Annotated in this window: 51 protein-coding genes and 2 pseudogenes (2 of these 53 only partly in view); 45 read left to right on the top strand and 8 right to left on the bottom strand. The window is 42.5% G+C overall.

Going from position 1 to position 57,671, the window contains the following annotated elements; translation table 11 throughout:
• A protein-coding gene (locus tag NKI27_RS10690; RefSeq protein WP_265046042.1) for a tyrosine-type recombinase/integrase crosses the window boundary here: on the bottom strand, window positions 1-470 show its start. The gene continues 781 nt to the left of window position 1, outside the view; 470 of the gene's 1,251 nt are visible here — the first part of the coding sequence; its start codon is at window positions 468-470; the stop codon falls past the left edge of the window.
• Between the two features lie 92 nt (window positions 471-562).
• Window positions 563-1,438 (bottom strand): LysR substrate-binding domain-containing protein, encoded by an 876-nt coding sequence (locus NKI27_RS10685; protein WP_265046041.1) that lies wholly within the window; start codon window positions 1,436-1,438, stop codon window positions 563-565.
• Between the two features lie 238 nt (window positions 1,439-1,676).
• Here NKI27_RS10685 and NKI27_RS10680 point away from each other — a divergent pair, with 238 nt between their 5' ends.
• The 7 genes from NKI27_RS10680 to NKI27_RS10650 all read left to right on the top strand — a co-directional run bounded on the left by NKI27_RS10680 (window position 1,677) and on the right by NKI27_RS10650 (window position 11,179).
• Window positions 1,677-2,807: an S-(hydroxymethyl)glutathione dehydrogenase/class III alcohol dehydrogenase gene (locus NKI27_RS10680; RefSeq protein ID WP_265046040.1), complete on the top strand. Its 1,131-nt coding sequence runs from the start codon at window positions 1,677-1,679 to the stop codon at window positions 2,805-2,807.
• Window positions 2,808-2,882: 75 nt separating this feature from the next.
• Window positions 2,883-3,722, top strand: coding sequence for an S-formylglutathione hydrolase (fghA, locus tag NKI27_RS10675; protein ID WP_265046039.1), 840 nt, complete (start codon window positions 2,883-2,885; stop codon window positions 3,720-3,722).
• A gap of 133 nt (window positions 3,723-3,855) precedes the next feature.
• Entirely contained in the window at window positions 3,856-5,694 is a 1,839-nt protein-coding gene (locus NKI27_RS10670) for a lysophospholipid acyltransferase family protein (protein ID WP_265046038.1), read from the top strand.
• Window positions 5,695-5,697: 3 nt separating this feature from the next.
• On the top strand, window positions 5,698-6,762 hold the full coding sequence (locus NKI27_RS10665) for an alpha/beta hydrolase family protein (protein WP_265046037.1): 1,065 nt from the start codon (window positions 5,698-5,700) through the stop codon (window positions 6,760-6,762).
• A gap of 24 nt (window positions 6,763-6,786) precedes the next feature.
• Window positions 6,787-7,815 carry a M14 family zinc carboxypeptidase gene (locus NKI27_RS10660; RefSeq protein ID WP_265046036.1) on the top strand — a complete coding sequence of 343 codons (1,029 nt, stop codon included), beginning with the start codon at window positions 6,787-6,789 and terminating at the stop codon, window positions 7,813-7,815.
• Window positions 7,816-7,899: 84 nt separating this feature from the next.
• On the top strand, window positions 7,900-9,387 hold the full coding sequence (locus NKI27_RS10655; protein WP_265046035.1) for a protein adenylyltransferase SelO: 1,488 nt from the start codon (window positions 7,900-7,902) through the stop codon (window positions 9,385-9,387).
• Between the two features lie 85 nt (window positions 9,388-9,472).
• Window positions 9,473-11,179 (top strand): cation:proton antiporter, encoded by a 1,707-nt coding sequence (locus tag NKI27_RS10650; protein WP_265046034.1) that lies wholly within the window; start codon window positions 9,473-9,475, stop codon window positions 11,177-11,179.
• A gap of 68 nt (window positions 11,180-11,247) precedes the next feature.
• On the opposite strand, the gene NKI27_RS10645 is transcribed toward NKI27_RS10650, so the two are convergent.
• Window positions 11,248-13,065 carry a PilZ domain-containing protein gene (locus NKI27_RS10645; protein ID WP_265046033.1) on the bottom strand — a complete coding sequence of 606 codons (1,818 nt, stop codon included), beginning with the start codon at window positions 13,063-13,065 and terminating at the stop codon, window positions 11,248-11,250.
• 194 nt (window positions 13,066-13,259) lie between these two features.
• Between NKI27_RS10645 and NKI27_RS10640 the strand changes: the two genes are divergently transcribed.
• The 6 genes from NKI27_RS10640 to NKI27_RS10615 all read left to right on the top strand — a co-directional run bounded on the left by NKI27_RS10640 (window position 13,260) and on the right by NKI27_RS10615 (window position 18,060).
• Window positions 13,260-13,421 carry a hypothetical protein gene (locus tag NKI27_RS10640; RefSeq protein WP_265046032.1) on the top strand — a complete coding sequence of 54 codons (162 nt, stop codon included), beginning with the start codon at window positions 13,260-13,262 and terminating at the stop codon, window positions 13,419-13,421.
• Window positions 13,422-13,616: 195 nt separating this feature from the next.
• Entirely contained in the window at window positions 13,617-14,966 is a 1,350-nt protein-coding gene (gene hflX, locus NKI27_RS10635; RefSeq protein WP_265046031.1) for a GTPase HflX, read from the top strand.
• Window positions 14,967-15,061: 95 nt separating this feature from the next.
• Entirely contained in the window at window positions 15,062-15,463 is a 402-nt protein-coding gene (locus NKI27_RS10630) for a nuclear transport factor 2 family protein (RefSeq protein WP_265046030.1), read from the top strand.
• 9 nt (window positions 15,464-15,472) lie between these two features.
• Entirely contained in the window at window positions 15,473-16,372 is a 900-nt protein-coding gene (locus NKI27_RS10625; protein WP_265049504.1) for a chemotaxis protein, read from the top strand.
• 53 nt (window positions 16,373-16,425) lie between these two features.
• A complete protein-coding gene (locus tag NKI27_RS10620; RefSeq protein WP_265046029.1) occupies window positions 16,426-17,220 on the top strand; it encodes a hypothetical protein in 795 nt (264 codons plus the stop codon).
• Between the two features lie 21 nt (window positions 17,221-17,241).
• On the top strand, window positions 17,242-18,060 hold the full coding sequence (locus NKI27_RS10615; protein ID WP_265046028.1) for a mechanosensitive ion channel family protein: 819 nt from the start codon (window positions 17,242-17,244) through the stop codon (window positions 18,058-18,060).
• A 150-nt stretch (window positions 18,061-18,210) separates the two neighbouring features.
• Here the strand turns inward: NKI27_RS10615 and NKI27_RS10610 are convergent, their stop codons facing one another.
• On the bottom strand, window positions 18,211-21,270 hold the full coding sequence (locus NKI27_RS10610) for a Tn3 family transposase (protein WP_265046027.1): 3,060 nt from the start codon (window positions 21,268-21,270) through the stop codon (window positions 18,211-18,213).
• A 278-nt stretch (window positions 21,271-21,548) separates the two neighbouring features.
• Here NKI27_RS10610 and NKI27_RS10605 point away from each other — a divergent pair, with 278 nt between their 5' ends.
• Entirely contained in the window at window positions 21,549-22,358 is an 810-nt protein-coding gene (locus tag NKI27_RS10605) for a SprT-like domain-containing protein (protein ID WP_265046026.1), read from the top strand.
• A gap of 122 nt (window positions 22,359-22,480) precedes the next feature.
• Here NKI27_RS10605 and NKI27_RS10600 read toward each other — a convergent pair.
• The 3 genes and pseudogenes from NKI27_RS10600 to cadR all read right to left on the bottom strand — a co-directional run.
• Window positions 22,481-22,740: pseudogene (locus tag NKI27_RS10600) on the bottom strand (integrase core domain-containing protein); the annotation flags it as partial.
• A gap of 46 nt (window positions 22,741-22,786) precedes the next feature.
• Window positions 22,787-23,629 (bottom strand): annotated as a pseudogene (istA, locus tag NKI27_RS10595) (IS21 family transposase); the annotation flags it as partial.
• A 148-nt stretch (window positions 23,630-23,777) separates the two neighbouring features.
• A complete protein-coding gene (gene cadR / locus NKI27_RS10590) occupies window positions 23,778-24,191 on the bottom strand; it encodes a Cd(II)/Pb(II)-responsive transcriptional regulator (RefSeq protein ID WP_265046025.1) in 414 nt (137 codons plus the stop codon).
• 63 nt (window positions 24,192-24,254) lie between these two features.
• On the opposite strand from cadR, the gene NKI27_RS10585 reads away from it, so the two are divergent.
• The 4 genes from NKI27_RS10585 (at window position 24,255) to NKI27_RS10570 (ending at window position 26,879) form a co-directional block, all read left to right on the top strand.
• On the top strand, window positions 24,255-25,163 hold the full coding sequence (locus NKI27_RS10585) for a cation transporter (RefSeq protein WP_265046024.1): 909 nt from the start codon (window positions 24,255-24,257) through the stop codon (window positions 25,161-25,163).
• A gap of 40 nt (window positions 25,164-25,203) precedes the next feature.
• Window positions 25,204-25,713 carry a signal peptidase II gene (gene lspA / locus NKI27_RS10580; RefSeq protein ID WP_265046023.1) on the top strand — a complete coding sequence of 170 codons (510 nt, stop codon included), beginning with the start codon at window positions 25,204-25,206 and terminating at the stop codon, window positions 25,711-25,713.
• A gap of 32 nt (window positions 25,714-25,745) precedes the next feature.
• Window positions 25,746-26,186, top strand: a complete 441-nt coding sequence (locus tag NKI27_RS10575) for a DUF411 domain-containing protein (RefSeq protein WP_265046022.1) — start codon at window positions 25,746-25,748, stop codon at window positions 26,184-26,186.
• A gap of 87 nt (window positions 26,187-26,273) precedes the next feature.
• Window positions 26,274-26,879, top strand: a complete 606-nt coding sequence (locus tag NKI27_RS10570; protein ID WP_265046021.1) for a protein-disulfide reductase DsbD domain-containing protein — start codon at window positions 26,274-26,276, stop codon at window positions 26,877-26,879.
• On the opposite strand, the gene NKI27_RS10565 is transcribed toward NKI27_RS10570, so the two are convergent.
• Window positions 26,854-27,903 carry a DNA-binding protein gene (locus NKI27_RS10565; protein WP_265046020.1) on the bottom strand — a complete coding sequence of 350 codons (1,050 nt, stop codon included), beginning with the start codon at window positions 27,901-27,903 and terminating at the stop codon, window positions 26,854-26,856. The two genes, NKI27_RS10570 and NKI27_RS10565, sit on opposite strands and share 26 nt — an antisense overlap.
• 191 nt (window positions 27,904-28,094) lie before the next feature.
• Between NKI27_RS10565 and NKI27_RS10560 the strand changes: the two genes are divergently transcribed.
• The 27 genes from NKI27_RS10560 to NKI27_RS10430 form a co-directional block, all read left to right on the top strand.
• A complete protein-coding gene (locus tag NKI27_RS10560; RefSeq protein ID WP_265046019.1) occupies window positions 28,095-29,111 on the top strand; it encodes a tyrosine-type recombinase/integrase in 1,017 nt (338 codons plus the stop codon).
• A gap of 1,543 nt (window positions 29,112-30,654) precedes the next feature.
• Window positions 30,655-32,085 carry a TolC family protein gene (locus NKI27_RS10555; RefSeq protein WP_265046018.1) on the top strand — a complete coding sequence of 477 codons (1,431 nt, stop codon included), beginning with the start codon at window positions 30,655-30,657 and terminating at the stop codon, window positions 32,083-32,085.
• Window positions 32,085-33,875 (top strand): efflux RND transporter periplasmic adaptor subunit, encoded by a 1,791-nt coding sequence (locus NKI27_RS10550; RefSeq protein WP_265046017.1) that lies wholly within the window; start codon window positions 32,085-32,087, stop codon window positions 33,873-33,875. Before NKI27_RS10555 ends, NKI27_RS10550 begins: the two co-directional genes overlap by 1 nt.
• A 50-nt stretch (window positions 33,876-33,925) precedes the next feature.
• Window positions 33,926-34,327, top strand: a complete 402-nt coding sequence (locus tag NKI27_RS10545; RefSeq protein WP_265046016.1) for a copper-binding protein — start codon at window positions 33,926-33,928, stop codon at window positions 34,325-34,327.
• 78 nt (window positions 34,328-34,405) lie between these two features.
• On the top strand, window positions 34,406-37,549 hold the full coding sequence (locus NKI27_RS10540) for an efflux RND transporter permease subunit (RefSeq protein ID WP_265049503.1): 3,144 nt from the start codon (window positions 34,406-34,408) through the stop codon (window positions 37,547-37,549).
• Complete coding sequence (locus NKI27_RS10535; RefSeq protein ID WP_265046015.1) at window positions 37,549-37,851, top strand: P-II family nitrogen regulator; 303 nt, start codon at window positions 37,549-37,551, stop codon at window positions 37,849-37,851. Before NKI27_RS10540 ends, NKI27_RS10535 begins: the two co-directional genes overlap by 1 nt.
• 33 nt (window positions 37,852-37,884) lie before the next feature.
• The gene (locus tag NKI27_RS10530; RefSeq protein ID WP_265046014.1) at window positions 37,885-38,487 is read left to right on the top strand and encodes a cupredoxin domain-containing protein; all 603 of its coding nucleotides are present in this window, start codon (window positions 37,885-37,887) and stop codon (window positions 38,485-38,487) included.
• Between the two features lie 64 nt (window positions 38,488-38,551).
• Complete coding sequence (locus tag NKI27_RS10525) at window positions 38,552-39,004, top strand: MerR family transcriptional regulator (RefSeq protein ID WP_265046013.1); 453 nt, start codon at window positions 38,552-38,554, stop codon at window positions 39,002-39,004.
• A gap of 90 nt (window positions 39,005-39,094) precedes the next feature.
• Window positions 39,095-41,335, top strand: coding sequence for a heavy metal translocating P-type ATPase (locus NKI27_RS10520; RefSeq protein ID WP_265046012.1), 2,241 nt, complete (start codon window positions 39,095-39,097; stop codon window positions 41,333-41,335).
• 2 nt (window positions 41,336-41,337) lie between these two features.
• The gene (locus NKI27_RS10515; RefSeq protein WP_265046011.1) at window positions 41,338-41,700 is read left to right on the top strand and encodes a cupredoxin domain-containing protein; all 363 of its coding nucleotides are present in this window, start codon (window positions 41,338-41,340) and stop codon (window positions 41,698-41,700) included.
• A gap of 16 nt (window positions 41,701-41,716) precedes the next feature.
• Complete coding sequence (locus NKI27_RS10510) at window positions 41,717-42,043, top strand: DUF2933 domain-containing protein (protein WP_265046010.1); 327 nt, start codon at window positions 41,717-41,719, stop codon at window positions 42,041-42,043.
• The gene (locus tag NKI27_RS10505; RefSeq protein ID WP_265046009.1) at window positions 42,033-42,695 is read left to right on the top strand and encodes a methyltransferase family protein; all 663 of its coding nucleotides are present in this window, start codon (window positions 42,033-42,035) and stop codon (window positions 42,693-42,695) included. The genes NKI27_RS10510 and NKI27_RS10505 overlap by 11 nt, the downstream gene beginning before the upstream one ends.
• Window positions 42,685-43,155, top strand: coding sequence for a c-type cytochrome (locus tag NKI27_RS10500; protein ID WP_265046008.1), 471 nt, complete (start codon window positions 42,685-42,687; stop codon window positions 43,153-43,155). Before NKI27_RS10505 ends, NKI27_RS10500 begins: the two co-directional genes overlap by 11 nt.
• A 45-nt stretch (window positions 43,156-43,200) precedes the next feature.
• Window positions 43,201-43,569, top strand: coding sequence for a cation transporter (locus tag NKI27_RS10495; protein WP_265046007.1), 369 nt, complete (start codon window positions 43,201-43,203; stop codon window positions 43,567-43,569).
• A 42-nt stretch (window positions 43,570-43,611) separates the two neighbouring features.
• On the top strand, window positions 43,612-46,071 hold the full coding sequence (locus NKI27_RS10490; RefSeq protein ID WP_265046006.1) for a phosphoketolase family protein: 2,460 nt from the start codon (window positions 43,612-43,614) through the stop codon (window positions 46,069-46,071).
• Window positions 46,068-47,423 (top strand): MBL fold metallo-hydrolase, encoded by a 1,356-nt coding sequence (locus NKI27_RS10485; RefSeq protein WP_265046005.1) that lies wholly within the window; start codon window positions 46,068-46,070, stop codon window positions 47,421-47,423. The genes NKI27_RS10490 and NKI27_RS10485 overlap by 4 nt, the downstream gene beginning before the upstream one ends.
• 9 nt (window positions 47,424-47,432) lie before the next feature.
• Window positions 47,433-48,944, top strand: a complete 1,512-nt coding sequence (locus NKI27_RS10480) for a thymidine phosphorylase family protein (protein ID WP_265046004.1) — start codon at window positions 47,433-47,435, stop codon at window positions 48,942-48,944.
• Between the two features lie 2 nt (window positions 48,945-48,946).
• Window positions 48,947-49,900 carry a ribose-phosphate pyrophosphokinase gene (locus tag NKI27_RS10475; RefSeq protein ID WP_265046003.1) on the top strand — a complete coding sequence of 318 codons (954 nt, stop codon included), beginning with the start codon at window positions 48,947-48,949 and terminating at the stop codon, window positions 49,898-49,900.
• A 42-nt stretch (window positions 49,901-49,942) separates the two neighbouring features.
• A complete protein-coding gene (locus NKI27_RS10470; RefSeq protein WP_265046002.1) occupies window positions 49,943-50,983 on the top strand; it encodes a 2-hydroxyacid dehydrogenase in 1,041 nt (346 codons plus the stop codon).
• A complete protein-coding gene (locus NKI27_RS10465; RefSeq protein WP_265046001.1) occupies window positions 50,956-52,131 on the top strand; it encodes a cation:proton antiporter in 1,176 nt (391 codons plus the stop codon). The genes NKI27_RS10470 and NKI27_RS10465 overlap by 28 nt, the downstream gene beginning before the upstream one ends.
• Before the next feature lie 27 nt (window positions 52,132-52,158).
• Window positions 52,159-52,647: a c-type cytochrome gene (locus NKI27_RS10460; RefSeq protein ID WP_265046000.1), complete on the top strand. Its 489-nt coding sequence runs from the start codon at window positions 52,159-52,161 to the stop codon at window positions 52,645-52,647.
• 12 nt (window positions 52,648-52,659) lie between these two features.
• Window positions 52,660-53,202 carry a carboxymuconolactone decarboxylase family protein gene (locus NKI27_RS10455; RefSeq protein WP_265045999.1) on the top strand — a complete coding sequence of 181 codons (543 nt, stop codon included), beginning with the start codon at window positions 52,660-52,662 and terminating at the stop codon, window positions 53,200-53,202.
• Window positions 53,203-53,294: 92 nt separating this feature from the next.
• Window positions 53,295-54,560 carry an MgtC/SapB family protein gene (locus NKI27_RS10450; protein ID WP_265045998.1) on the top strand — a complete coding sequence of 422 codons (1,266 nt, stop codon included), beginning with the start codon at window positions 53,295-53,297 and terminating at the stop codon, window positions 54,558-54,560.
• Between the two features lie 412 nt (window positions 54,561-54,972).
• Window positions 54,973-55,263: a YHS domain-containing protein gene (locus tag NKI27_RS10445; RefSeq protein WP_265045997.1), complete on the top strand. Its 291-nt coding sequence runs from the start codon at window positions 54,973-54,975 to the stop codon at window positions 55,261-55,263.
• Window positions 55,260-55,577 carry a DUF5676 family membrane protein gene (locus tag NKI27_RS10440; protein ID WP_265045996.1) on the top strand — a complete coding sequence of 106 codons (318 nt, stop codon included), beginning with the start codon at window positions 55,260-55,262 and terminating at the stop codon, window positions 55,575-55,577. The genes NKI27_RS10445 and NKI27_RS10440 overlap by 4 nt, the downstream gene beginning before the upstream one ends.
• A 219-nt stretch (window positions 55,578-55,796) precedes the next feature.
• Complete coding sequence (locus tag NKI27_RS10435; protein ID WP_265045995.1) at window positions 55,797-56,636, top strand: alpha/beta fold hydrolase; 840 nt, start codon at window positions 55,797-55,799, stop codon at window positions 56,634-56,636.
• Window positions 56,637-56,667: 31 nt separating this feature from the next.
• A protein-coding gene (locus tag NKI27_RS10430) for a phospholipase D-like domain-containing protein (protein WP_265045994.1) crosses the window boundary here: on the top strand, window positions 56,668-57,671 show its 5' portion. Its footprint extends 154 nt past the window's final position; only the first 1,004 of its 1,158 coding nucleotides appear in the window; the start codon lies at window positions 56,668-56,670; its stop codon lies off the right edge, out of view.

Below are 57,671 nucleotides of genomic sequence, written 5' to 3'. Positions count from 1 at the left end.
GACTTTTGAGATAATGCCCAGTTACTAATATCTGGGGCTTGCTCCGCTGAGTATTCAACTTTACCTACTTTTGAAACAAAAGGGCGCCACTCAGGATTTACGACTCGTTTGCCGTGATGTTCGGTAAAACGTGAGACTGTTTTTAATCCTATCCATTCTTTAGGTGGGTGTTGGCAAAATGCTAAAAAGTCATCTATTTCTGCGCGTCGTATATCTCTAAGGCTAACACCTGCAACAAACCACGCCCACTGCAATAGGCGTTCAACTTCTCGGCGGTAAGAGGCAAAAGTATCAGCGCTTCCTCTGTAGCTGCAGAGAAACTCACACGCAATAGTATAATCCGATAACGCATTTGTCGGCGCATCTGATTCAATTCGCGCCACCACAGAAGGGTTCTTTTCGTACTTTTCTTCTAGCATCACTTTGAGTGTATCAAACAAAGGTAATGGTTTTTTATGTTTTGATTTCAATCTATTAGCCGTTAAACTTAATGTTAATTATTATGATTGATAGTGTGTGAATTATGATGCTTTAAAGTGTCTTAGCGAAAAATATCATCACGTTAAGTTTTATCGAGTTCTTCAGCGAGGTAATCTAATAATAATCGAACCTTGGGTGATAAGTTCCTATTCTGAGGATACAAGGCCCAAACCCCTTCGTCTGACTCCCGGTTATTTTCTAATAAAGATACTAGTTCACCTGTTTTAATAAAGGGTAGTACATAGTAGTCGGGTAATTGAACAATACCTATCCCTTTTAATGCGGCATCCACTAAGGCGCGACCACAATTGCATTTAATATTGCCTTTAACCCGTATATTACGAACTTTACCTTGCTCCTGAAAGTGCCAGTAATCCAGTGTACCCTGAAGGCAGTTGTGACGGTCAAGCTCAGATAGTGAGTGCGGTACACCAAACTTAGCAAGATATACTGGTGATGCACATACATATTGAGTGCGTGACGCTAAACGCCTTGCCATCATACTAGAGTCATCGAGCTTACCTAATCGAATAGCAAGATCGAACCCTTCGTCAATTAGATTAAGCTTTTGATTAGTTAAATGTAGTCGTACATCGAGTTCTGGATACTTTAAAACAAAGTTATTGATTAATGGTGCTATAGGGTTTTCGCCATACGTGACTGGCGCGGTGATTTGTAATTTACCTTTAGGGATTCTTTGCAGGTCAGTTATAGCACGCTGGGCTTCTTGAAGGCCATCTAGTGCTAGTCTGCAATGTTGATAGTATATGTTACCAACTTCGGTAACCGATACATTGCGAGTGGTTCTATAAAAAAGCTTGGTGGCTAATCGTGCTTCAAGCGCGCTGACTTGCCTACTGACTTGAGCCGTCGATATTGCTAGCCGTTTAGCGGCTGCAGTAAAGCTTTCCGTCTCTGCGACGGCTACAAACTCACTAACACCTTCCCAGTCGAACATTGCTACTTCACCTCTAGGACTGTGCCAAAAGACTGATAAAAACGAATCAGCATTGGCGCTATATTCAACTAAGCTTAACACGATCTAATTTACTCGCAGAAGCTTTATTATTACTCAGCAGTAAAAGTGAATTGATAAATAGGGGGATTATCTTCTTTATCGGTTATCGCTAAACTATCATTCATTGGAATTAAGCGATGATCTTAAATTTCTTAGTTAATTATTAATAGGAACTCAAATGACAGCACAAACAATCAAATCAAAAGCTGCAGTAGCTTGGGCCGTTGGCCAACCATTAACCATGGAAGTGGTTGATGTCATGCCGCCACAAAAAGGCGAAGTTCGCGTAAAAATTATTGCCAGCGGTGTTTGCCATACTGATGCATTTACGTTATCTGGCGATGATCCAGAAGGTATTTTCCCTTGCATCCTGGGTCATGAAGGCGGCGGTATTGTTGAGTCTGTAGGCGAGGGCGTTACCAGTGTTAAAGTGGGTGATCATGTTATTCCGCTTTACACGCCTGAATGTGGCGAATGCAAATTCTGTAAATCAGGTAAAACCAACCTTTGCCAAAAGATACGCGAAACACAAGGCAAAGGCTTAATGCCAGATGGAACCACTCGATTCTCTAAAGATGGCCAACCTATTTATCATTACATGGGGTGCTCGACATTTTCTGAGTACACTGTACTGCCCGAGATTTCATTAGCTAAAGTAAACCCTGATGCGCCACTTGAAGAAGTATGCTTGCTGGGTTGTGGTGTTACCACGGGTATGGGGGCCGTTATGAACACCGCTAAAGTTGAGGAAGGCGCGACAGTCGCCATTTTCGGTTTAGGGGGGATCGGTCTATCTGCGATCATCGGCGCAACAATGGCGAAAGCAAGCCGGATTATTGCGATAGATATTAATGAAAGTAAATTTGAATTGGCGCGCAAGTTGGGCGCTACTGATTGTATAAACCCTAAAAATTATGACAAACCGATTCAAGACGTCATTGTTGAATTAACCGATGGTGGAGTTGACTACTCGTTTGAGTGTATTGGTAACGTTAATATCATGCGTTCAGCCCTAGAGTGCTGCCATAAGGGATGGGGCGAGTCGGTAGTCATTGGTGTTGCAGGTGCAGGCCAAGAGATATCGACTCGACCATTCCAGTTAGTGACTGGGCGAGTTTGGAGAGGTTCTGCCTTTGGTGGTGTTAAAGGTCGTTCTGAGCTACCTGAATATGTAGAGCGTTACTTGGCGGGTGAGTTCAAGTTAGATGACTTCATCACCCATACCATGGGGCTAGATAAGGTTAACGAAGCGTTTGATTTAATGCACGAAGGCAAGAGTATTCGGTCTGTTATTCACTTCGATAAATAAACAAACCTTTATTTCAGCTGCTCATTTATGAGTGGGCAGCTGGTTTACGGTTTACTTATTCAGGGAGAGTAGGTTATGACAATTGAAAATTTAAGTAGTAATAAAACGTTTGGTGGCTGGCATAAGCAGTATAGCCATGTATCGTCATCACTAAATTGCACAATGCGTTTTGCTATTTATCTTCCACCTCAAGCATCAAGTGGTGAGAAAGTGCCCGTGCTGTATTGGTTGTCGGGCCTAACCTGTACCGATGAAAACTTTATGCAGAAAGCCGGCGCGCACCGTATAGCGGCTGAATTAGGCATTGCTATTGTAGCACCCGATACCAGTCCGCGAGGTGAAGATGTTGCAGACGATGAAGGCTATGATTTAGGTAAAGGTGCAGGGTTTTATGTAAATGCTACTGAGGCGCCTTGGCGTCATCATTATCAAATGTATGACTACATTGTGAATGAGTTACCGGCGTTGATTGAATCTACTTTCCCGGTGTCTAATAAACGGGCTATATCTGGTCATTCGATGGGGGGGCACGGTGCACTCGTTATTTCGTTACGAAACCCTGAACGTTTTACATCTGTATCGGCGTTTAGCCCGATTAGCAACCCGTCAAATTGTCCTTGGGGTAAAAAAGCCTTTACCGCGTATTTGGGTGAAGACAGTAAAACGTGGCGCAACTACGATGCAAGTATTTTAATGCGCGAAGCGACTCAAAAGGTACCCGGTTTAGTTGACCAAGGGTTAGCAGATGACTTTTTAACAGAGCAATTAAAACCTGAGTTACTTGAAGCCGCGGCAAAAGCAAGTGATTACCCATTAGAGGTTCGCCTCCATGAAGGTTATGACCATAGCTATTATTTCATCGCGAGCTTCATTGAAGATCATCTTCGTTTTCACGCTGATCATTTACAACGGTAATAACTAACACATTGTTCAACCAATGATCGCTTAAGCGTGACGTTGCTTAGTTGACATTAAAATGAAATAAAACTGTCACTAAAGATACACACCCCCTAGATATTGTTAATAAAAACAAAAGGGGGGTGATGTTATGAGCTTTAAACGACTAATAGCGACTAATGATAGTTTGGCTACTGAGCCAGTTGATGCCAATAGTCCGGTAGATCAGCGTAAGCCTGTTTTAACTGATAGCTTAGATAACTTATATGGCATTAATCACTTTTTTGCCGGATTTATTAAAGCTTATCCTCATCTACAAGGGGTTGAGTTTGTAGAGCAAATTCTTGAACATTTTAACTTTTCCTTCCAAACGCCTTGGAAAGAAAGAGAAAACATACCCGCAGAAGGCCGGGTCATTATCATATCGAATCACCCTTTAGGGACGCTTGATGCGCTTGCACTCTATAAGTTAGTAAGTGATGTGCGACCTGACGTGAAAGTGGTTATAGAAGGCGATCAGAGTCTACCCAAAGCGATCAAATCCTCGCCGCTTGCTCATCTTATTTTGCCTTACAAACCGCACACTGACTTATCTTCTGATTCCTGTCTAAACGAAAATAACCCTGTTGTTGACTACCTTGCCGAAGAAGGTGCGTTGATTATTTTCCCTTGTCAGGATATGTCGCGTATTCGACCAACAGGTGTGAGTGATCCAAAATGGCGATTTGATTTTTTGCAGCTTGCATTATCAACACAGTCGCCTATTTTACCGCTGTTTATTGATGCCAAAAACTCAGCCTTGTTTTATGGGTTATCAGCCATTTATAAACCACTATCGTCCTTAATAGTTGTACCAGAAATGTATAAGCAAACTCGCAAATCTGTGAGTATTCGTGTCGGTGGTTTAATTGCTAATGATACGTTTAAACAAAGCGGTTTACCGTTAAAAACTCAAGTTAAGCTTTTCAAAAAGCATGTCTATAAAATAGGAAAAGGTAAACAAGGAATTTGGCCTTCACAGACAGCAGTTGCTCATCCTGAGCCACGTAAGGCATTGAAACAACTGATATCGTCTCAACTACATTTAGGTAAAACCAGTGATGGTAAGCAAATTTATTTATACCAACACTCAGGTAGTAGCGCTGCATTAAGAGAAATAGGGCGCTTACGCGAGATCTCATTTAGAGCTGTGGGAGAGGGAACAGGTAAAAGGCGTGATATTGATCAGTATGATGCGGTTTATAGCCAGTTAGTGTTATGGGATGAGCAAGACCTCGAAATTGTTGGGGCGTATCGCTTAGCCGCTGCTAGAGACATTATTAACAATAATGGCGTACACGGTTTATATAGTGCGTCGTTGTTTGACTATGAAGAATCAATATTACCCATATTAGAGAAAGGTGCAGAGTTAGGCCGAAGCTTTGTTCAACCTAAATACTGGGGCAAACGAAGCTTAGATTATCTTTGGTATGGGATTGGTTCTTTTCTGGGTCAAAACCCAGATATTCGATACTTATTTGGCCCTGTTAGCCTATCTAATGACATGCCAAAAGCAGCAAAAGACCTGATGGTTTACTTTTTTACATTGTATTTTGGTCAGCTAAAACATCAGGACGACTTCTTAAAAGCGTCAGGATGTATAGCCGAATCTAGCGTAAACAAAGCAAATATCACTCCATTGGCACGCTCAAAAACACCTTATCGGTTATCGTCAGATTTAATAAATCACCTTAAAATCCAGTTTTTAGGTGATGATTACAAACAAGATTTTAAAACCTTAAAGCACATTATGTCTAATATGGGGTGCAGTATTCCTACATTGTTTAAACAATACAGTGAGCTGTGTGATCCAGGGGGGCTGATCTTTTTAGACTTTGGAATCGATACGGGGTTTGGCGACTGTATAGATGGCCTTGTTATGGTTGACGTGACAAAGATAAAGCAAAAAAAACGCGCACGATATATGCCTGATGGTTTACTAGAAGGATAAACGATGTTTTATTCACTGTGGCAAGCAAGCAATGTTTTATGGACATTGCACTCTAGAGCTCACTTAACCAGTAACGATATAACAGAAAGCCGTTTTTTTTGTTCTTATCCGATCGCCGTTAACGATAAGGAGGTTATGGTCGATCAATACGAACCCATAGAGCCTTATGCGGGTACGTTAGTGGTGATTCATGGTATGTCGCCCAAGGGTAAACAAGATCCGCGAGTAATGCTGTTATGTTACGCCCTCAGAAGAGTCGGGTATCGCGTTATTGCGCCCGATATAGAAAGCATAAAAAATCTAATGATTTGCTCATCTCAAGTTGGTGATATCGCTAGCACATTGAGCGCAATAGTAAAAAACAAAACGCTAACACCTAGGGGGACTATAGGGTTAATGGCACCTTCATTCTCGGGTGGTATGTGCCTTGCCGTCGCGTCATTACCTGAACTTAAAAATCATGTCACAGCCGTGTGCGCTATTGGTGCATTTACTGAAGTTAATTCCGTGATGAATTACCTTCTTAATGATGATACTGCAGACCTTTACGGACGGTTTATTGTATTAAAAAAAATTGTACCCCTGGTCTGTGATGACTATGCGTTATTTGAGGAAGCGCTAGATGCAGCGATTAAAGATAACCTCAATGAAGTTAATTTTGATGAGTTTACCAATGCGTATAATTGTTATTTAAGCTCCTTAACTGAGCAAGACAGACAAAAAATCAGACGGTTATTTCATGATGTCGCTTACAGAGAGCAATTGTTTAATTCAAGCAAGCGTTATTTATCGGATGAATTAAAAGGCTTGGATATCATTAGCCGTATTAAAGACCTCTCAGCCAATGTTTTGTTACTTCACGGCAATAACGATAATGTAATTCCTCATCATCAGTCAGAAAGGCTATTTCATAAACTCAAAGATTTAAAGAAAAAAACGGAACTTGTAGTAACCCCCTTTATAAGCCACGGAGATACTCAATTTAAACTATCTCAGTTGACTGACATCATGAAACTTATTAAGGGATTCTCTCGATATTTTCGTAATGTTTCTCGTTTAAATACATAAACACTGACATTAATCAGGATGAGTATGTTCACTAGGACGTTAAGAGAATGTTTGCCTGAGTTAGTTCAGTTAGAGCGATTTATTGCGCGGGCTCGTTTTAAGGTTAACCATGAGTCATCGGTTGCGTTTAAAGACCTTTCATTGCCAATTTATAGCGTTGAAGTTATGCCCTTTAAAGCTGGATTGCCGACCGTTATTTTTACTGGTGGTATTCACGGCATAGAGCGGATTGGAACCCAGGTCTTGCTCGCTTACATGGACATGCTATCGACTAAACTCTCATGGGATGCAGGGCTACAACATCAACTAAGTGTCCTTAATATTATATTTATTCCCATCGTTAACCCAGGGGGAATGTATCTGAATAGGCGCGCCAACCCAAAGGGGGTCGACTTAATGCGCAATGCGCCTATTGAGGCGGAGACACAACCCCCACTATTGGGCGGTGGACAACGGTTATCCTCTAAACTCCCTTGGTATTGTGGTAATACAGTGTATGGGCTTGAACAAGAAAGCCAAACATTAATGGATATTGTTGAACGTTATGCACAACAGTCACCCTTTACTATCAGTACCGACTGTCATTCAGGCTTTGGGCTGCGTGATCACTTGTGGTTTCCATATGCTTACAGAAAGCGGCCCATAGCCGCACTCGATAAGCTCTATGCGTTAAAGCTCTTACTCGACAAAACATATCCGCATCATGACTATGTGTTTGAGCCCCAATCTCTCAGCTATATAACTCATGGCGATTTATGGGATTACATATACAAACGGCATAAAAATAATAATGAATCTGTTTTACTGCCACTAACGTTAGAAATGGGGTCTTGGAATTGGGTAAAAAAACACCCTATACAATTATTGAGCTTTGCTGGCTTGTTTAATCCTATTGTTCCTCATCGGCAAAGAAGAGTCTTGCGCCGTCACTTAATGCTTTTTGATTTTATATGTTCAGCCGCCATTGCACATAAAAAGTGGATACCCAAGAAAAAACAAAAACAGCGTATGTTCCAGGCCGCTGAGCAATTTTGGTATAGGGCCTCTCCTTGATGATGACTATTGTGCTATAAAGTTGGTACAGTAGCGTTAATGGCCAGTGAGCCAAACATACATATCAAAGAGTATTAAACGAACATGACGGACAAGCACATTGACGCCGGTTTTAACCACGATAATAGCTACGCTGATAAGCTAAATGGGTTTTATGTTCCCTTTATAGGCGACAAAGCCCCTAACCCTCAGTTGGTTAAATTAAATACTGAACTGGCAAGGGTCATTGGGCTTGATATAGATAACCTAGACAGAAAGACAATTGCTTCGATTTTATCCGGCGGTACTGCTATAAACGGTGCAGCTCCGCTAGCGCAAGCCTATGCAGGGCATCAATTTGGTGGGTTTAGCCCGCAGCTCGGTGATGGTAGAGCGTTATTGTTGGCTGAAGTGATTGATATTAATGGCCTCCGACGCGATGTTCACCTCAAAGGCTCCGGCCGTACGGCTTTTTCTCGCGGGGGGGATGGCAAAGCCGCGCTTGGCCCTGTATTACGAGAATACCTATTGGGCGAGGCAATGCACGCCCTTAATGTACCGACAACACGCGCACTAGCGGTGGTTATCACAGGCGAAAAAGTATGGCGTGAGGGCCGTCAAACAGGGGCAGTATTAGCGCGTGTTGCTTCAAGTCACTTAAGAGTCGGTACTTTTGAATATTATGCCGCACAAGCTCAACCTGATAAGGTTAAACGGTTGGCAGACTATGCGATTGATCGGCATTACCCTGAACTTAAAGCATCAGAAAACCGCTACCTAGCATTCATCCGTGCCGTAAGCGAAAGGCAAGCAACCTTGATCGCAAAATGGATGCATATTGGGTTTGTGCACGGAGTTATGAATACCGATAACATGACGATTTCAGGTGAGACCATTGACTACGGTCCCTGTGCATTTATCGACCGTTATAGCCCCACAGCTGTTTTTAGCTCAATTGATAGGCAAGGGCGTTATGCCTATGCTAACCAGTCGTCAATAGCACAATGGAATCTTGCTCGGCTTGCAGAATGCTTGTTACCTTTAATTGACCCTGATAATGACAAAGCGGTGAAGCTCGCCACTCAAGAAATCATAGATTTTAAGCAGCGGTATGAGGCTTTATGGCTATCCGGCATGCGAATGAAGCTTGGGTTAATGACTACTCAAGAGGATGATTTGGATCTCGTTACCGAACTGCATACTACCATGGAAGGCCAGCACGTTGATTTCACGTTGCTGTTTCGTAACCTGTCAGAGGTACTGCTTGGGAATACTAACGCGGCTCGAGACTTATTTGATGACCCTGACTCATTTGATGTGTGGCAATCTAAATGGCTTAAACGTATAGATTCTGAATCTGTCAGCAATGACGATAGAGTCAACGCTATGAATGCGGTAAACCCTCTATACATTCCAAGAAATCACAAGGTTGAAGAAGCACTTCATGCCGCAGAATTAGAGTCAAATTATGAACCCTTTGAAAAGTTGATTGAGGTGCTTGCACAGCCCTTTACAAAGCGAGAAGGGTTAGAAGAATATGCTGTACCCGCGCCGCTAGATGCTAGCCCTTATAAAACATTTTGTGGGACTTGATATTGCTGAAACAATCGCGCCGCTTTGACGCGAAAGAATCAGCTTTATAGCCTGTCGCCCTTACGATGATTGGGGAAAAGTAATAATGGAACACCTACCACAAATCCTTCTTCTTCTAGCGGTTGCGATCACCATTGTCGTCACATTTCAGCGCTTACATATACCTACTAGCTTAGGCTATCTTTTGGTTGGCGTAGTGGTTGGGCCGTTTACAATGGGCCCGGTCGTTTCTATGCCTGAGCTGCATACATTAGCTGAATTTGGTGTTGTGTTTTTACTCTTTACGATCGGCTTAAACTACTCCATTCCTCAACTTAATGCCCTTAGGCATCAGATTCTTGGCTTAGGCATAGGGCAGGTTGCGCTGACTACTTTGGTTGCTGCCATTGTAGTGTGGTTGGCAGGTTTATCTATTCCTGCTGCATTTGTGTTTGGTGCGGTTTTTGCTCAATCATCCACAACGATTATCTCGAGCTTATTATCTGAGCAGAACGAAGAGAATACTCAGCATGGCCGGCTAGGGTTGGCTATGTCTGTCTTTCAAGATGTAACCGCTGTTCCGTTTCTTGTTATTATTCCTGTACTGGGCGTTTCAGTGGCTGCGGATGTATTAACAATGACGCTTGTTTGGTCACTCTTAAAAGCAGTACTCGCGTTTGTATTAGTCTTTTTTGCAGGCCGTTGGTTATTCGGACCGTTATTCCACTTAGTGGCAAAGCGAAACTCATTAGAAACATTCACATTAGCGATTTTATTAGTGTCGTTAATTGCAGCATGGACCACCCATAGCCTTGGCCTTTCTTTAGCATTTGGTGGTTTTTTGGCGGGCATGATGTTGGGAGAAACTGAGTTTCGTCATCAAGTTGAGTCTATTGTAAGCCCGTTTAGAGATGTATTACTCGGATTGTTTTTTATTGGCATCGGTATGCGTTTTGACCCTACATCCATCGCCCCCATTTGGGAGTGGTCGCTACTCGGGGCGATGCTTATTTTAGTGAGTAAAATACTCATAGTGGCAGGTTTAGTTCATCGGGTGACTTCCGATAAGCAAGTCGCTTGGCGTACAGGGTTGATGTTGAGTGTCGGTGGCGAGTTTGGGCTTGCGCTGATTGCCATTGCTATTGATGCTTCGGTTTTAGATATGACGCTAGGCCAAATTGCGATTACTTCTGTATTGCTTTCAATGGTGGCAGGGGCCTTATTAATTCGATTTAATGGGGCTATCGTTAATACATTCTTCAAAGATACCGATAACAGCCTAGCGTCAGCAGAACGGAGCAGTAATAGTCCAGAGGCACGAGTGATTATTGGTGGATATGGGCGAGTTGGACATACTATTGCCGTGTTATTACACGCTAAAGGTGTTCCTTTTGTGGCTGTTGACACCGATCCTCAGAGAGTCGCTCAAGGCAGAGCCGATGGGCATCAAGTTTTCTATGGTGACATCACTGACCCAGGGTTACTCGCCGCCATTCATGTCGAGAAGGCCTCACTTTTAGTCATCTCAGCCGATAAGGTAGAAGCGGCATTGGCTACATTAACGTATATGAAAAGGTCGTGTCCGCAAGTACCGGTAATAGCGCGAGCTAAGGACCTTCAATCGTGCACTCGTTTACTTAATGCCGGTGCAATACATGCGTATCCTGAGACGATTGAGGCGAGTTTAAGTCTTGCTGCAAGTGCATTAAATATGCTGAATGTTCCTATGGAAGAGGTTGATCAGATTGTTCAGGGAGTACGGGATTGGGGTTACCGCCCCATTATGGAAGATGATTCGAAAACAAATAAGTGAAGTGGAATATAAAGGATTTAGTAAAGAGCGGTGGCTATGGTAAAAGTGCTTTGGTTACTGTGACAGGGTCAGCCTGCATAGTACTCACCATAATTATCTCTTATATACTTCTGCAAAGTATGGGTTGATTTAGTAAATTCTATCCCTGCAATTTGCTTACCCAATAGTTGGGATTGAGTCCATTTTATAACGCCTTTTATACTGCCTATGATTGGAGAGGAAAGTTCTATTTGGTCGCCAGAATGCAGCGTCTCTCGCGTTTGTATTTTAATACCGTTGGTAGAAATATCCTTCGTATTAATATAAAACGCCTTCTCGCCTGATTTCAGTTCCATCACCAACACACGATTAACGCGAGGATTTTTCCGTAATGCCGCTAAGAGCTGCTCCCTTTGTGTTTTTTGAATAAAATAGCTAATGCCACCACCCACAAATAGACCTTTTAAAAATCCGACTGAAAATAAAAAAAACAGTTTCCAGTCGCTAAAATAATGCGTTAAAACTGAAACGCTCTCTGGAATTCTATTCCAGCTAAACGCTATAGAGATAAGTACTTGAAAGACAGCCATGACAACACCAAGAACAATGCCATAAAATAGAGAGGATACAACTACTTCTTTACGGTCATAACTCGCATTGTTTAATGCTTTAATGACGACAATAGACAGTGTTGAAAACGACATTGCTAAGCAAATTCTTGCTATGGGTAACTTTTCAAGGCTTAACGCGAGATCTCGAACAATTACAAAAAATACAAAAGAGGCTAACGTCGCAAACAGTAACGCAATAAAATATGTAAACATGCCTACTTTAACATCAGCTGACGGCATTTTTTTAATAACAATGCCCACAAAAATAGCGATTGAAAATGAAATAATACTGCCCGTTGTCCAGCTAACAAATTTAGCAACGTCTAGGTATTGTCGTTCAGGTTGATAGAAATCTAAAATTAATAACAATGCGGCGACAGAGCTGATTGAAATTAAAATCACACCAATAAAACACAGTGAAATTGCATCTTTGATGCGGATTTCTGAACTGTCATGCTGACTTATTACAAAGCCTAAGTTTTTGAAGGCAGTATATTGAGCGTCTTTACGGGGGTATTTTTTTATAACATGTTTACAAATGCATTCTACAAAGTAGAGCGATAGCTCCTCTAGTTCATGTTTGTATTTATTGAATTCATTTTCATTAAAGCTGGGAGACGTAATAATTCTGCCTAACTCTTCAATTCTAATACCTTTCGTTTTTAAGTCATTTACTGTTAAGTCTAGGCATAACTCTTTGACGATGAGTAACAAGCTAGCGCACTGAATATAGTACCAGTCAATTGAGCGAGCAGCTTTTTCTTGGTCAAGGTTCTCTATTGAAAGAGCGAATCGAGATTGTTGCTCAGATCGTGTGATTTCTCTTTTAAGCTCGCTTAAAATACGGGGTGTTGGCATAAAGGCATTAGAGCGAATAATGCCACGTGTTATTTCTTTAACAGATTGAGGGATTCGCGCCCATACATGCAGTTTTTTTCGCCATTGCTCATCGTAAGGGGATACCATCGGTAAGGTTGAAATTATAAATACAGCAATGCTGATAATTAAATATGAATGCGTTGCGATTCCATTACTTTGAGGCACTTGGGTTGCTTGAGTGTCGAGTACAACTTTAAGTATGTCTAATAATTGTGGGGAGTTACGAACGATTAACGTCAAAACGAAAAAGGTGAGTATGTAAATTAAGCAATAGCCTTTAAATCTGGGGCCATCAATATAATCACTTGGACTTCCAGTAAATAACTTACTTTGCTCAGCCGGCCATTTATTAAATCTTGTACCGACGACGACAGATAGAAATAGAGCACTAAATAGTATATCTATAATCTGATCCATGATTATTCCTTTAAACTATGCAAGTAGTCTTTAACCATACTGCAATAAAGGTTATTACCTCTTTAAATAGTTCAATAAGCGCTAAAGTGCAACTTTGGTAGGGGGGTATCTATGAAGTGAGGGGGGGGAGTAGGGGTTAGCCTATTTGTATTAAACCTGCATTTATTTTACTTTAAGGTGTCATAACAGAAGATATGGCAAAGGAGGCCGTTCAATTAGGTGTTTTTGATGTAATTGATAAACAGGATTTAAGTCCAGCCCTATTGGAACAAAGTATCAAATGCTCTCAACGACACAAACAAACTGAACTGTTTCTTGATGGTGATACCACCGTCAAAAACGAGCAATGCAATTAATCCGCCACTGAGCGATCGCTATTAAGCATCTTATTTACCCACTTATCATTGGTTTATCAAATCATCTATCTATTTCAAGCGCTGCCGTGAATCTTATTTTATTCAGGTGCAAAAAGTAGATTTCGTGTACACTCCGTAGCTAAGTTTTAAGCTATAGCGAAAGCGCTAGCCCTCTAACACCATGAGATAATATCTATGCAAAACCCAGACAAACCACGCGCTAAGCGTGCACTCATTGTTGCAGTGCAATTAGACAACGTTAGCGATGTAGAATTCGAATCTTCGATCGATGAGCTTGGGGAGCTTGCAAAGACATTAGGTATGGACGTTGTAGGGCAGGTGACTCAAAAACGTTCATCGTTCGACTCAACTGCTTATGTTGGTGTAGGTAAACGAGAAGAAATACGGCAGGTTTTACAAGCTGATCAAGCTGCAATAGATGCGCTGGCATATTCAAACCCATCAGAAGAAAAAGAAGCCGTAGAATATATTCTAGTGGATCATGAGATATCGCCATCTCAAGCACTGAACCTTGAAAATGAACTTGGCTGCGAAGTAATGGATCGGACGGTTGTTATTCTTGAGATATTTCACCGAAATGCTCGCTCACACGCGGCACAGGTTCAAGTTGAAATCGCTCGGTTAAGTTATATGGCGCCTCGTTTACGAGAGGCTGCCAAGCGAGAAGGGCCGTTAGGTCGTCAGCGTAGCGGTACTGGTGGACGTGGTAAAGGCCAATCGCGGAGTCAGCTAGATGCCAGAAAAGTGCGAGATCGCATTGCTGAACTGCAAAAAGAAATTGATACCATGGAGGCTGGTCGTGATATTCAACGATCACGCCGACAAGAACAAACTGGGCTTGCTCAAGTCGCGTTGGTCGGTTACACCAACGCAGGTAAATCTACCTTAATGCGAGCTTTAACTCGCAGTGAAGTGTTAGTTGCAAACCAATTGTTTGCTACGCTAGACACTAAAGTGCGTACTCTATACCCCGATAGTGTTCCGCGAGTACTGGTAAGCGATACAGTGGGCTTCATTAAAAACCTACCGCATGGTTTGGTGGCCTCTTTTAAGTCTACATTGGACGAAGCGCTTAATGCAACGCTACTACTACATGTTATCGATGCAAGCGACCCAGGATTTGAAATGCAGCTCGAAGTAACCGATAAAGTACTCGCTGAGATTGGTGCAGACACGGTTCCTCGCATTAAAGTATTCAATAAAATTGACTATTTAGGGGATGTCATAGCACAAGAAGAGCGTGTCGCAGAACTTCAATCTAAGTATCCCGGTTGTATTATTCTGAGTGCGCGTAACCCAGACGATATTGCTAGGCTGCATGAGTCAATTGTTAAGGCCTCTCAGCAAGGTCAGATTGAAACTGAGATATTTTTACCCTGGTCTGCACAGGATTTACGCGGCGAAATATTTGCTTCTTGTGAAGTTTTAGAAGAACGTGCCGATACCGAAGGGGCTTTTTTCCGTTTTCGCGCAACACCAATGATAGTCGCTAAATTGAATGAAATCGCAGATAAAGCACGTTAATTTAAATTATTGATTAGTCTATAAATCATTTAATATCAACGTTATGCAGTAATTTTATAATCCATTATCTAGCTTAATTACAATAAGGAGTCGTAATGGACACTCAAACATTCTTAACTCAATGGCATGAGCTTGTTAATACTAGAGACCTGAAAAAACTTGATGTCTTGCTGGATGATAACGCTGTTCTATTATCACCTGTATTACATAGCCCTAAAGAAGGTAAAGCAATAACCAAGATCTTCTTAACCGCTGCATTAAGTGTATTTGCTAATGAGTCATTTAAGTATGTACGAGAATTTAGTAATGCAGATAGTGTCGTTTTAGAATTTGAAACGGAGGTTAATGGCATCTATGTTAATGGTGTAGATATGATCAAACTAAATGAAGAGGGTAAGATTATCGAGTTCAAAGTGATGGTCCGACCTCTTAAAGCACTGAATATGATCAACGAGATGATGACCCAAATGATACAAAGCTTTTCTGGAAAGAAATAGGTTTACATGATGAAAAGCAAAGCAGGCCAATCTCAGGGGATTCTGTTATTTAAGTTAACACCCACTCAGTCTTTTGCGATAGGTACCCTAAAAATTCGTGAAATAGTGCCTTATACGCCATTAACCGTACTCCCTAAGTCCCATCGTTTTGTGCTGGGCGCAGCCAGTGTTCGTGGGCTAACAATACCTGTTATCGATATGGCCGCTGCGGTTGGTTATAAACCGTTAACTAAAGAAGAGATTCCTAACTGTTTTATTATTATTACCGACTGCCAACGAAAGACGATTGGTTTTCTTGTGCGACAAATTGAGCGCATTTCTGAATGTAGTTGGAAAGATATAGAGGCGCCTGCTAAGAATTTAGGCAGAAAGGCATTCTTAACCGGCGTAACTCGCATTGACGGCAAAGTAATACAACTGTTAGATGTTGAACTCGTGATTTCATTAGTATTTCCGAATACTGAAGCGGCAAACTTCCACTCACTTACTGACGTTCAAAGAGAGAAGCTTAAGCCGCTTAATATTCTATTAGTGGATGACTCTTTAGTGGCACGCGCTCAACTCTCAGATGCATTAGATCGAATGAATATTTCGTATCAAGTAACGGCAAACGGAAATGATGCACTCAATATCATGAAGCAAAATGCGAGTGAAAATTCTGCCATTGACCTCGTTGTCAGTGATATAGAAATGCCTGGTCTTGATGGCTATGAACTTACATTTGAAATACGTAATAATTCTTCACAGCTCGGAACGCCCTACATTATACTTCACACCTCTCTTTCAAGTGAGATCAGTGTTAGCCAAGCTCATCAAGTGGGTGCAAATGAAGCGTTAACTAAATTCGATGCAGGTGAACTGGTCCAAGCAATGCTACGTGGCGCCGAGTATAAGTCCGCAAACGTTTAAATAAATGTTTGTATAAAAGCGGGGAGTGCCACCTATAAAAACAGGTAATTAAGATGACCGAAAACTTATGGGAAGAAACGAATACATTTGAGCCGCAGACAACGTATAAACTGTCTGTTGGCGCACTCGAACTTTATATTAACCTACTGGAAAACGAGTGGACGTTTCGTCATAGCTATTTAACTCAGGACGAAACTAAAACCGAAAAGAAAATTGAACTCTCGGCGCTGAAGAAAAACACCCGCGATGACCTAGACCCTCTCCGTTTCATCAATGCCAATCAGCAGAAGACGTTACAATTTAGACCTCGCCTTGCAAACAAAAGTATCGTGGCTAAGCCATACATGCCAGTGTTCTTACCGTCACAACAAACAGTCACTATTTATATTAGTACGCCTATCTGGTTGGCTATATTTTTTGAAGGTCATAAACAACCCCTATTGGAGTTACCTACGTTTAAGCTATCCGATACTTGGTTTGGCCCAAGACCTCACAAAGGTGAGTTGTGCTACTCAAGTCGATTTAGTGGTCGAATTGATTTAAAAGCTTTACCTAAAAGAGCCAGCAGGATCATTACGCCGGTAAAAATCACTAACAACGGCGCAGATAATCTAAAACTTGAAAAGATATCAATACCTTGCGATTATTTAGCAGTATATTTAAATAAAAACAATGAGTTATGGACCCCTACATTGTCTATATTACGCGAAGTTGATCAAAATAAAACTAAAGTCGCTATTGAAAAAACACTTCATCCTTCACTAGAACAGGCTAGACGAGTAGGTGAGCCACGAGTGGCAGATCCATCTCGTTTACTTTCAAAAACAATTGATATGTTGTTTTCATAACTCTTTATTAGGAAACCTATCGTGATTTTAAAACCTTATATTTATGCAGCACTGTTACTTTTGGTCGGGTTTGTCATTGCCAAGATTGTTTCTACTAAGGGAACCGCTTATTTAGAAGAACGATTCTCAATAAAGAATAGCCTGGTGCTTAAACGATTAGTGTTTTATGGCGTATTAATACTATTTTTAATTTCAGCCTTACATCAGCTAGGGTTTGAACTAGGTGTACTGTTAGGCGCGGCAGGCGTTTTATCTGTTGCAATTGGCTTTGCCTCTCAAACATCCATGTCTAACATTATCAGTGGATTGTTTCTAATCGGCGAAGGAGCCGTTTCAGTGGGTGACTCGATTAAAGTTGGCAACACGGCCGGAGAAGTCATCAGTATTGACTGGTTATCTATTAAGTTAAGAACCTTTGATAATTTATATGTCCGTTTACCTAATGAATCCATAATTAAAACAGAAATGATCAACATGAGTCGCTTTAAAATTCGTCGCTTTGATTTAATGATATCGGTTGCGTACCAAGAAGATCTAGCGCTCGTTAAACAGGTTTTAATTAACTTAGTGAGTAAAGATACCGCTTGTTTAGATGATCCAGAGCCACAGGTGATTATCGAAGGGTTTGGTGATTCAGGTGTCAATATTAGATTAGCGGTTTGGGCAAAGTCTGAAGAGTTTTTGAAATTTAAAAGTACCATGAATGAAAAAGTAAAAGCCGCGTTTGATCTAGCGGGTATAGAAATACCATTTCCTCATATTAGTTTGTACGCCGGTGAAAAATCTCTGCCACTAGAAGTTGCTGTTACTAATAGAGTGTCTAAAGAAGAAGATAGTTAAAATAGCGATAGTTGGGTTATTGACAATATAGGGGGCTATTTACCCCTAACCACCTTGTAACATGTTGAAATAAATGATTCATATCTCGCATTAAATATTTCACCTTAATTTACCAAGCCATTTAATATGGCTTACTATTTATCGTGTCAGTTAGAATGTCTGGTTTTGCATTTGTTTAAGGGTTGCTTTAAATGAACGTGTTTTTTGTCTTTTGTAAAATAGGTATATTCCGTACATATTTACGTGTGCCCATGCTATAACTGATCCTCTACTTATTGCGTCAACCATTGCTTGTTTTTCCTCTTTATCTTCGGTCTCATAAAGTAAACTTGAAAGATATAGGTAATTCCAGAGAATGATGGCATTTTTTAAAAGAATCGTGCAAGAAACGGCTTTTTGAATTTCATCACCAAGGCCAACCTTAAGTACACCTTTTCTTCCAAAAAAGATGGCCTTTGACATTTTCTGCCCAAGTTCAACTCGATTTAGTTGCTTTCGTACTGATTTTTTAAGCTCTGTATCTCGTAAGTAATTTAAAATAAAAGTTGATTTTAGGAGTCGACCAAACTCTCTAACTGCCTGGTATAGTTTACTGGTTTTAGAACTACTCAAAGCTCTAAAAATGAGTGATGCCGAGCAATATCCCAACTTAATAGATGCCATTAGATGAAGAATTTCATCCCAATGAGTAAGTATCAATTTTTTGTTTACAGTTTGTTTAGGGGCAATAGTAAAGTTTGAATTTTTCTTAAGAGATTTTGATTCATAACCATATAAGGTTTGCTTGTGAATCCCTTTAATATGGGGTGCGAATGCTACATCTAAAAAATGCAAACCTGAGAATATTGCTTCTGTATACCCGTGTGTATCAGTAGAGTGAATATGTTCGAGGTCAGACTCTTTATATACGGACTCTTTAGAGGAAACTATGCCATCCATCATAAATGCGGCTTCTCTGTCAGAAGATGAGAGGACGTTAACATGAAAAAATGACTGTTTATTATCTACGAAACTGTTAACAGTGATACCTTGTTCTTTTCCGTAATACTTGTATGAATAATTGGCTAGTAATGAATTGACAGCTACAACTACTTTTTGACCATCACTGCTTGTATGTAACCTACCATCTAGTTTGGAGTATACTGAAGGTAGTGGGAGCGATTGTATTAACTCAACTATTTTGTTGTTCGCATTTTTTAAATTTTGATTCGACAACCAGAGTTTTTCAGTGTCTAGTAGCTGCTTAGACGTGATTTCTGGTGCCGCTTTTGACATATTGGTATGGCCTAGATTAGACCCTAAGCTAATAATTGTCGCGAATAGTAAACGTGTATCAATTTTATTAGCGCTATTCCTATTCGTTTGATGAGTAAATGCCTCAGTAAATTGCGTATGCATTTCTGCTTCAGAAAGAAGCTCATATAAAGATATTGATTTCTCTTCGTTTAAGAGGCCTGGAATAAAGCTTGATGCGTCATAATTAGCTTCATTATTCTTAAGAGTCCACTCACCATTTCTGCCAAGTTTAATGTCAGGGCATAGACCTAAACTTATTTCTTTATCCACGACCTTATATAAACTTGTGAGGTTGGTTCCTATATTAAGAAGGACATCCTTGCCTGTTGAATAATGATTTAAGTTCGCAGCAGCAATATACTCTTCTCTATTTTTGTTCCAAAGCTCCAGAGGGATTAGATAAGTCTTACTATTACGGTATCTGTAAGAATGCTCAAGTGTCAGTGTTCGATTCTTGAAACATTGTTCCATGATGACAAATAACATTGTCTTGTATTTGGAAATAACTGGAATTGAGTCATCGGACAATACAAGCTGTTTTTCTCGCTCTTTTAAATGTGCTAACGGAGTGTTGTCATCAATTTTTGTTATGTTAATTTTGTAGTGACTGATCGCTTTTAAAAGGTTCTCATTTGAACTAGACTCATCGAAAGTTAGGGCTCGTACTAAGGGACCTAGAGATTTCTGTAACCCTAAGTATTTGTTAAATATACAACTGTAGTAATTGTGATGATTTCGCCCCTTTTGAATTTCTATTTCCGATCGCTGAATTCTTTCAGTCAATTCAGGATTTTCTGCTTCAAAATATGCTTCGACTAGATGTACTACCTGTTCATTGCGCTGTGAAAATGAAATTAATTCATTTTTTGAAATAACTAATATTTGATCCAAAATTGCCCTAGTTGTTTTGGCTGTATTGGTTATTGACTGATGGGCAATTAAACTATCTTCATTCAACTGTTCATTATGTTTACGTTCTTCACCATTAGCTTTATTAACCGTGCTACGTATTTTCTTAATAATGGCATCAACAGCAAAGTCTTGTCGTTTATAAAATTGATCTCTTACAAACGCTGCCAGATGAAGGCATTTTTTATCTGAATTACGTAATTGTTTGATTTGACTAACATCAGAACTATAAACCCAATCAGAAAAGTACTGCGTTGCTTCTTCTGTCGCATTTAGCCCCTTAATTATGGGTTGAATTTCAAAAAATAGGTCACGGAAATACTCTAGAGCTTCTGCATTTTTTACCAAAGATTTTTCATTGTCAGATTGATCAATTCGTTTCAAATCGCCAAATCTTTGTGAGGACGGAGGGTTGTCTAATAAGTTCAAAAGCGAAGTTTTCTGACTTTCAGTCATTAACGTTTTGACCTTAACTAGTATAGATGACTCGTAATCAGTATAACTACGAGAAACAATATCAGACAGCTCAGCATAACTAGGAATTTCAGTTCTATTTTTCCAACAAAATGCTAACAACCCAAACAATACATCTTCGCTTCGTTTTTGTTTATCAACTAGCAACAATGAATGCTGCTCTAGTTCTAGCCGAGCACTTTCATTGTAAGATTTCCAGCCATAGGACTCTAGAATTAATGCTTTATGACGTTCAGCAGACTTCGAGGAATAGCGGGATAAATCTAAAGAACCCTTTAGACCCAATTCTTTTTTTGCATGATTAATATCTTTTTGTTTAAACTTTTTGATTTCAAAGAAACGTCCTTTCGCTTGAAAATATGCCCGTTGAAGAATATAACCCAAACGATTTTCAGGTGTACGAAAACTGCGTAATATTTTTCGAGTGTTAGTGTCTATGTTAAAAAAACAAATACGTTCATTTAAATTAAGTTGTGGTATTCCTTCGAAAGCTCGTCTTCTGCTTCTTGTTAGTATCTGTATTTTCGACATATAAATAGCTCTGAGAATAATTCATAATGTTACAATTTTGTTATTCAAAGATAAGACTACGACATCGTTTATTAAATATGCAATTCCATATTGATCTATATATATAACCAAATATTCAAAAACCTGTAGTGTACACTACAGGTTTTTGAATATTTGGTTATAATAAATATACTAGATATATCCTAATAGAATATATATTCAGATATGAGAACACATCACTCTCATCATCAAATATGTAGTACTATATGTTGTCTTACAGCTAACTAATGTTCTTTCTTATGAATCCCACCAGTGAACTATACAAATCATTATTATTGGCTTATGACCATTTTAATGAAGCTCTTTTTGAAAATAGCCTACCTCAAGTTATTTTTACAATGCAGCGTAAAAAAGGTGTTATGGGATATTTTGCAGCTGAACGCTGGGGAAATCTTGATGGTGATAAATGTAATGAAATTGCAATAAACCCTTCTTACTTTGCTAACTCAAGACTTATTGAGGTCATGCAAACTCTCGTTCATGAAATGGTTCATTGTTGGCAACATTGTTTTGGTACACCTGGTCGTGATTACTATCATAACCGTGAGTGGGCAGAGAAAATGATGCAGGTTGGGTTAATGCCCTCGTCAACAGGAGAGGTTGGTGGTCAAATTACTGGTCAGGTTATGGGGGATTACATAATAGAAGGCGGTAAATTTATTGTTTCATGTAAAATATTACAAAGTGATCAATCATTCCAATTGAACTGGATTGATAGAATGTCATTGCCAAGGCTTTTTGATCCAGTTATTGGAAGCTCTGCATTAGTTATAGGTGAGCAAAGTACAAAGGAAGAATCATCTGTAGTTAAGGGATTTTCCTTACCAAATACTAGCACCTCTACAGACTCAAATGTTCAAACAGTAAAATCTATATCCCCCGAAACTCCTTATTTAAATCAGTTACCAAATGACTTTTTGATACATGAAGCAGCAAAACGTCAGACTCGGTTTAGGTTTATATGTTCAGGTTGCGGAACTAAAGTATATGGGAAAGAAAAGCTCAATATAAGTTGTAATGATTGTGATCTGAAGTTTCATCGGGATTAGTAGTAGGAAGAGTGGCTTATAAAATGCGTTTAAAATGTCATTGGCAACGTATTTCTACTCCTTAGTTCTAGTAGCTCAGACTTGATCTGACAGTTACCCGTTTTTTACCGGTGTCTGTCAGTTTAGATTTGAGCTAAATTCTTTTCAGCCCAGATCGTTTTCCCATCAAGCATTGTTTCCTTTGGTGTGCGTCCACAGCACATTTTTCCCTGATGAGTTCGATCATTGTTATAATATTCCATCCATTCGTCCAGATCTTTTTGTAAATCCTCCATGGTTGAGTATAGTTTTTTCCTGAATGTGATCTGGTAAAACTCATTCAGAATAGTCTTATGAAAGCGTTCGCAGATACCATTTGTTTGAGTGTCATCGCTTTAGTTTTCGGCCACTGATAGATGTGGTTGTTCAGGGTGTTTTTGTCGGTGCTAGAGTTCTAGGCACTCCCGTTCCAGCCACTCATTCAATGCTTCTAGGGACTTAAACTTCGGTGCGGTATGCCATAACTGATATCGAGCATCGCGCACCTTCTTCTCGACTTGGCCTTTTTCCCAACCCGCTGCGGGATTACAGAACTCCGCTTCAAACAGGAAGTGGCTGACCATGCTTTGGAAGCGACGATTGACGTCCCGCTGCTTTCCACGCCTTACCTTATCCACCGCCGTTTTCATGTTGTCGTAGATGCCTCGTTCAGGCACGCCGCCAAATACGCGAAAGGCATGATTGTGTGCGTCAAACAGCATCTCGTGCTTTTGCTTGTAGTACGCTCGAAGGAAGAACGCGCGACTATGGCTTAGCTTGAAGTAAGCCACTTGCAAACACCTCTTCCTACCATTGATCGTGGCAAAGTCTTCGCCCCAGTCAAACTGAAAGGCTTCTCCGGGTGCAAACGTTAGCGGGACGTATACATGCTTGGCAGCTGTTTGTTTCGCTTCATGCTGGCCTTGTCGCCATTGCCGTGAGAACGCGGCAACACGATCATATGAGCCGGTATAGCCGACCTTCACTAAGTCCTGATAAAGCTGCTTAACGGATTTACGTTGCTTGCGATGTTTTTTGGTTTCGCGATGAAGCCAGCTGGTTAAGGTCTTCTCATAGTCATCCAATTTACTTGGTGACTTGCGGGCAGGATATCTGGGATCAATCTCTTTGTTGTTGATGTACTTACGAACGGTATTTCGAGATAGGCCCGTTCGTCGAGCTATTTCTCTAATCGGCATTCCTTCACGGAAATGCCAGCGTCGAATCACACTTAGTAGAGCCACGTCTATCACTCCTTTTCTCCTGCTTTTATTGAAGCAGGAGAAAAGGAGTGATAGAGGTGGGTCAATATTCGATGCAAATATGGGGGGTTAATGGGTCAGTTTTGGGTGCAAATCAACAGTTCTCACTCCGCCTCAAGTGATTAATTGATTAGTGCACTCAAGTACAATCATGACTGCTCAGGTTAGAAAGAATGCCACATTGTTTGACCGTTCTCTGGTCAGAGCAGCTATTGCGTAACGACTTGAGTTGCTTTCGAAGGCTTTGCAAGTCGCTGATACGCTGCTCCACTTCGATTACATGACTATCAATCATTCTATTAATATCATCACAGCGTTCATCAGGTGAGTCACTTAGCTGCAACAGCTGTCGAATCTCAATAATAGAAAGGTCAAGGCTACGACAATGCTTGATAAACATGAGTCTTTCGACCGTGCTCTTATCATAAAGGCGAAAGTTACCTTCACTCCGTGCCGAAGCACAGATAAGCCCTTCTTTATCATAGTGGCGAATGGATTGGACTGTACAGTTAGTTTGTTTCGCAAGCTCTCCAATTTTCAAATTTATTCTCACCCACTTGACTCTATTGTTAGTATAGAGTTTAAACTGATGAAAATTTTGGTACAAGGATAAATTATGACTGATAAATGTTGCGGCGGCTGCCAAAGCCAAAATCCCCCTGATGAAGAAAGTTACACACCTGATTTGACTGAATTGAGTCAGGATATTAGCCACATCAGTGAATTTACGGTACCAAAGATGGACTGCCCTGCTGAAGAGAACATGATCCGAATTGCGCTTGAACCTATTCAGCCAACAGTCATCCTAGACTTTGATACACCCAATCGCTATCTGAAAGTTTATCATTCTGATAATTTACAAGAAGTGGAGTCACGTCTAGCATCCCTTGGTTTGGGTGCCCGCTTGAATAGCACGCGACTTACTAAGGAAGACGAGCTGAGTAGAGCCTCGATATCAGCTATCGAGGCAGACGCCTCAGAGTCGCGAGTACTCAAACAATTACTAGCCATTAACGCCGTGATGTTCTTGATTGAGATAGTCGTTGGTTGGTGGGCTCAGTCTACTGGGTTGATCGCTGACTCTCTAGACATGTTCGCGGATGCCGCTGTTTATGGCGTAGCGTTGTACGCAGTGGGTCATAGTATCCGAATGAAAGTTCGAGCAGCTCATTTCGCGGGTTGGTTGCAGTTGATTCTAGCATTCGGGGCATTGTTCGAAGTCGGTAGACGCTTCTTGTACGCTAGCGAGCCTGTCTCAACGTTGATGATTGGTTTTGGTGTGGTTGCATTGGTTGCCAATACCGCTTGTTTATTGCTGATTGCAAAGAAGAAAGACAGTGGTGCACATATGAAAGCAAGCTGGATCTTTTCAGCCAATGATGTCATTGCGAATCTAGGGGTTATCTTGGCAGGTGCATTGGTGGCATTTACCGGGTCAAGATACCCCGATTTAGTCATTGGTTTGCTAATAGGATTGGTTGTTTTAAATGGTGCCCGCAAAATTTTAAAGCTGAAACATAACTAGCGCGGTGGATAATGTAACAGTGACAAGGCAAGGAGCAGTAATGCTTAAACATGTGTTCTTAACAGATAAACCAATCCAAAAAGTGAGTGTATTTTTAATCGCTGCGTTTATGGTTTTATCAATTGATCAACTCAGTAAGTTTATTATTGAAATAGAGATCGTGTATGGAAGCGGTATAGAGATCACTAGCTTTTTTAATGTGGTGCATTTAAAGAACGAAGGCGCTGCATTTAGCTTTTTGTCTGAGGCAGGAGGGTGGCAACGGTACTTTTTTGTGTCCATTGCTTTCGTTGTTTCTTGTTGGCTGATCTGGAGCTTAATGCAGAAACCGCATCGCAAGGAAGCGATAGGCTACGCTCTTATACTCGGCGGCGCACTCGCCAATATGACAGATCGAATAGTTCGTGGAGCCGTTGTTGATTTTCTTGACATACATTGGCAAGGAATGCATTGGCCAGCATTCAACTTTGCTGACATGTCAATTGTTATCGGTGTTTGCTTCATGCTGTGGAGCGGAATACAAAGAGACTCAACTCAAAAATCACGGTAACGCAGACTTATCCAAAGCCAGGGGTTCTTACTATGAAAATACTATTTCAATTCTTCGTCATGCTCCTCGTCACGCCACTGGTGTTTGCTGATGACTTACTTTCAAGAGATATTACAGTTTACAAAAATCCTGAATGTGGATGTTGTGTCAAATGGGTCGATTATTTGAAGGGATATGACTACAACGTCAATGTCATTAATACGCGTGATGTACTGTCAATTAAAGCAAAGCATAAGATACCGGAACAACTTGCAGCATGTCATACCGCGATGATTGATGGCTACATTATAGAAGGCCATGTTACTGAGCGGGATATCCGCAGACTGCTATTGTTCCGACCCGAGGTAAAAGGTATCGCAGTGCCAGGAATGCCGATTGGAACACCTGGTATGGAAAGAGGTGATACGATTGAATCCTATAATGTGATGAGTTTCGATGAAGAAGGAAATATTGAAGTATTTGTTGAACACTGAATCTCGAAGCATTCTATAAGAAAAAATTGTCGAACTAAAAATCCGAATTCACAATCGCAACTATGACTTACAGGATGAAACGATAGCATGAATAGCTCTATTCACATGCGGTTAGTGTTATCTATTATTCTTATAACTCTAAACAGCGTAACACACGCATCGATATTCGCTAACAGCAACGCTTTCGCAGTGGAGCAAGCTGAGCTATTACCAGTAGATGAGGCTTATGTCATGAGCTCATCTATTGATGGTGACAATCTGCTGATTCAGTGGAAAATTACTGACGGTTATTATTTGTACAAGGAGAGATTTAAATTCTCCTACGACGAAGGTGTGTTTGGTAATCCTATATTTGAAGATAAGGGCGTGGCTAAAACAGACCCTATTTTTGGTGACGTGACTGTATTTTATAACCAGGCAAGCATTCGATTACCCCTTCTAGATAAGGGCGTAACAGAAAGTCTAGTGAGAGTTACTTACCAAGGCTGTGCAGAAGCTGGACTTTGTTACCCTCCTCAAACTAAAGATGCTTTTTTTCTAAAAAATTCGGCGCTGGATGACCATCGAATTTCCTCTTTAACTGATGGCAGTGATTCAATAGGTTTCGTGGCTAGTCTTCTCTTCGCTTTCCTTGGCGGGCTTATTCTAAACTTAATGCCACTTCACTTTATAACGATTCCTGCAACAGCTTAAGTTGAGCTTGTAATACAGATTTTTCCTGACATACAATTTGATACTCATCGGTCTGTAGCATGAACCTGTCTTGAATTTTTTCAGCATCCAGTTTCGCCATATTCAGAGCCTCGTTTAATAGTGATAGCTCGCTGCTTAATGCCGCTAATTGGTTAGATTGTGTGATACTTAATTTATTCAGTTTGCTGCCCTCACTCTGAAGCAGTTGATTCTCATTTTTACTTTGCTCCAATTGTGCGGATATCTCTGTAATTTGTGTTTCTTGTTTTGCGTATTCACACTGAAGTGTCTGCAGGGTTTTGTCCGTCTCTGCTTTTACACTTAAGAGCTCTTTGTATTCGTTACGGGTATCTTTATATCGCTCATCCGCAGCGGCTAGTTGGCGTGATTGTTCGGTAATTTGTGTATTCAACTGGGTTTTGATTGCATGGCTTTCAGCGCGTTCCCGTGTACGCTCTTCTGCCATTTTTAATTGATAGTGTTCTTGCTGCTCATGCATCAATTTAATCTGATGTATGCCTTCATTTTTTGAGGTGGTTAGTTCAGAAATTAGCTGGGCGTCTGATTTGACCTTAGATTCTAGCTTTACTGCATTTAAGTCAGCCTCATTCAGTGCTTTGAGTAGTTTTTTGTTTTCCGCTGCGAGGGCGTCCCGTTGTTCTGTTGTGTCATTGAGCGCTTGCTTCAGAGACGCTATTTGGTTTTCTAGTGCTTTTACTTCCTCGTCTCGTTCAGCGCTTAGGTCAGCTATCCGTTGTTCGGTCTGTTGTACTTTATCATCGGCCTGTAGCTGTAATCGTTGGTGTAATTCGCGAACTACATTAAGAATATCAAGGGGGAGGTCGTTGGATTCTCTTACTTCTGTGTGCTGTAGTTTCCAGTTTTTCAGGTGAGGCCCTATGGTGCTTTTACTGCCGGTTCCCAAATGACTTAAAACACGATCGACCGTTGGGTTTTTGCCCGCGTTTTTGATCGTTTCTGCTGCGTTTGCGATATCAGTATAGGTTACGCCACCACGTGCCATTTTGAGCTCCAGTGATTTAAAGTAATGTATTACGTAATATGTAATGTAACATAATAATTATGCATTAAGTATGATAATGATGACTCAATACTAACCCACGATAAAGCTATTTATCGTGGGTTGTACTTGCTATTCATTAATAGCTAAACTGTATCGACATTACAAAGGTACAATACGAGCGACTAAGCGCGATGAAAGAAATAGATAGCAACCCAGTATCATTAGCAAGTAAAAATGATTTGTTACTTGGTGAGGCTTCGTCGTTGCCAGCGCTGGAAGCAAAACATCAGCAGTACCTGCAGGCGGCAACGTCAGACAATACTCGTAAAACCTACCGCTCAGCCATTCGCCACTTTGAACGGTGGGGCGGGAGGCTCCCCACAGACAATGAAACCTTAATCCGCTATTTGGTTGATCATGCTGAAAGTTTAAATACACGAACATTAGAGGTGAGATTAACAGCGCTCAGCCAATGGCATCGGTTTCAAGGGTTTAATGATCCAGCCCAAGATCCAACAGTAAGAAAAACACTAAAGGGCATTGGCAGAACTCACGGTAAGCCCAAAAAGAAAGCACAAGCGCTACGCTTGCAAGACATGGTCACCATGCTTACCCACTTGAACCAACAAGCTCCATCATTAAAAAGAACACGCGACAAGGCGCTTTTGCTCATTGCTTACTTCGGCGGCTTTCGTCGCAGTGAATTAGTAATGATTGAAGCAGGGCACCTTAGCTGGGAGCCTGAAGGGCTCATTATTGAACTGCCAAAATCCAAAACGGATCAAGAAGGAAAGGGCATGCTAAGGGCTATTCCTTATGGAAGTAAAACTGTCTGTCCGGTCACTTCACTAAAGGAGTGGCTTGCTGATTCTGATATTTCAGAAGGCCCCGTATTTAGACCTGTAAATCGCTGGGGGCAGTTGCAACCGAAAGCGATGAGTCCTGGCTCCATTAATGACTTGTTAAAAACGATAGGCAAAGCATGCAACTTTGACTTCGTACCGGACTTAAGTAGCCATAGCTTACGAAGGGGGTTGGCCACTACTTCTGCACGTGAAAATGTGGATTTTGAGACGATCAAAAAACAAGGTGGCTGGAAAAGTGATGCAACGGTTTGGGGGTATATTGATGAAGGACGGTTATTTACTGACAACGTGACGCATACGCTAATAGACCGAATATCCGAACTTATTGGGCGCCAGAAGTAATTAACAATACGGATATTTTGCTTTTCGAGTTGTTAAGTGGCTGTTGAAAATTCACTGTTTCTTTCTGTGTAACACAACCACGTAACAAGCAATCTATGAATTTGGTACGCCCATCAAATATGACTAAAATGTAAAATTTTAAAATATTCGTGTGAAATCTGACAAGCCCACTGCTAAATTAACCAATGTAGGACATATTTGTAACATGGCTGAAACTTAACTGTAAGCAAACGCGTAAGGATCTACATGTCAACTAAACGCCCTCTGGAAGTGGGTTGCCCTCATTGCGGTATCTGGTTTCCTCTGCCTATCTTATTTAGCGAAAAAATGTTGCTTAGCATTGACGGCTTTCCCGTGAGTTGCCTTCAATGCGACAAGCTTCTAATTTGTCAGCGGGACCAAGTTAGGTGGGCCACCCATAAGACTGGCTGCGATAGAGAACCTTAACTTTTGATAGTTCGATTTGATGTGAGCTTGAATGACGAGATAGGGTTAATTAATTTGAGTTAGAAGTTTCCGATAAAAAGAGCGTCTCCATTTATAAGTTCGGGTCATCCCCTCTATTATTTAACCGTGTTTGGTAAATTTAAATTGAGTCCCAGTCATTGCCCTGTACTTCATTGTTAAAGGCTGCCAAATATAATTAAAAAAGTCTAAGTGCTTACCGTCTATATTCAAAAATTATATAAAACCCTTGACCTTGGTGCTGGACACAAGTTTATACTCAGCCTAAACTAAGATTTCAAATACTTTTAGATAGTTGTTTGTCAAGTATGTCTATCATCACATCACAGAAATTAGGTCGGCGCTTCGGTGTACCGCTAATCGTATTTTGGGTCTTTTTCCAAAGTATGCTTTTCTGTGCTGCACTACTAAGTAGTGTTATGTTGCCTGTAGCATCATTAGGTAATGGTGTTACCAGTGACTCCTTGATGCAGGGAATGTCAGTTGGAAAATCTGCTCATATAAATGGACATAATGAAGCACCCCAACTCCCTCATACCCATGCTATGGACCATAGTGGGGCTAACATATCTCAAGATACCTGCTGTGATAAACAAGACAATTATCTTACCAGCACTACATACAGTTTCTTCGTACCACTGCTATTATCTTTTGTCCTTTTCTTAGTTGTATGCCTGTCACGTTCTAAATCTAAGTGGTTCAATTATTTAAGAGAACCACCTCCGCGTTTCAATTATCCCCGTAGCCACCTAGTTAACTGTACCTTTCTAGATTAGTCGCTCATCTCTCTCGGGGCTTGTGTCGTGTAAAACGTTAAGCCTGAATGGAGTGATCTTAAGCTCGTTACTGAACTAAAAACTAGCTATTGTTTACAGGGTACGTTTTTCGTACAAGTAATATGTATCAGCACCAATTATTGTGCCGCTACTGTTTTGCTGTTAACAATGCCGAGTAATCGTTTTTAGAATCAGTTAACCACATTCAGCCCTAAACCTCTTAACATCGATTTAGCCTCAAATAGACTGTTTTAAACGCCCTCATACGATGGCGGAAATACTGTTTAATTGAGATGAATACCATGAAAGGCAAATTACACTCTTCGCATTTTTCTGTGTCGGTTGGAAAAGCCGTTGCGACGATTACATTCGCTGTACACTCAGCGCTCTCGTCGGCGGCAATAACCATTGAGCAAGCGCAATTGATGGCAGTTTCAAATGATTCTGGAATTGCTCAGTTTCAAGATAAGTCAAAAGCAGCAAGTTATGAAGCTGTCGCCATGGGTCAATTACCGGATCCCATTTTAATCGTTGGTGCTCAAAATATACCTACGGATACCTTTCAATTTGACCAGGAACCGATGAGTCAGATAAAGGTCGGCATAAAACAAATGTTTCCGCAGGGAGACACCTTATCTCTGAGAGAAAATAAACTTAATACTCAAGCTTCCTCGCTAGAAGATAAAGCACAGGCACGTTATTTGACGATTTCAAGACAAGTAAGAAATATCTGGCTTGAAATATTCTATTGGGAGCAGGCTTCACAGATCCTTAACCAAGATCAGGCGCTATTTCAACAATTATTAGAAGTGACACGTTCGCTATACAGCGTAGGAAATGTAAAACAACAAGATGTGTTGCGTGCCGAATTGGAGTTGAGCCGCTTGCATGAAAGGGTGATTAAAGCCAATCGTCGAAGCGAAACACAGCGTGCATTGCTTTCACGGTGGGTAGGCGGTGTCGCGATTGATGAACCATGGTCACAATCACTGCCTATTTTACGCACGCCAAAACTAGACTCGGTAAACATTCTTGATTTTGCAAAGGCTAAACGGGAAGGGGGTAAATTTAGCCCACAACAAGCCCAGCAAGAAATAGCCAAGTTTTTGCAAACGCATCCGACCCTTATCGATCTTGAAAAGCAAGTTAATGTCGCTGATCACGAAATAAGGATTTCAGAACAACGTTATAAGCCTACATGGGGTGTAGAACTTAATTATGGCTATCGAGACGGTGAAAATAATGACGGCTCAGATCGTTCCGATTTTGTCAGCGCCATGGTTAACGTTTCTTTGCCTTTGTTTGCAAATACACGGCAGGATAAATCCGTACAAAGCGCAGTGCATAGGAAGGAAGCTCAAAAAAATATTCATCAAGACATGCTTCGTAAAATGGTGGGTGAGGTTCAAACAATTTTGCGTCGGTTACAGCAAACAGAAGAACAACTGGCATTATTCGATGAAGAAATCCTCACCAAGGCCAGTCTACACGCAGAAGCATCGTTAAACGCATATCAAGCAGACGCGGCCGATTTCTCAGAAGTTATGAGAGCTTTTATTAGTGAGCAAGGCGATAGGCTTGACTATGCTCGACTACAGACAACCCGTCTACAACTAATATCAGCGCTTCGTTTCTACTTTCCGACTTCGTTAGCTGACTTGTCACAATTGCATCATTCAGATTCTTATTTAATCCAGTCCAACTTAATGTCCTCACAAGGAGAATCCCGATAATGAAACAGATAGGGGTAATCATTCTATTAATTGCTGCTTTTGTTGGCGGTATAGTGATCCAGCCAGCGGTGTTAGATACAGGTTTTCTGACTGTTATAACAGGAAACAAACCTGCAGGAAGGGCAGGGTCAGGGGAGAAAAAACCTTTGTATTGGGTTGCGCCGATGGACAAGAACTATCGTCGAGATAAACCAGGTCAATCACCTATGGGGATGGATTTGGTCCCGGTTTATGAAGAAGACTCTCAGGGTGCTGAAGAAGGGAGTGTAAGTATTTCTCCGGCAGTCGAAAATAACCTGGGAGTAAGAACCTCCACAGTACAAAGAGGGCCTTTCGATCTACCCATTAATACTGTTGGTTATGTCGGTTTTGATGAAGATCAACTGACACATGTTCATAGCAGAGTTGACGGTTGGATTGAGGTTTTGAATGTTACTAGTGCTGGGGATCTCGTTAAGAAAGGGGACACGCTTTACGAGTTGTATTCACCTTCATTAGTTAATGCCCAAGAAGAGTTTTTAGCCGCCCAAAGAAGTGGCAACCGAATGCTGGCAAAAGCGTCTCGTTCCAGGCTTTTATCACTAGGCCTCACTCCACCCCAAATTAACCGGTTGGAAAAGCGCCGTAAGGTCGAGCAGCGTATTCGGGTATCAGCGGAACGAAGTGGCTTTGTTAAGCAATTGAATGTACGCGAAGGCATGTTCATTAAACCATCCACTGAAGTCATGTCGATAGGAACTCTCGATACAGTCTGGGTAATTGCAGAAGTATTTGAGCGCCAAGCAAACTGGGTTAAATCTGGGCAGAAAGTAGAAATGACTAACGAGGCCATACCTGGCAAGACGTGGGATGGCACGGTTGATTATCTTTACCCAGTGCTTGATAGCAAAACCCGTACGTTACAAGTTCGTATTCGTGTCGAGAACCCAGATCATGTGCTTAAGCCCAACATGTTTGCAAACCTAAGCTTAATGGCTCCGGTAGGTGATGACACCCTCAGTATTCCTAAAGAAGCACTGATTCGAGGTGGACGCTACAACCGGGTGGTACTGGCTCAGGGAGATGGAAAATTTAAATCAGTGTTGGTAGAAGCAGGTATTGAGGCTGGTAAGCGAGTTCAGATTATTAAAGGGCTGAATGAGGGGGATAACGTCGTAACATCTGCACAATTCTTGATTGACTCGGAATCTAATATTGACGCCGAAATTGCTCGGATGGAAGAGCGTCAATCTACTGATGGTGACGAAGCGAGTATGGCTTCGGATACAGTTACCGCAACAGGAAAAGTGAACGAAGTGATGACTGATATGGCCATGTTATCAATCACTCACGACCCTATTGATACTTGGGGGTGGCCGACCATGAAAATGGACTTTCCCGTCGCTGAAGGCATAAGTCTTGACGGCTTATCAAGTGGGCAGAGTATCACGTTTGATCTACAAAAGCAGGGTGAATGGGATTACATGATCAGCAGAATTGAGGGATCACAAACTACAAAAAGCGATAGCGGTTCAGCAGATAGTAAATCCAAAACTGTTGTAGCGACTGGCACAATTAAAGAGCTCATGACAGAAATGGCGATGATCACGGTAGTACATGATCCTATTGAAGAGTGGCAATGGCCCATGATGAGTATGTCTTTCACATTGGCAGAACCAGATAAGATTCCAGAAATCAGCAATGGTGACAGAATCAAGTTTCAATTACACGAGATGGATGATGGGGATTACCAGGTATCCGGAATTAAACGATTAACTCCTAAGCACGCGACTGGCAACAAAACTCAATAGCAGCAACATCAAACTAGATGATCAATACAGTAATAAATGAGGATTTATCAATGGAAAAGTTTAACACCACCAAAAAATCTAAATTGGCCGCAGCAGCAATTATCGCCGGCGTCTTTTTTGCACCTGGATTGGTTTCCGCAGGAGCCGGTCACGGGCATGAAGGAGGTGGGCATATGGAGAGCAGTAAGCAGGGCGAGCATATGAACAAAGAACAGAAAATGACTCATGTAATGGGCAACGGAAGAATCAACAAGGTAATGGCAAAAGGCCATATGGTTAATATATCACATGAACCTATTAGCGAACTGAACTGGCCTAAGATGCGTATGAACTTTAAAACCAGCGACAAGGTGAACCTTGGAGAATTAAAGCCGGGGCAAAAAGTTCAATTCAAGCTACAGGTGGACCAGGACAATAATTATTTGATCAACGAAATACACATCGTCAAATAATGAGAATGGTGCCTGCCCCAGTATTTATGGGCAGGCATAAGCGCAATATTCAGTTGTTGCATTAGTTTGGAGTTAATGATGATTGCTGCAGTTATTAGATGGTCGATAGCCAATCGCTTTTTTGTGATTCTAGCGACGTTTATATTTTTGGGAGCTGGTCTTTTCGCAGTGCGAAATACGCCTGTTGATGCACTCCCAGACCTATCAGATGTTCAGGTCATAATTAAAACAAATTACCCAGGGCAGTCGCCACAGGTTGTAGAGGATCAGGTAACCTATCCGCTCACAACCGCGATGTTGTCAGTACCAGGTGCATTGACCGTAAGAGGGTATTCATTTTTCGGAGACTCTTTTGTATATGTCATATTTGAAGATGGCACCGACCTTTATTGGGCAAGATCCCGTGTTTTGGAGTATTTGAATCAAGTTGCTGGTGATTTACCAGATGCAGCCAAGCCTCAACTTGGCCCTGATGCAACAGGTGTTGGTTGGGTCTATACCTATGCATTGGTCGACAAATCAGGAAATAATGATCTGTCCCAGCTTCGTAGTATTCAGGATTGGTTTTTAAAATACGAGCTACAAACGGTGCCTGGCGTATCTGAAGTGGCAACAGTGGGGGGGATGGTTCGCCAATACCAAGTTGTTGTTGATCCTAATAAGTTACGCGCATACAGCATTCCACTTTCACATATAAAAATGGCAATAAAGAGAGCAAATCAGGAGTCTGGAGCGTCCGTCATTGAAATGGCGGAAGCAGAATATATGGTTCGTGTTTCGGGTTACCTACAAAAGATAGAAGATATAGAACAAGTTCCTTTAGGACTTAATAAAAATGGAACGCCTCTTTTGTTGCGCGATGTTGCAGACATAAAGATGGGTCCTCAAATGCGCAGAGGTGTTGCAGAGCTTAACGGAGAGGGTGAGGTCGTTGGTGGAATTGTTGTTATGCGTTTTGGTGAAAATGCACAAACAACCATCGAAGGTGTAAAAACCAAGTTAGAAGAACTAAAAAAAGGTCTACCAGAAGGTGTTGAAATAATTCCTACTTATGATCGCTCTGGACTAATAGGAAGCGCTATCGAAAACCTCTACGAAAAGCTGTTAGAGGAATTTATTGTAGTTACCTTAATCTGTGCCCTATTTCTATTTCATCTACGTTCGTCTCTGGTCATTATTATCAGCTTGCCTATCGGCATTCTTGCCGCATTCATTGTGATGTATAACCAAGGTTTGAACGCGAATATCATGTCGTTAGGAGGGATTGCGATTGCCATAGGTGCTATGGTTGATGGTGCCATAGTGATGATAGAAAACGTCCACAAACATATGGAAAAGACTGAGCTTACTGATGAAAACCGCTGGAGCGTTATCAGTCAGGCGGCTTGTGAAGTCGGGCCTCCATTGTTTTTCTCTCTTCTCATCATAACAATGAGCTTTTTACCTGTATTCACTCTTGAGGCTCAGGAAGGTAAGTTATTTGCGCCCTTAGCATTCACAAAAACATACGCAATGGCTGCCTCAGCAATATTGGCTATTACCCTAGTGCCAGTTTTAATGGGCTATTTTATTCGAGGTAAAGTGACTCCAGAGCACAAAAACCCCTTTAACCGTATGATGATCGCCGTTTATCGTCCTGTTCTTACTGGCGTACTAAAGTTTCCTAAAACTGTGCTTACGCTATCGTTGATTATTTTAGTCATTGGTTTATGGCCAGCAACCAAAATAGGCAGTGAATTTATGCCACCTTTGGACGAGGGTGACCTGATGTACATGCCAACGACTTATGCAGGGGTATCCATCGGTAAGGCAAGGGAGATTTTGCAACAGACGGATAAACTCATCAAAACTGTCCCTGAAGTAAAATCTGTATTCGGTAAGGTAGGTCGGGCAGATAGTGCTACTGACCCAGCACCACTCATTATGATTGAGACATTCATTCAGTTGAAGCCCAAAAGCGAGTGGCGGGAAGGTATGACGTCAGAGGGTATACGGAAAGAGATGGATTCATTAATCAATTTCCCAGGCCTCACTAACGCATGGGTGATGCCCATTAAAACACGTATAGACATGTTATCGACGGGTATCAAAACGCCAGTAGGTATCAAAGTTGCGGGACCCAGCCTAGCGGAGATTGAAAAGATCGGTAAGCGCCTTGAAGAGGTGTTACCAGAGGTTCAAGGAACCGCATCCGTTTATTCAGAGCGTGTTGCAGGTGGGCGTTATGTGAAAGTCGATATTGATCGCGAAGCTGCAGCACGCTTTGGACTTAACATAGCTGATATTCAAGATGTCATACGCACTGCGATAGGGGGTATGAATATCGCTGAAACGGTAGAAGGGTTGGAACGCTATCCCGTGAACCTGCGTTACCCTCAGAATTATCGTGACTCCTTAGAGCAGCTAAAACTGCTCCCCGTAGTTACTGCTTCAAACGAACGTATCGCACTAGCAGATGTAGCGGAGGTTTATGTAACTGACGGCCCGCCAGCAATTAAGAGCGAGAATGCTCGACTGAATGGTTGGACATTAGTCGATATCGAGGGACGTGACCTTGGTTCTTACGTTAACGAGGCGCAGCGCGTAGTTGCTGAGAAGGTAGAGATACCAGCAGGCTACTCTATTTCTTGGTCAGGCCAGTACGAGTACATGGTTCGCGCCCAAGAGCGGCTATCGGTGGTGGTACCGCTGACGCTAGCCATCATCATGATCCTGCTCTACATAAACTTTAGAAACTTTAATGAAGTTCTATTGATTATGGGAACCTTACCATTCGCTCTGATAGGTGGTTTGTGGTTGATGTACCTGTCTGGTTACAACATGTCTATTGCGGTTGCGGTAGGTTTTATAGCGCTGGCTGGAGTCACAGTGGAGATAGGTGTGCTGATGTTGGTTTATCTGAATCAAGCGTTAGAAAAGGTCAGATCTGATGTCACTAAAGAGGGGAGAGACATGACTCGAGAAGATGTCCGTCAAGCTGTTTTGCAAGGGGCCGGATTACGCGTTCGCCCAATCATGATGACCGTGTTTGCCATCGTGATTGGATTGGTTCCTATCATGATTGGGAGTGGCACGGGATCTGAGGTAATGCAACGAATTGCAGGCCCTATGATTGGAGGCATGCTCAGCACAGTACTGCTAACGTTATTGGTAATCCCCGCTATATATTTCGTATGGAAGCAGCCAAGAGTAAAAGAAAGCAAGATAAACGGAGGTAAATAATGAGTTATTTGCGGGTTATGGTGCTTATACCGATAGATAAAGAAACGGTGCTTGAAGAGGCGTTAAAAAAGGTTGAGATGTCGTGTATGCATTTTCTTAAAGTACGTGGTTATGGCTGCAATCCAAATTTTTACGCTAGGGATTGGTCAATCGAAATAGCGAAATTCGAACTAATTATTAAAGAGGATCATCTGAATATTGTTAAAGAAGCGATTAAAAGTGTTTGTCAAACTGGGGCAGAGGATGATGGCATGATCGCCATTACAGACTTAGCTGAAATGAAATCTATTAAAGATTTATAAAACCCTATAAATACGAAGTTTAGGAGAAATTATATGAATAAGATGCTATTAGCTGCTGCTGTCGGTGCGGTATTGATAACCGCAGGTTGTGCAAGCGATAAACATGATCATGACTCAGCTGGAGGATCCAGCTCAGAAGGCCATCATTCTATGATGGAAGGTCACCACGAAGAGATGATGGAGGGGCATGATAAGGGAAAAATGATGGAGGGGCATGAGGGCATGGAAGGCATGGGACATGCCCACGGCTCTGAAGGTTCACTAGCCGGTGAACCTGGAAAAGAGGTTGATGTCACCAGGGTTATTAAAGTCGCTGCTGACGATACTATGCGTTTCTCACATGAGCCTTTCAATATAAAAGATGGAGAAACCATCAAATTTGTAGTTACAAATAATGGGGTGATTCCCCATGAATTCGCGATTGGTACTAAAGACGAACACACCGAGCATGGCCAAATGATGATGAACAATCCGAACATGCATCATGGACCTGGCGGTAACGCTATCACAATCAAACCGGGTGAATCAAAGGTGCTTATTTGGAAGTTTGAGAGTGCCTGGCAAGTTGAAGCAGCTTGTAATATCCCTGGGCACTACCAAGCAGGAATGCACAGCCCTGTGACAATAAAGGAATAATAGATAAGTAAAGGCCATCACTTGGTTAATTCCAAGCCAGTGATGGCTTCAGTAGGAGATAGTTATGAAAGTGAATGAGCTAGCGACTAAGGTCGGAGTAACCCCAGATACAGTTCGTTTCTACACCAGAGTCGGGTTATTGAACCCATCTAAGAATCTAGATAACGGCTATAAAAACTATGGACTTGCCGACCAGAAACGCCTTGTGTTTATAGTTAAGTCAAGACATTTAGGATTTTCTGTAAGCGAAATTCAAGAAGTGATCGGAATGTCCAATCAGGGAGACTCACCTTGTTGTAGAGTCAGATCTATCGTAAAAGATCGCCTCAACGAAGCGCTTCGTACCATTGACGAACTACAGCAACTAGCCGAGCGAATGCAAAAGGCGGCAGATACCTGGAAGGACCTTCCTGACGGTCAGCCGACGGGTGATTCTGTGTGTAGCCTAATCGAGATGTGGGACGATATTGAGTTGGATCATCTCTCATTGAAAAAATTCACAGAAACAACTAGTTAGACACGAATTGACCATTAAAAACATTGACTCGGGTCTTGGACACAGGTGTAACCTTGTTCAGTAAAGTTCATCTACTACGGGAGATTTCAGATGGATCACGAACAGAGAGTTGAGCTGATCATCGAAGGGGCTGGATGTGCCAGTTGTGTTGGCAAAATTGAAGGGGCGTTGAAAGGTGTTTCGGGGGTTGTTGGTGCCGAGATGAACTTTGCCGAACGTACTGTCTCTGTAGACGGTTCGGTACCCATTGATGATTTGATTAAAGCAGTTGAAAGCGTCGGTTATAACGCAAAAGGTACGGAGGGCGTTTCTGAAGACGATTTAATGGATGAAAAAGAAGCGACTGACCTTGCCTATTACAAGCGACTGATGCGAGAAGTGACGATTGCTCTGACGCTGGGTATACCGTTGATGGCTTACAGTCTTATTGTGGGCGAGATGACCGTCACGACCACAACAGAACGTATAGTCTGGTTGATCATCGGCTTGCTCACGGCAGGAGTCATGTATTTCTCAGGTAAGCACTTCTATGTCGGCGCTTGGAAATCATTTTTGAACCATAGCGCTAACATGGATACCCTGATTGCACTGGGGACAGGGACTGCGTGGATTTATTCCATGGTTGTCGTTTTCTTCCCAACAGTGGTGCCAGATATGGCGCGGCACGTCTATTTTGAAGCAACTGCCATGATAATTGGCCTTATTGATCTGGGGCTGGCTCTAGAACTTAAGGCAAGAGGGCGAACATCACAGGCTATCAAACGATTAATTGGTCTCCAAGCAAAGACCGCTAGAGTGATACGTGATGACAAAGAGATCGATATCCCAATAGAGAAGGTGCTGTTAAACGACCATGTGCGTGTTCGTCCGGGTGAAAAAATTCCTGTTGATGGCATTGTTGTTGAAGGGCACACAGCGATAGACGAATCAATGCTGACTGGTGAGCCCATGCCAGTAGAGAAAAAAGAGTCCGATGAAGTGGTTGCCGGTACGCTGAACAAAACCGGTTCGGTTGTATTTAAAGCAACGCGTGTAGGTAAAGATACCGCACTTGCACAAATTATCAATATGGTTAAACGGGCACAAAACTCCAAGCCTCCCATTAGCAGACTAGCCGATATCATTTCGGCCTATTTCGTACCGGTAGTCATGATTATTGCCGTGGTTAGTGCTTTGGTGTGGCTAAATTTTGGACCTGAACCAGCGGTTGCATTTGCGATTGTGTCGGCGACGACGGTTCTCATTATTGCTTGCCCTTGTGCTTTAGGGCTCGCTACACCGATGTCTGTTATGGTTGGCGTGGGGAAAGCCGCCGAAGCAGGAGTATTGATACGTAATGGTGAAGCACTACAAACAGCATCCAAAATTACCGCCATGATTCTCGACAAAACTGGCACGATAACTTTGGGGGCGCCTAAGGTAACAAACATCCATCTAGTTAATGCAAAAGATGAAGATGGCGTGCTTCATCTAGCCGCAAGCCTCGAGGCCGGATCTGAACATCCTTTGGCCATGTCTATTGTTGAGTCTGCCCAAGATCGAGGCTTGTCTCCGTCTGGCGTTGAGAAATTTAAGGCTATCGCCGGGCATGGGGTGGAAGGCGTCGTTGAAGGAAAAGAGCTGCTGTTTGGTAATGAAAAGCTGATGCGTGATCGCCGTATTAACGTTAACGGTGCAATCGATGCTGCTCAGCAAATGGCCGCTGAGGCACAAACACCTATGTATTTTGCCGTTGGAGGACAGCTGGCTGCCATTATCGCAGTGTCTGACCCCATCAAAGAAGATTCCATCGAGGCAATCAGACGTCTTCAGAAAAACGGCATCAGGGTTGTCATGCTGACGGGTGACAATAGAGCAACAGCCAAAGCAGTAGCCAATAAAGTGGGAATCACTGAATTTTTCGCAGAAGTATTACCGGAAGAAAAATCGAATAAAGTTGCCGAATTGCAAATGCAAGGTGAGATCGTTGGCATGACGGGAGATGGGATCAATGACGCGCCCGCTTTAGCATTAGCTAATGTCGGTTTTGCGATTGGCACCGGAACTGACGTAGCGATCGAGAGTGCAGATATAACGCTTATGCGCGGTTCACTTCACGGCTTGGCAGATGCCATAGCAGTGAGCAAAGCAACCTTACGTAATATTAAACAGAACTTGTTTGGCGCGTTCATTTATAACGTAGCGGGCGTTCCGTTTGCGGCGGGTGTACTGTATCCCTTTTTCGGTCTTTTACTGAGTCCGGTTATTGCCGGGGCCGCTATGGCCTTTTCTTCTGTCACCGTTGTGACTAACGCTAACCGGCTTCGTTTATTCAAAGCGCAGGAGCACTGATTATGTTGATAATAAATATCTTAGGGATTCTGCTTATTGCGGGTATCGTTTGGTGGTTTTGGCTTTATAAACCTGCTGATGTTAGCGAAAATTCAAGTGATCTTCTTGTGACTGTCAAAAATGGTGTCTACCAACCGGCTCGCCTGAAAATTCCGGCAGGCGAGGCAGCCTCGATAAAGTTTCTGCGGGAAGAAGCGTCACCTTGTGCTGGCACCGTCGTCTTTTCCGACCTAGATATTAGCGAAGAATTGCCTCTTAACAAACAAAAGACTATTAACCTACCAGCGTTAACGCCGGGTACGTATAGTTTTACTTGCCAGATGCAAATGTACCGCGGTGAATTAATCGTTAGTGACAAACCGTAATAAGGAGGATCAACCAATGTCTTCAAAACCATCGTTTTGGTTTACCCCAAAGGGTATTGCCGCACTAGGCCTCATTGCTGCGACGAGCTATTTCCTTTTAATGGAACATCGTCAGCACCTGTTCGCCATCTTACCTTTTTTGATAATACTGCTTTGCCCATTAATGCATATATTCATGCATGGAGGGCATGGAGGGCATGGAGGGCATGGAGGGCATGGAGGGGAGGAACAGACTCATGCAAAAGATAGTGTTGATATGGACGATTATCTGCGCGGTTATGAAGACGCGCTGAAAGACAAAAAAGAGCAACGAACAGATAAGGGTGACAACAATGCACGGTGAAAGTGGTTATGGGCTGTGGATGTTAGTGGTACTAAACTCAGCCATTTTTATCTTTTTTGCGTTTAGCTTTGTAAAGCCGAAAACAAAAATGGACTGGCGAAGCCTTGGGGTATTTTCAGCCTTTGTGGTGGCATTATTTACAGAGATGTATGGCTTTCCGCTCACCATTTATTTTTTGTCTGGATGGTTAACGGAAAAATACCCCGGTGTTGATTTTCTAAACCATGAGAATGGTCATTTACTACACACTATTTTTGGCTTTGAGGGGAATGCTCATTTTGACCCGCTTCATATTTTGAGTAATGTTGTAATCGTACTTGGGTTCTTTTTGTTATCCAGTGCGTGGAACGTACTTCATCACGCGCAGCAGTCATTTACTCTAGCCAAAACCGGGTGGTATGCGCGGTGTCGGCACCCCCAGTATCTCGCATTCATCATGATCATGTTTGGCTTTCTGTTGCAGTGGCCCACTATACCCACAGTAGTGATGTTTCCAATTTTGGTAGTGGTTTATATCAGACTGGCCTTACGGGAAGAGCGGATGGCACTCCAAGAGTTTGGAGATGAATACCGCGAATACGCGAAAAATACACCACGGTTTATTCCAAAGCGCTTTAACGTAAACTCCAAAAAAGGAGTCTATGATGCGTAGCACTATTCGTAAATCCAAGTCGCTGGCTACGTTTGTCGTCGTTACAAGCGTATTAATAACTGCTTGTTCTGACCAGGCACCTTCTTCTACTTCTGCGCCTGATGAAATAACTGGTAGATGGTACTCAGAGCAACAGGTGTTATTGGGAAACCAGATCTATGACGCAAACTGCATTGATTGCCACAACCCCAAAGCCCGCGGCATTTTTAGGTGGAATCAACCCTTGGAGGACGGTAGCTACCCACCGCCACCACTTAATGGGTCGGCCCATGCCTGGCATCACCCCATATCTGTTTTGTTGAAAACAATTAATGATGGAGGCATTCAAATGGGAGGGAAAATGCCGCCCTTTAGAGAGGTATTGAAAGACGATGAAAAAATTGCGGTGATCGCCTATTTCCAGAGTTTCTGGAACGATGAAATATATAGCCGTTGGCTGCAAAGGAACCAATCGAAATAGAAAATCAATATTTTTGAAATGTAACAAGCCTTGGAGGTATTTGCTATGAGCAAAAAAGAGCACAAAGCCAGTGTAGACACAACTTATCTCGTAAAGCGTCACCTGAAACTGGATGGCGAAGGTGATATTCCTTGGGATCAAATTGAAAAAGAGATAGATCAATTAATGGGAATTGATGAAATTCATTTGGTTAAAGAAAAACATACAATCAGCGTGGCATACGATGCTTCGTACAAGAGCCTGGAAGATATTGAGAAAATTCTCGATACCCATTTTATTCATACAGCGGAAGACTGGTGGACCCGAACCAAAAAAAGCTGGTATGAGTACACTGACAACAACATTAAGGACAACGTTAAACACAAAGCATGGTCATGCCATTCGAGTGGGTCATCAGATAAAACGAAAAAATAGTGGTAACAGATTAAATAAGAACGCTTTAAAAGGACAAACACCATGTTTCCAGTTAACGAGGAAGATTTACATCGGTTACAACAACGGGCCGCGCTTTATAGAAACAGTAATGCGGTATTTGCTCGTTGGGCTAAGGGTTATGGAGTTATTTGCCACAGCGATATAACCCAGGTTCGGGTGTTTGACCTTTGCCAACAGTTAATTTGCTCTGGGCGTTATGAGCGACTAGAGGATGTGTTGGCAGTGTTTGAAGCAGCCGACCGAATTACCAGCGCGGCGATGTGGCTTGTGGTACATATGACCTATGCCAACAGCGTTTACCTTGATGGCCGCCCACTTTCAAATGTTGATTTCAAAGAAAACCCACAAGGCCATACCGGTGGCTCGTTGAATATGGTCCCTGCTTATGTTGGTTATCTCGCGGCTAACAATCTGGAAGGGTTTACCCGAAGTTGGTTAATGGGGCAGGGGCATTGTGTTGCGGCCATTGACAGTACCAATGTTCTCCTTAGCAATCTGTACGCTGAGCAAAAACAAAGATACAGTTTTAATGATAGCGGCTTATCAACATTAGTATCCGATTTTTATAGCTATAAGGTTGCTAGTGATGGTTCTTCGGGTGTTCCGCTTGGAAGCCATGTGAATGCGAATACTGCAGGTGGTGTGATTGAAGGCGGCTATTTAGGGTTTGCAGAATTACAGTATGTCCACATGCCGTTACCTGGAGAGCGTCTGGTAGCCTTTCTCAGTGATGGTGCATTTGAAGAGCAACGTGGAAGCGATTGGGCTAGCCGTTGGTGGCGAGCAGAAGACAGTGGCTTAGTTACACCAATAATGATTGCTAATGGTCGGCGCATCGACCAGCGCTCAAGCATGTATCAGCAAGGAGGGGACGAGTGGTTCTATCAACACTTGCAACTCAACGGTTTTCATCCGATCACTATTGATGGACGTGATCCGGCGGCATTCATCTGGGGGGTTTTTGAAGCGGAAGCCAGGCTTCGAGCTTGTAGCGAACAGGTTTCCCAAGGCCATATGCAATATCCAATAAAAATACCGTATTTGATTGCTGAAACAGATAAAGGTTACGGTTTTTACGGAGCAGCCACCAATGCAGCTCATGGAGCGCCACTACCCGGAAATCCAAAATACGATATAGACTCTCGTGCGTTGTTTAATGAACATGCGGGTAACCTGTTTGTAAAGACTGAAGAAATTGAGGCTTCCGTAAACACATTTAATAATCACGAGAGCCCCTTTCGGATTAAAGAAAAAGATCACCCTTTAAGCCATCGAGAGGTGGTGATTAAAGAGCCGAATAATCATACCTCCTATGCGGAGGGAAGTATGGTTTCTCCGATGGCAGCCCTTGATGAGTATTTCTGTAATCTAGTCGATGCGAACCCTAATCTCCGCGTCAGAGTGGGTAACCCTGACGAATTGCGTAGTAATCGCATGGGCGCGACATTGGATAAGCTGAAACATCGCGTTACGCTACCTGAAGAGGGGGTTGCTGAGTCAGTTAATGGTGCCGTTATTACTGCGCTTAACGAGGAGGTGGTTATCAGTGCTGCCTCCGGGAATAAGGGTGGACTCAATCTGGTCGTCACCTATGAAGCATTTGCAATGAAAATGCTGGGTGCATTAAGGCAGGAAATTATATTTTCGCGCCATCAGAAAGAGCACCAACGGGCACCAGGTTGGTTATCCGTACCTGTACTATTGACCTCACATGCATGGGAAAATGGTAAAAATGAACAATCTCATCAAGACCCGTCTTTAAGTGAGACTCTATGGGGGGAGATGAGCGATACTGCCCGAGTGCTATTTCCTGCCGACGCTAACTCAGCCGTTGCAACATTACGTTCCGTATATCAAACGCAAGGAAATATTGCTGCACTGGTAACGCCCAAGACTGAAATGCAGAGCCAATTTACTCCAGAAGACTCTCAGCAGCTGGTTGAGCGGGGTGGTAGCATTGTTAAAGACCACCCAAAAGCTGAGGTGATATTGACCGCTATAGGTGCTTTCCAGTTGCAGGAAGTACTTAAGGCTGCTGCTCGGCTTGACGATTGCGGGCTTTACAGTCGTGTCGTCTATATTTTAGAACCCACTCGCTTTCGTGATCCTCGAGACGTTATTGAAAACACGTTTTGTCAAACTGAAGATGTTTGCACAACCTTGTTTCCTATCCATATGAAAGTAAGGGTTTTCGTTACACACACGCGCCCTCAAGCATTGAAAGGACTCCTCAGTCAGGTACTGATGAAGGAGTCATCTGTTAGCTCTCGGTTCTTAGGTTATCTGAATCGAGGAGGCACATTTGATACGGCAGGTATGCTATTTATAAACCAATGCAGTTGGGCCCATATCGTAAAAAACGCGGTTGAATTATCTGAGTTGTCGCTTCCCGATTATCTCTCTTCTCACGAAATTGACGCTATCGAGTTTAAAAGTAACCCAAGAAAAGTGATGACCTTCATTAGGGAAAGAGAAGCATGAATATTCAATTTCTAGGAGCCGCGGGAACCGTCACTGGCTCCCGTTACCTTGTCCGTCATAATGGAACAACGCTATTAATTGATTGCGGTCTATTTCAGGGGGTAAAAGCACTGAGAAACCGAAACTGGACCCGCTTTCCATTTCCACCTGTAGAGATTGATGCTGTCGTTCTTACTCATGCTCATCTTGATCATATTGGTTATCTACCTAGATTGGTAAATGAAGGATTTAAAGGATCGATTTACTGTACAGAAGCGACTAAAGCCCTGGCAGAAATTCTTCTCAAGGATTCAGCGCATATTCAAGAAGAAGACGCACGGCGTGCCAACAAATATGGCTATTCCAAACATACTCCTGCGGAACCTTTATATACGATCAATGATGCAAAAAAAACAATTGCCCAATTTAAAACTGTGAGCTTCAGTCAGCCACTCACTATTAACGAGGGTGCGATAACTTTCTATCCTGCAGGACATATTCTTGGTTCTGCATTTATTAAGTTGCAGCTAGGCGAATGCTCCGTTGTGTTCAGCGGTGATGTTGGCAGGCCTAATGACTTAACTATGAAGCCGCCACACCAGTTAGTGCCATCAGATTATCTTGTTGTTGAATCCACCTATGGTGATCGATTACATGCAAGCAACGACCCGGTCTCTGAGTTACAAACGGTCATTCTCCAAACCGCTAAAAAGGGAGGAACCCTAATGGTACCTGCTTTTTCTGTTGGTCGTGTCCAGGGTTTGTCATACGCAATAAGTGAGCTGAAGGAAAAAGGCCTGATTCCCGATATTCCGGTTTACCTTGATAGTCCGATGGGAATTGATGTGACCAAGTTATATTGTGATTTCAACTCTGAACATAGATTGAGTAAGGAGCAGTGCCATCGTATGTGCAAGGGGATAACATTTGTAAAAACGCCCCAGGAGTCTGAGAAACTTACGATGAACCCGCACCCCAAAATTATTATTGCAGGGGCCGGTATGTTAAATGGCGGGCGTATTTTACATCATTTGATTGCATTTGGAGGGAACCACCGTAACACGCTCTTAGTTACTGGGTACCAGGCAAATGGAACGCGAGGTAGAGCACTTCTGGATGGGGCCAAACAGATCAAAGCCTACGGAAAATACACCAATATAACGTGTGGAGTAAGGCAGATCTCTGGGCTCTCAGCACATGCTGATTACAACGAACTGGTCGAATGGCTACAATCCTCTGAAAATAGCCCTACCAAGGTCATTATAACCCACGGGGAACCTGCCGCTTCGGATAATCTTAGGAGAGTGCTCACCGAAACATTAAGTCTGAACGCGGTCATTCCCGAAATGGGCGAAACCATTGAACTGAGGTAAGAAATAATCATGAGTAGTATGAATATAACCCATACGCTAATGGCTAAATCTATGGGGGTTAATAGCCACCATGAACTGGTGGCGTTTATGCGTTCAGATTGCCATGTTTGTCGCTCAGAGGGGTTTGAAGCACTCGCCAGCATCCAATTGGGGCACGGTGAACATACCATAATTGCCAAACTCTACGTGGTTGATATTGATCAGTTGGATGCAGACACCGTAGGACTTTCCCATGCGGCGTTCGCGAAGTTGAAATTAAAAGGTGGGGAGAGCGTTAAGGTAACCCACGCCCCTGTTGTTAATTCTTTATCCAGCTTAAGAGCGAAGATTTTCAATCAACCCTTCTCTGAAATAGATCTGATAGAAATTGTCGGTGATATTGCCAAAGGGCACTATAACGACATCGAAATTTCCAGTTTTGTCACTGCATGTGGCGGTGACCGATTAAGTATTGACGAAATCACTTGGCTTACCAATGCCATGGTTAAAGTAGGTGAGCAGCTCGACTGGGGTACAACGCCTGTATTAGATAAACATTGTGTGGGGGGCCTACCGGGCAATCGAACGACACCTATCGTTGTCTCGATAGTGGCGGCCAACGGTCTGCTTATTCCGAAAACATCTTCCCGTGCCATTACTTCTCCGGCTGGCACCGCCGACACAATGGAGATACTTACGCGTGTTGATCTTGATCTCTGCCGATTAAGACAGGTCGTGAAGAGCACCGGTGCCTCGCTTGCGTGGGGAGGAAGTGTAAAGTTAAGTCCGGTTGATGATGTGCTTATTCGTGTTGAAAAAGTGCTTGATCTAGATAGTGAAGGGCAGTTGATAGCATCTGTATTGTCAAAAAAAATAGCGGCTGGGTCCACTCACGTTCTTATTGACATCCCTACAGGAGCATCTGCGAAAGTGCGGACGGTAGACGCAGCAGAGAATCTAAGTCGACAACTTATTGAAGTGGGAAAACGTCTTAATTTAAAGGTTGAAACCATCATTACAGATGGAAACGAACCAGTGGGGCAAGGGATTGGGGCAGGACTTGAGGCGAGAGACGTACTCAAAGTGCTTAAAGGTGAAGGCGATGCGCCAGAAAACCTTAAAGAACGCGCGTTGACCTTGGCGGGTTTATTGTTGGAAATGGGAAATAAAGCAGACAAAGGACAGGGCAAAATATTAGCCACAAACACCTTAGACACTGGTAAAGCCTGGCAAAAATTCATGGAAATTTGCCTATCTCAGGGTGGGCTAAAACAACTGGATAATACCGCTCATACTTATTCATTCGAAGCACAATACAAAGGTGTTATTAAACAAGTAGACAATCGAAAACTCGCTAGATTGGCCAAGTTGGCCGGAGCACCAGCGTCATCTGTTGCAGGGGTAGACTGGAAAGTTCGTTTAGGGCAGACAGTAGAGAAAGGTCAGTCCATATTGGATATTCATGCTGAAACAAAGGGCGAACTAAATTATGCCTACGAATATTTGGTAGCAAATGAAGATATTGTAATAATTGGAGAGTGATAATGACTAGCGCTGCTAAGATTAATCGAACTAATGACAAGAAAGCTTCCAGAGGAACACTGTTCTCAGTTGATGGTAATCAAACATTATTTCAAACACTGGCAAGTCAACTCGACTTAACATCGGGCAGTTTGGCTATGCGGCAATTTCCTGATGGTGAGAGTTATGTCAATGTTAACAGCGATGTAAATGGACAGGATGTTGTTTTGCTTTGCTCGTTAAACCAACCGGACAACAAAATACTCAAATTACTGTTTCTTGCCGATGACCTGCGTGATTTAGGCGCTAAAAGTGTCGGCCTGGTATCACCCTATCTTGCTTATATGCGCCAGGATACAAAATTTAATAAAGGCGAAGCGTTAACATCTAAAACGTTTGCGTCACTTCTTAATGAAAGGTTTGACTGGTTGGTGACGGTAGACCCTCACTTACACCGTTACCATTCATTGTCTGAAATTTACAGCATACCTGCAAAGTCACTTCATGCGGCTACACTGCTTTCAACGTGGATAAAAGAAAATACGAATAATGCCTTCTTGTTGGGACCTGATGAGGAGAGTGAGCAGTGGGTTAGCGATGTAGCTCAACAAGCGGGTGTGCCTTGTGGCGTATCGCGAAAAGAAAGACACGGTGATCGAAGTGTAACCGTGCATTTCCCGCCGCTGAATATTTTGGATGATCAACCTATTATTCTGGTTGATGACATCATTTCAAGTGGTCATACCATGATTGAGTCTGTACTGCAGCTCAAGCAACAGTTTATAAATCCGGTATGGTGTGTTGCGGTACATGGGATTTTTGCAGAAAACGCGGATTCTCACTTACTCGCCGCAGGGGCAGATCGATTAATCACCACCAACAGTATTGCACAGCCTCACGCTCAAATTGATGTGTCGAATCTAATCGCTCAAGAGTTAAGACGTTGTCTTGCATCGGAGAATGAATTGGTTTCCTAATTTAAAATTATCTAAAGACGTTTTTCTTACGAAGGTGCAGAAATGAAAGTAGCCATATTTGATATCCACCCTTTTGAAAAAACTTATATCGAAGAGGCTTTCGCTAATAGCAAGCATCAACCTGTTTATATTGACCAACAGCTGAGCGAACGCACTTGGGAGCTGGCTAAAGGTTATATAGCGGTCTGTTGTTTTGTGAATGACCAAATTAATGAAGATGTTATTTGTCAGCTGGCGTGCAGGGGGACTCAGCTAATCGCATTGAGGTGTGCAGGGTTTAACAATGTTGACCTGCATGCTGCGGCAGTACATGGAATCAAAGTCGTGAGAGTGCCCGGTTATTCCCCGCATGCCGTTGCAGAACACGCAATGGGGTTGGTTCTTTGTCTCAACAGGAAAATACATCGTGCCCATCAGCGAGTGAGGGAACTTAATTTTTCATTAGACGGTCTAGTTGGATTTGATATGCATGGAAAGACCGTGGGGGTGGTCGGAACCGGTAAAATCGGTGCGGCTTTCGCTCATATAGCAAGGGGATTTGGCTGCCGTGTTTTAGCTTTTGATCAATCTGTTGATGTCACGTTGCTAGCGCTTGGAAATGTTGAGTACTGCTCGCTTGAGAAGTTAATGGCGAGCTCGGATGTTGTATCACTGCACCTTCCGTTGACCCCGTCCACCCACCACCTGGTTAATAAAAACGTGCTTTCTTTGATGAAATCTAATGCATTATTGGTGAACACGAGTAGAGGAGAGCTAATCCAGGCGTCTTCTTTAATAGACGCGCTTAAGCTAAATAAAATTGCTGGTGCCGGGCTAGATGTTTACGAAGAGGAAGCAGATATATTTTTTGAAGACTTTTCGGACATCGGTGTGCAAGACGATGTATTAGCACGATTATTAACGTTTCCAAATGTGATTGTTACCGCTCATCAAGGTTTTCTGACCCGTGAAGCATTAACCAATATCGCTCAAACAACCGTCAAAAACCTCGATAGCTATTCTGTTGGTAGCCCGCTCATCAATGAGATCTCAACTCAGCTACAGGTAAAAGCTGGGTGCGACAGGCATGCAGTCAGTGGCTAATAGTCTCTTTCTATTCATGGTGGTTTTTAGCTTGTATACCCTTCAACAAGTGGTTGACGAAGAAGCGGTTGCCCGATTCAGCTATCAATATTCTTGTAGGTGTAATAGTCGGGCCTCTTTTTCTCAACTGGGTTAGCTTTGATGAAATAGCCGCTATCGCTGCTGATGTCGCGGTTGTCGCTTTATTGTTTGCTTCTGGCCTAGGCGTTCATTGGTTAGCGTTTAGACAAAATATTGCCAAAGGATGTTTACTCGGTATTGTTGGTATCGTTGCCAGCCTCATTTTGGGGTTTATTGCGTCGTATGCTATTGATAACCGGTTTGATGAGGCTATGTATGTTGCCGCAGCCCTTTCTGCCACGAGTATTGGCATTAGTATTGAGTCGTTTCGACAGTACAAATTGCAAAATACACCACTTGGCAATGTATTACTGGCGGCGGCGGTTATTGATGATGTAGTTGCCTTGTATTTGATGTCGTCACTGCACTCGTTGAGTTCAAGTAACACCGGCTTTATTTCTTTAGGTTATTCGATGTTGGTTAGTTTGGGAGCATTACTTGTACTTGGCACAGCTTTGTTTTTTATTGCTCGCAGTATCAATCGTTACACATTGCTTGATCGGTTGCCGTTAAGAGTAACCTGTTATCTACTTATTGTTGGCGTAAGTGCGCTTATCACTAGTATCGTCGGATTGTCTGGTGCTTTAGGTGCCTTTATTGCGGGGCTTATGCTCACCATTGTCAGCCATGGTAGGAGTAGTCATCGTAAAACACATATTCAGTTCGAAAGGCTGTTTAACTGGATGGTCCCCGTATTTTTTATATCTATAGGTATAAGGGTGGCTCAAATACCGGTAAGTGGGAAGCATCTATTGATGTTGACTGGAGCCTTATTGTTGGCTGCCATTCTTGGGAAGCTGTTTAGCCCATGGTGCATAAAAAATCACTTTAGTAACAGAGAACGTTGGACTTTGGGGTTCGCGTTACTCCCTAGGGGAGAAGTTGGCCTGATCGTCGCTAGCATGGGGTTGCAACAAGGCCATGTGAGTGAACATACAATGATCGCTCTGGTTACGATGACTTTGGCAACGGCACTCATTGCCCCAGTTGGTATCGCAATTGCCAGTTACCCCCTTCAACAGAGATAAATCAGACTAAAAAAAGAGGAGATAAATATGAAAAAAATAATACGAGTGATGATGTTATCTGCACTACTGTTTTTAGTTTCATGTTCTGAAGGTATGCACTCTGATACCACGTACACAAAAGGACCCTTTTCTGGAAATGGAGAAAAAATCTATTTCACTGGGGTCACAGAAGATAATTCAGTTGTGCCTACATCAGGGGGGCATCATCATATGAAAATGCACGGTGGTGGCTGTGTAACATGCCACGGTATTAATAGGGAGGGGGGGAATCGAATGTGGCCTTGGTTTTGGGTTACCTCGCCTGCACTCACCCCCGCCGCTTTAACTGGTGATCATGAAAGTAAAGGTCATGATCACGCTGTTTATGATTCCAATTCACTAAAAAGGGCAATCATTGAGGGCGTGAACCCCGCGGGAGAAAACCTTAACGACCTTATGCCTAGGTGGCAAATGTCAGAAAGGGATGCAAATGATCTGGTTCACTTTCTTTTAGGTGATCATCAAGATGAACATTAGGAATTCTATGAGATGAAAGAATCAAATGTAGCTAAGAAATACCCTTGGTACGTGAAAATATTCTTCTGGAACCAAATGAGACGTTATGGGCAGGTGCTGGAGCCCGCCAAGCTATGGGGAAGAACCCCAAAAGTGTTTGCGGCCTTGGCACTACTCTATGGTGCCATCGATCGCAGAAAATCACCCATTGAACCCTCCTTAAGGTCGTTAATCACCGTGCGTGTCTCACAAATTAACTGGTGCGAATTTTGTGTTGATATTAATTCCATGATGGTTTTGAAACGTGGAAACAGTGAAGAAAAACTCTCCGACCTGGAGAGCTATAAAGACAGTGATTTGTTTACTGAGCGCGAGAAGGCCGCCATAAATTATGCTGAGGCAGTCACACTTTCGAACAAACAGGTCACCGAGAAAGATCGAGAGTGGCTTGCAAAATATTTTTCGGAGGATGACGTTATTGAACTTACAGGGCTCATTGCCTTTCAGAATATGTCTAGTAAGTTCAATGCGGCCTTAAATGTTCCTCCACAGGGGTTTTGTCAAATCAAACGCTAATACTCATAAAGTTTAAGCGTATTCTAGATATGCTCTGCATATATTTGATTATTATTTAATTAAAATATTTTTTAACGCTCGGAGGCTATTAATTGAATGACTATGCAGTTCAACTCGATCACATAATTATATTTGCCCAGAGTATTGGGATCGGCTTCTTAATCGGTGTTGAACGAGAGCAGCATAAGGAAGCCATTGCAGGAATTCGTACCTTTGCATTGATTTCAATTGCAGGTACGCTGTCTGGTTACGTGCTGAAAATGGGTCAGTATCCTTTTATAACCATTGTGATGGCGCTGGTCATTGGAACATCATTAATTGTTGCGCAATGGCAGAAATCCAATCACTGCCAAACTGACCCTAACACAACGTCGGTTATCGCAGGCATCATCACTTTTGGCTTGGGTTTCATGTTGTGGTTTGGTCATAATATTCTTGTTGCCGCTATCGCCATAGCAACAACCGCTATTCTCTATTTTAGGGCTGAGCTGCACAGCGTACCGAATAAGTTATCCCGACAAGACATTACGTCGTTCTTCCTGTTCGCAGCAATTGCCTTTGTCCTATTGCCTGTCTTACCAAATACTACCTATGGGCCCTATAACGTTATTAATCCCTACCAAATAGGTTGGCTGGTCGTATTAATTTCTGGTATCAGCCTTGCCGGGTACCTCGCGATAAGGTTGCTTGGTAAGAAAAAGGGCATCCTTGTTATTGGTTTTTTTGGCGGACTGGTATCAACAACCGCCACTACGATGGTTTATTCACGTCATACGGCTAAACAACCATCGTTCATGCCCGAAGCCGTTGTCATCATCATGCTTTCAAACTTGGTGTTGTTCTTACGAATCGTAGCGGTAACAGCCATCTTTGAATCCTCCGTTTTAACGTCTCTCGCACCGGGTTTATTGGGCGGGTTACTGCTTGGAATAGCCTATATTTTTTGGCTACTTAGACGATTCAAACCAAACAAAGACAAAGAAGCGCCTGAGTTTAAAATTGAAAACCCGACAGAGCTAAAGGCTGCAATTAGCTTTGCGTTAATATTTGCGGGTGTATTGCTTCTGGTTGCCTGGATGAACGACACGTTTCAAGCCGAAGGCGTGTACATTGCAGCGTTTATCTCAGGGTTAACCGATGTAGACGCGATAACCTTGTCGAGCCTAAGGCTTGTTTCTACCGGTAATATTGATGCGTCGATCGCTACCAACGCAATCTTAGTAGCCTATATCGCGAACCTAATTTTCAAATATGGTTTAACCGTTGCGCTAGGTACAAAGGAACTCCAATTACATATTGGGGGAGGGTTTTTATTGTCGCTAATAGGGATATTGCTTGCTTGGTTCTTTTTATCATGAACAACAGAGGTTATAACTTTCGTTTGGCGTTTAAGTTGGCTCTTTTTATTACCTAGGAGCAGTGTCTACCATGTAGACACAAAAGTGGCGAGGGCTGCCAGAGCGGCCTACCAAAGATAGGTGGTGTGCCACCTCGATTAATCATATTCGCCTACATTCCTGATCATAGGGTGGACGCTTTCATAGATGCTATAGGTAATAAGTAGTTCAGAGATGATCCCGGCGAGAAAGCAGTAACGCAACAAATTACCGTCATACAATTTTCTAAATTAAACATAGAAATACTTAGCTTTCGATGTTGACTCATTCGCTGCACACAGGTCTAGACTACTAATATATAAACATAGCAAGCATTAACCATTGACTGGATTTTTCACGAGATAAAGTCTAATCCAATTAGAGGTAACGAAAAATGGATGGTCTATTTTCTTTTCTATTATTTGCAGCACTTTTTTATTTTATGATGCGTCATGGTTGTGGCTCTCACTCCGTGCATGGGCATGGTGGACATCATAAGAAAAGCACTGCTGACAATCATGTTGATCCTGTTTGCGGGCAATACGTTAACGTAGACGAAGGGTACGGGAAAATGTACCAAGGTCTTCTTTATCGCTTTTGTTCAAGAGCGTGCCTGGATAAATTTGAAACCAATCTTGAGAATTATATTCAGCACCCCAATCCTGTCGACGGGGGCTCGTCATGAGTCAAGGACTTTCACTAAAGGCGGCAGGTCATGCGAGTAGCCTGTTCGCTGCAATTACATTCACTTTATGCGTCCTGTTTGATCTGGTATTTCCTGAGCGGGCAATGTATCAAACCTGGCAAGCACTCTTGCCGGGTTTCGAATGGATCAGTTGGCGTAGTTATTTTATTGGTCTTATAGAGAGTTACGGATACGGCTGGTACGTTACGCTTATTTGGATTCCTCTTTATAACGTAATCGCGTCTCGTGACACACCGGCTGAGAAGAAGCCATCCAGTTGTTGTAAGCACGGTGCAGGTACAGAGCAAACGTAGGATGCCTACATTAAGGGGTCACTATGGACCGTGGTCGATTAGTTGAAATAGCAGGCGCGGGGCCCACAGGACTGTCTGCGGCGATTGCTTTGGTGAAAGCGAGTGGTATTACTTGACCAATTGGAACAAGCGAGATTCCTTGTTAACGTTACGAGAGGGATGTACCTGTACCTGGTGTAAGCACAAAAGAAAGAATATATCGTGACCGATAAAAAGACGTTGACATCCTATCTCAGTAATCTTCGGAAACGACAGGGTAGTGGGCTTCATGTAGTTGAGCGCCCAGGTTCTGGTCCGACGATAGTTTTGCTGCATGGTCTTGGTGGTACACACCGGTATTGGTTATCGGTCATGGATCAGGTTAATTTCGATTCCCACCTGATTATGGTTGATTTACTGGGTTTTGGAGACTCACCTAAACCGTATTGCCGATATACGGTAGATTTACATTTAGAAGCCTTAAAAGAGGCTTTAGGTGATCGTAAAAATTTAACTCTGGTAGGACATTCTCTCGGGGCAGCGTTGGCCTTAGCCTATTCCGCACGGTACCCGGAAACGGTTAATCGCCTGATCTTAATCAGCTGCCCATATTTCGGTGATAAACATACCGCTTATCGGTGGCTAAGGCATAAACCCAGTGGCTGGTTATTGACTAATATGATGACTACCGCATTAACTTGCCTGATAACTAGGGGCATCACAAGACAAATTCTTCTTTATATACTGAAGGATTACCCTGCTGAAGTCGTGGACGACCTCGTTAAACACAATGTAATGTCATCTACGACGTCTCTTTGGGAGGTCCTTTATCGTTATGACCTTAATGATGATGCCAAGAAGCTTCCAAAAACATTACCTGTCATTTGTATCCATGCGGAAGATGATATTTCGGCACCGGTCGAGGGCATTAAACGCCTGGTACGACTGCATTCGAACTGGCGGCTAATCCTGTTGGATGGCACTGGTCATCAACCCTGGCTAAGAGCACCAAAATCCTGTGCAGATATTATTCTTGGCGTTCCATTGATGACCCACACTAATTTTATAACGGAGTTTTAGCGAATCGTTAGCTCAATAAAGGAATACTTAGGTGTTTAATAATATCGATGGTGCAACGAACAGATATAACAACACCTCATGTCATTGTGAGGAGAGCAATGGTGCTGTTGAGCAAGACGCAACAGTCATAGATCCTTTTAGTGTCTATTGTGAAGGCGATGAGCTATTTACGGCAATGCTCGATGCGATTTCTAACGCTGAAATAAGTATTTATCTGGAATCATACATTTTTGCAACAGATGAGGTCGGCCAACGCTTTATTGTGGCCCTCCAAGAAAAAGCCATGCAAGGGGTTGATGTAAGAATACATATTGATGCTGCTGGCAGTGGAAATTGGTTACATGGTTCCTTTTTCAAAAAGATGATTCCATATGGCGTGAAACTCAAGTGGTTTCATCGTTGGGCCTGGAAAAATCCGCTTCAATTCAATGTACGAAATCATCGAAAAATATTAGTAGTGGATGGCACGAAGGCCTTCATCGGTGGGTTCAATATTCATAATGAAAGCTCTCGTAAAATGATTGGAGTGCAGCGTTGGTTTGACTGCCATGTAGCTATGTCCGAACCAACCGCTAAAGCGGTAGAACGTTATTTTTTGGAATTTTGGAATGGTTCGAGGCAGTTTCACCTTCCGGTCAGTGACTCACCTATCTATCTATTACCAAATTTCTCAAAAAAGTGCCGTTTTCGTCTGCGTTGTGAAATTGGCAATATGCTGAAGTCTGCCAAGGAAAGCGTACGGGTTGCAACGCCTTACTTTGTACCTGATAGTTTTTTGCTTAAGCGCTTAATAGCCACGGCTAGCCGTGGCGTACGAGTCGAATTAATGGTTCCCCGATTAAGTGATAACAAATGCGTAGATTGGGCCGTTAAAAACTACTACACGCAATTATTGATGGCAGGTATCGAGGTTTATGAGTATCAGCCTCGGATGCTCCATGCCAAGCTTATGATAGTGGATGATGTGAAAGTAATGATCGGTTCTGCCAACGTCGATTATCGTAGCCTGTTTGTTAATTTTGAACTGGTACTTAT

Source organism: Alkalimarinus alittae (genome assembly GCF_026016465.1).
In the GTDB taxonomy this organism is placed as follows: domain Bacteria; phylum Pseudomonadota; class Gammaproteobacteria; order Pseudomonadales; family Oleiphilaceae; genus Alkalimarinus; species Alkalimarinus alittae.
This window is presented reverse-complemented; position numbering and strand designations above follow the sequence as displayed.

Bases quoted from the DNA above. Each gene is read 5' to 3' on its own strand.
- NKI27_RS10560 (WP_265046019.1), top strand. From the start codon at position 28,095: ATGAAAGAAATAGATAGCAACCCAGTATCATTAGCAAGTAAAAATGAT.
- NKI27_RS10535 (WP_265046015.1), top strand. From the start codon at position 37,549: ATGAGTTATTTGCGGGTTATGGTGCTTATACCGATAGATAAAGAAACG.
- NKI27_RS10645 (WP_265046033.1), bottom strand. From the start codon at position 13,065: ATGGATCAGATTATAGATATACTATTTAGTGCTCTATTTCTATCTGTC.
- NKI27_RS10575 (WP_265046022.1), top strand. From the start codon at position 25,746: ATGAAAATACTATTTCAATTCTTCGTCATGCTCCTCGTCACGCCACTG.
- NKI27_RS10550 (WP_265046017.1), top strand. From the start codon at position 32,085: ATGAAACAGATAGGGGTAATCATTCTATTAATTGCTGCTTTTGTTGGC.
- NKI27_RS10665 (WP_265046037.1), top strand. From the start codon at position 5,698: ATGTTTTATTCACTGTGGCAAGCAAGCAATGTTTTATGGACATTGCAC.
- NKI27_RS10660 (WP_265046036.1), top strand. From the start codon at position 6,787: ATGTTCACTAGGACGTTAAGAGAATGTTTGCCTGAGTTAGTTCAGTTA.
- NKI27_RS10530 (WP_265046014.1), top strand. From the start codon at position 37,885: ATGAATAAGATGCTATTAGCTGCTGCTGTCGGTGCGGTATTGATAACC.
- fghA (WP_265046039.1), top strand. From the start codon at position 2,883: ATGACAATTGAAAATTTAAGTAGTAATAAAACGTTTGGTGGCTGGCAT.
- NKI27_RS10630 (WP_265046030.1), top strand. From the start codon at position 15,062: ATGGACACTCAAACATTCTTAACTCAATGGCATGAGCTTGTTAATACT.
- NKI27_RS10495 (WP_265046007.1), top strand. From the start codon at position 43,201: ATGAGCAAAAAAGAGCACAAAGCCAGTGTAGACACAACTTATCTCGTA.
- NKI27_RS10685 (WP_265046041.1), bottom strand. From the start codon at position 1,438: ATGTTCGACTGGGAAGGTGTTAGTGAGTTTGTAGCCGTCGCAGAGACG.
- NKI27_RS10540 (WP_265049503.1), top strand. From the start codon at position 34,406: ATGATTGCTGCAGTTATTAGATGGTCGATAGCCAATCGCTTTTTTGTG.
- NKI27_RS10680 (WP_265046040.1), top strand. From the start codon at position 1,677: ATGACAGCACAAACAATCAAATCAAAAGCTGCAGTAGCTTGGGCCGTT.
- NKI27_RS10490 (WP_265046006.1), top strand. From the start codon at position 43,612: ATGTTTCCAGTTAACGAGGAAGATTTACATCGGTTACAACAACGGGCC.
- NKI27_RS10520 (WP_265046012.1), top strand. From the start codon at position 39,095: ATGGATCACGAACAGAGAGTTGAGCTGATCATCGAAGGGGCTGGATGT.
- NKI27_RS10555 (WP_265046018.1), top strand. From the start codon at position 30,655: ATGAAAGGCAAATTACACTCTTCGCATTTTTCTGTGTCGGTTGGAAAA.
- NKI27_RS10525 (WP_265046013.1), top strand. From the start codon at position 38,552: ATGAAAGTGAATGAGCTAGCGACTAAGGTCGGAGTAACCCCAGATACA.
- NKI27_RS10470 (WP_265046002.1), top strand. From the start codon at position 49,943: ATGAAAGTAGCCATATTTGATATCCACCCTTTTGAAAAAACTTATATC.
- NKI27_RS10650 (WP_265046034.1), top strand. From the start codon at position 9,473: ATGGAACACCTACCACAAATCCTTCTTCTTCTAGCGGTTGCGATCACC.
- NKI27_RS10460 (WP_265046000.1), top strand. From the start codon at position 52,159: ATGAAAAAAATAATACGAGTGATGATGTTATCTGCACTACTGTTTTTA.
- NKI27_RS10585 (WP_265046024.1), top strand. From the start codon at position 24,255: ATGACTGATAAATGTTGCGGCGGCTGCCAAAGCCAAAATCCCCCTGAT.
- NKI27_RS10640 (WP_265046032.1), top strand. From the start codon at position 13,260: ATGGCAAAGGAGGCCGTTCAATTAGGTGTTTTTGATGTAATTGATAAA.
- NKI27_RS10510 (WP_265046010.1), top strand. From the start codon at position 41,717: ATGTCTTCAAAACCATCGTTTTGGTTTACCCCAAAGGGTATTGCCGCA.
- NKI27_RS10565 (WP_265046020.1), bottom strand. From the start codon at position 27,903: ATGGCACGTGGTGGCGTAACCTATACTGATATCGCAAACGCAGCAGAA.
- NKI27_RS10475 (WP_265046003.1), top strand. From the start codon at position 48,947: ATGACTAGCGCTGCTAAGATTAATCGAACTAATGACAAGAAAGCTTCC.
- NKI27_RS10670 (WP_265046038.1), top strand. From the start codon at position 3,856: ATGAGCTTTAAACGACTAATAGCGACTAATGATAGTTTGGCTACTGAG.
- NKI27_RS10610 (WP_265046027.1), bottom strand. From the start codon at position 21,270: ATGTCGAAAATACAGATACTAACAAGAAGCAGAAGACGAGCTTTCGAA.
- NKI27_RS10500 (WP_265046008.1), top strand. From the start codon at position 42,685: ATGATGCGTAGCACTATTCGTAAATCCAAGTCGCTGGCTACGTTTGTC.
- NKI27_RS10455 (WP_265045999.1), top strand. From the start codon at position 52,660: ATGAAAGAATCAAATGTAGCTAAGAAATACCCTTGGTACGTGAAAATA.
- NKI27_RS10620 (WP_265046029.1), top strand. From the start codon at position 16,426: ATGACCGAAAACTTATGGGAAGAAACGAATACATTTGAGCCGCAGACA.
- NKI27_RS10485 (WP_265046005.1), top strand. From the start codon at position 46,068: ATGAATATTCAATTTCTAGGAGCCGCGGGAACCGTCACTGGCTCCCGT.
- NKI27_RS10655 (WP_265046035.1), top strand. From the start codon at position 7,900: ATGACGGACAAGCACATTGACGCCGGTTTTAACCACGATAATAGCTAC.
- lspA (WP_265046023.1), top strand. From the start codon at position 25,204: ATGCTTAAACATGTGTTCTTAACAGATAAACCAATCCAAAAAGTGAGT.
- NKI27_RS10505 (WP_265046009.1), top strand. From the start codon at position 42,033: ATGCACGGTGAAAGTGGTTATGGGCTGTGGATGTTAGTGGTACTAAAC.
- NKI27_RS10480 (WP_265046004.1), top strand. From the start codon at position 47,433: ATGAGTAGTATGAATATAACCCATACGCTAATGGCTAAATCTATGGGG.
- NKI27_RS10605 (WP_265046026.1), top strand. From the start codon at position 21,549: ATGAATCCCACCAGTGAACTATACAAATCATTATTATTGGCTTATGAC.
- NKI27_RS10570 (WP_265046021.1), top strand. From the start codon at position 26,274: ATGAATAGCTCTATTCACATGCGGTTAGTGTTATCTATTATTCTTATA.
- NKI27_RS10445 (WP_265045997.1), top strand. From the start codon at position 54,973: ATGGATGGTCTATTTTCTTTTCTATTATTTGCAGCACTTTTTTATTTT.
- NKI27_RS10545 (WP_265046016.1), top strand. From the start codon at position 33,926: ATGGAAAAGTTTAACACCACCAAAAAATCTAAATTGGCCGCAGCAGCA.
- hflX (WP_265046031.1), top strand. From the start codon at position 13,617: ATGCAAAACCCAGACAAACCACGCGCTAAGCGTGCACTCATTGTTGCA.
- NKI27_RS10440 (WP_265045996.1), top strand. From the start codon at position 55,260: ATGAGTCAAGGACTTTCACTAAAGGCGGCAGGTCATGCGAGTAGCCTG.
- NKI27_RS10625 (WP_265049504.1), top strand. From the start codon at position 15,473: ATGAAAAGCAAAGCAGGCCAATCTCAGGGGATTCTGTTATTTAAGTTA.
- NKI27_RS10515 (WP_265046011.1), top strand. From the start codon at position 41,338: ATGTTGATAATAAATATCTTAGGGATTCTGCTTATTGCGGGTATCGTT.